This is a genomic window from Humibacillus sp. DSM 29435 (assembly GCF_001758225.1).
GTDB lineage: Bacteria > Actinomycetota > Actinomycetes > Actinomycetales > Dermatophilaceae > DSM-29435.
The window spans coordinates 1-57,001 of record NZ_MAST01000051.1; the positions used below are offsets into that span (position 1 = coordinate 1).

General features: G+C 69.8%; 51 protein-coding genes and 1 tRNA gene (1 of these 52 cut by a window edge). 29 read left to right on the forward strand and 23 right to left on the reverse strand.

Features of this window, described 5'->3' with window-relative positions:
- Positions 1 to 840 precede the first annotated feature (840 nt).
- Entirely contained in the window at positions 841 to 1,794 is a 954-nt protein-coding gene (locus BA895_RS19380) for an alkaline phosphatase family protein (RefSeq protein ID WP_070193540.1), read from the forward strand.
- 724 nt (positions 1,795 to 2,518) lie between these two features.
- On the opposite strand, the gene BA895_RS19385 is transcribed toward BA895_RS19380, so the two are convergent.
- Both BA895_RS19385 and cysC read right to left on the reverse strand, forming a co-directional pair.
- Positions 2,519 to 3,511, reverse strand: a complete 993-nt coding sequence (locus BA895_RS19385; RefSeq protein ID WP_083283571.1) for a sulfite exporter TauE/SafE family protein — start codon at positions 3,509 to 3,511, stop codon at positions 2,519 to 2,521.
- 3 nt (positions 3,512 to 3,514) lie between these two features.
- Positions 3,515 to 4,933, reverse strand: a complete 1,419-nt coding sequence (cysC, locus tag BA895_RS24625) for an adenylyl-sulfate kinase (RefSeq protein ID WP_070193541.1) — start codon at positions 4,931 to 4,933, stop codon at positions 3,515 to 3,517.
- Positions 4,934 to 5,251: 318 nt separating this feature from the next.
- Between cysC and mfd the strand changes: the two genes are divergently transcribed.
- The 3 genes from mfd (at position 5,252) to BA895_RS19405 (ending at position 10,532) form a co-directional block, all read left to right on the forward strand.
- Positions 5,252 to 8,926, forward strand: a complete 3,675-nt coding sequence (gene mfd, locus BA895_RS19395) for a transcription-repair coupling factor (RefSeq protein ID WP_070193542.1) — start codon at positions 5,252 to 5,254, stop codon at positions 8,924 to 8,926.
- 75 nt (positions 8,927 to 9,001) lie between these two features.
- Positions 9,002 to 9,538, forward strand: a complete 537-nt coding sequence (locus BA895_RS19400) for a hypothetical protein (RefSeq protein ID WP_254666570.1) — start codon at positions 9,002 to 9,004, stop codon at positions 9,536 to 9,538.
- 28 nt (positions 9,539 to 9,566) lie between these two features.
- The gene (locus BA895_RS19405) at positions 9,567 to 10,532 is read left to right on the forward strand and encodes a MazG family protein (RefSeq protein ID WP_070193543.1); all 966 of its coding nucleotides are present in this window, start codon (positions 9,567 to 9,569) and stop codon (positions 10,530 to 10,532) included.
- Between the two features lie 84 nt (positions 10,533 to 10,616).
- Here the strand turns inward: BA895_RS19405 and BA895_RS19410 are convergent, their stop codons facing one another.
- Complete coding sequence (locus BA895_RS19410) at positions 10,617 to 12,089, reverse strand: sugar transferase (RefSeq protein ID WP_254666571.1); 1,473 nt, start codon at positions 12,087 to 12,089, stop codon at positions 10,617 to 10,619.
- Positions 12,090 to 12,348: 259 nt separating this feature from the next.
- Between BA895_RS19410 and eno the strand changes: the two genes are divergently transcribed.
- The gene (eno, locus tag BA895_RS19415) at positions 12,349 to 13,653 is read left to right on the forward strand and encodes a phosphopyruvate hydratase (RefSeq protein WP_070193544.1); all 1,305 of its coding nucleotides are present in this window, start codon (positions 12,349 to 12,351) and stop codon (positions 13,651 to 13,653) included.
- Here eno and BA895_RS24630 read toward each other — a convergent pair.
- Positions 13,637 to 14,035, reverse strand: a complete 399-nt coding sequence (locus BA895_RS24630) for a hypothetical protein (protein ID WP_254666572.1) — start codon at positions 14,033 to 14,035, stop codon at positions 13,637 to 13,639. The genes eno and BA895_RS24630 overlap by 17 nt on opposite strands.
- Here BA895_RS24630 and BA895_RS24635 point away from each other — a divergent pair.
- The 4 genes from BA895_RS24635 to BA895_RS19435 are packed head-to-tail and all read left to right on the forward strand — an operon-like array spanning position 14,034 to position 17,410.
- The gene (locus tag BA895_RS24635; protein WP_254666573.1) at positions 14,034 to 14,399 is read left to right on the forward strand and encodes a septum formation initiator family protein; all 366 of its coding nucleotides are present in this window, start codon (positions 14,034 to 14,036) and stop codon (positions 14,397 to 14,399) included. The two genes, BA895_RS24630 and BA895_RS24635, sit on opposite strands and share 2 nt — an antisense overlap.
- The gene (locus tag BA895_RS19425) at positions 14,399 to 14,992 is read left to right on the forward strand and encodes a DUF501 domain-containing protein (RefSeq protein WP_070193546.1); all 594 of its coding nucleotides are present in this window, start codon (positions 14,399 to 14,401) and stop codon (positions 14,990 to 14,992) included. Before BA895_RS24635 ends, BA895_RS19425 begins: the two co-directional genes overlap by 1 nt.
- 36 nt (positions 14,993 to 15,028) lie before the next feature.
- The gene (locus tag BA895_RS19430) at positions 15,029 to 16,036 is read left to right on the forward strand and encodes a Ppx/GppA phosphatase family protein (protein WP_070193547.1); all 1,008 of its coding nucleotides are present in this window, start codon (positions 15,029 to 15,031) and stop codon (positions 16,034 to 16,036) included.
- 9 nt (positions 16,037 to 16,045) lie between these two features.
- The gene (locus BA895_RS19435) at positions 16,046 to 17,410 is read left to right on the forward strand and encodes a hypothetical protein (RefSeq protein WP_139142790.1); all 1,365 of its coding nucleotides are present in this window, start codon (positions 16,046 to 16,048) and stop codon (positions 17,408 to 17,410) included.
- Here the strand turns inward: BA895_RS19435 and BA895_RS19440 are convergent.
- The 5 genes from BA895_RS19440 to BA895_RS19460 all read right to left on the reverse strand — a co-directional run bounded on the left by BA895_RS19440 (position 17,397) and on the right by BA895_RS19460 (position 21,461).
- Positions 17,397 to 18,140 (reverse strand): hypothetical protein, encoded by a 744-nt coding sequence (locus tag BA895_RS19440; protein ID WP_070193549.1) that lies wholly within the window; start codon positions 18,138 to 18,140, stop codon positions 17,397 to 17,399. The genes BA895_RS19435 and BA895_RS19440 overlap by 14 nt on opposite strands.
- Positions 18,137 to 18,832: a hypothetical protein gene (locus tag BA895_RS19445; protein ID WP_070193550.1), complete on the reverse strand. Its 696-nt coding sequence runs from the start codon at positions 18,830 to 18,832 to the stop codon at positions 18,137 to 18,139. The genes BA895_RS19440 and BA895_RS19445 overlap by 4 nt, the downstream gene beginning before the upstream one ends.
- Positions 18,829 to 19,512 (reverse strand): hypothetical protein, encoded by a 684-nt coding sequence (locus BA895_RS19450; protein ID WP_139142793.1) that lies wholly within the window; start codon positions 19,510 to 19,512, stop codon positions 18,829 to 18,831. Before BA895_RS19450 ends, BA895_RS19445 begins: the two co-directional genes overlap by 4 nt.
- A 94-nt stretch (positions 19,513 to 19,606) precedes the next feature.
- Entirely contained in the window at positions 19,607 to 21,193 is a 1,587-nt protein-coding gene (gene mptB, locus BA895_RS19455; protein ID WP_070193552.1) for a polyprenol phosphomannose-dependent alpha 1,6 mannosyltransferase MptB, read from the reverse strand.
- A gap of 193 nt (positions 21,194 to 21,386) precedes the next feature.
- Positions 21,387 to 21,461, reverse strand: a tRNA-Leu gene (locus BA895_RS19460).
- A gap of 165 nt (positions 21,462 to 21,626) precedes the next feature.
- Between BA895_RS19460 and BA895_RS19465 the strand changes: the two genes are divergently transcribed.
- Together BA895_RS19465 and BA895_RS19470 are read left to right on the forward strand one after the other, a co-directional pair.
- Positions 21,627 to 22,511, forward strand: coding sequence for a Bax inhibitor-1/YccA family protein (locus tag BA895_RS19465; RefSeq protein WP_070193553.1), 885 nt, complete (start codon positions 21,627 to 21,629; stop codon positions 22,509 to 22,511).
- A 17-nt stretch (positions 22,512 to 22,528) separates the two neighbouring features.
- Positions 22,529 to 22,843, forward strand: a complete 315-nt coding sequence (locus BA895_RS19470) for a hypothetical protein (protein WP_070193554.1) — start codon at positions 22,529 to 22,531, stop codon at positions 22,841 to 22,843.
- A gap of 22 nt (positions 22,844 to 22,865) precedes the next feature.
- Here the strand turns inward: BA895_RS19470 and BA895_RS19475 are convergent, their stop codons facing one another.
- Entirely contained in the window at positions 22,866 to 24,089 is a 1,224-nt protein-coding gene (locus tag BA895_RS19475; protein ID WP_070193555.1) for an acetyl-CoA C-acetyltransferase, read from the reverse strand.
- A 270-nt stretch (positions 24,090 to 24,359) separates the two neighbouring features.
- Here BA895_RS19475 and BA895_RS19480 point away from each other — a divergent pair, with 270 nt between their 5' ends.
- Both BA895_RS19480 and BA895_RS19485 read left to right on the forward strand, forming a co-directional pair.
- A complete protein-coding gene (locus BA895_RS19480; protein WP_070193556.1) occupies positions 24,360 to 25,157 on the forward strand; it encodes a hypothetical protein in 798 nt (265 codons plus the stop codon).
- A 49-nt stretch (positions 25,158 to 25,206) separates the two neighbouring features.
- Positions 25,207 to 25,974 (forward strand): hypothetical protein, encoded by a 768-nt coding sequence (locus BA895_RS19485; RefSeq protein ID WP_070193557.1) that lies wholly within the window; start codon positions 25,207 to 25,209, stop codon positions 25,972 to 25,974.
- A 69-nt stretch (positions 25,975 to 26,043) separates the two neighbouring features.
- On the opposite strand, the gene BA895_RS19490 is transcribed toward BA895_RS19485, so the two are convergent.
- Positions 26,044 to 27,252 carry an SGNH/GDSL hydrolase family protein gene (locus BA895_RS19490; RefSeq protein ID WP_083283573.1) on the reverse strand — a complete coding sequence of 403 codons (1,209 nt, stop codon included), beginning with the start codon at positions 27,250 to 27,252 and terminating at the stop codon, positions 26,044 to 26,046.
- Positions 27,253 to 27,415: 163 nt separating this feature from the next.
- Between BA895_RS19490 and BA895_RS19495 the strand changes: the two genes are divergently transcribed.
- Positions 27,416 to 28,786, forward strand: coding sequence for a cystathionine beta-synthase (locus BA895_RS19495; protein ID WP_070193558.1), 1,371 nt, complete (start codon positions 27,416 to 27,418; stop codon positions 28,784 to 28,786).
- A 75-nt stretch (positions 28,787 to 28,861) separates the two neighbouring features.
- Here the strand turns inward: BA895_RS19495 and BA895_RS19500 are convergent, their stop codons facing one another.
- From BA895_RS19500 to BA895_RS19510, 3 genes are read right to left on the reverse strand one after another with little or no spacing between them, the layout of a single operon-like run.
- Positions 28,862 to 29,440: an HhH-GPD-type base excision DNA repair protein gene (locus BA895_RS19500; protein WP_070193559.1), complete on the reverse strand. Its 579-nt coding sequence runs from the start codon at positions 29,438 to 29,440 to the stop codon at positions 28,862 to 28,864.
- A 42-nt stretch (positions 29,441 to 29,482) separates the two neighbouring features.
- A complete protein-coding gene (locus tag BA895_RS19505) occupies positions 29,483 to 30,142 on the reverse strand; it encodes a YigZ family protein (RefSeq protein WP_070193560.1) in 660 nt (219 codons plus the stop codon).
- A 29-nt stretch (positions 30,143 to 30,171) separates the two neighbouring features.
- Positions 30,172 to 30,870: a sirohydrochlorin chelatase gene (locus tag BA895_RS19510; protein WP_083283574.1), complete on the reverse strand. Its 699-nt coding sequence runs from the start codon at positions 30,868 to 30,870 to the stop codon at positions 30,172 to 30,174.
- Positions 30,871 to 30,923: 53 nt separating this feature from the next.
- Here BA895_RS19510 and BA895_RS19515 point away from each other — a divergent pair, with 53 nt between their 5' ends.
- Positions 30,924 to 31,748, forward strand: coding sequence for an alpha/beta fold hydrolase (locus tag BA895_RS19515; protein ID WP_070193562.1), 825 nt, complete (start codon positions 30,924 to 30,926; stop codon positions 31,746 to 31,748).
- Between the two features lie 47 nt (positions 31,749 to 31,795).
- On the opposite strand, the gene BA895_RS19520 is transcribed toward BA895_RS19515, so the two are convergent.
- Positions 31,796 to 32,491, reverse strand: a complete 696-nt coding sequence (locus tag BA895_RS19520) for a response regulator transcription factor (RefSeq protein ID WP_070193563.1) — start codon at positions 32,489 to 32,491, stop codon at positions 31,796 to 31,798.
- A complete protein-coding gene (locus BA895_RS19525; RefSeq protein ID WP_083283575.1) occupies positions 32,488 to 33,861 on the reverse strand; it encodes an ATP-binding protein in 1,374 nt (457 codons plus the stop codon). The genes BA895_RS19520 and BA895_RS19525 overlap by 4 nt, the downstream gene beginning before the upstream one ends.
- 266 nt (positions 33,862 to 34,127) lie before the next feature.
- Here BA895_RS19525 and BA895_RS19530 point away from each other — a divergent pair, with 266 nt between their 5' ends.
- From BA895_RS19530 to BA895_RS19540, 3 genes are all read left to right on the forward strand, one after another.
- Positions 34,128 to 35,441, forward strand: coding sequence for a PspC domain-containing protein (locus tag BA895_RS19530; protein WP_070193564.1), 1,314 nt, complete (start codon positions 34,128 to 34,130; stop codon positions 35,439 to 35,441).
- A complete protein-coding gene (locus tag BA895_RS19535; protein WP_070193565.1) occupies positions 35,438 to 35,977 on the forward strand; it encodes a hypothetical protein in 540 nt (179 codons plus the stop codon). Before BA895_RS19530 ends, BA895_RS19535 begins: the two co-directional genes overlap by 4 nt.
- Before the next feature lie 156 nt (positions 35,978 to 36,133).
- Positions 36,134 to 38,098, forward strand: coding sequence for a M13 family metallopeptidase (locus BA895_RS19540; protein ID WP_070193566.1), 1,965 nt, complete (start codon positions 36,134 to 36,136; stop codon positions 38,096 to 38,098).
- A gap of 88 nt (positions 38,099 to 38,186) precedes the next feature.
- On the opposite strand, the gene BA895_RS19545 is transcribed toward BA895_RS19540, so the two are convergent.
- Positions 38,187 to 38,657, reverse strand: a complete 471-nt coding sequence (locus tag BA895_RS19545) for an SRPBCC family protein (RefSeq protein WP_070193567.1) — start codon at positions 38,655 to 38,657, stop codon at positions 38,187 to 38,189.
- Between the two features lie 58 nt (positions 38,658 to 38,715).
- Positions 38,716 to 39,420 carry a peptide-methionine (S)-S-oxide reductase MsrA gene (gene msrA, locus BA895_RS19550; RefSeq protein WP_070193568.1) on the reverse strand — a complete coding sequence of 235 codons (705 nt, stop codon included), beginning with the start codon at positions 39,418 to 39,420 and terminating at the stop codon, positions 38,716 to 38,718.
- A 155-nt stretch (positions 39,421 to 39,575) separates the two neighbouring features.
- Here msrA and BA895_RS19555 point away from each other — a divergent pair, with 155 nt between their 5' ends.
- On the forward strand, positions 39,576 to 40,604 hold the full coding sequence (locus BA895_RS19555) for a GNAT family N-acetyltransferase (RefSeq protein WP_070193569.1): 1,029 nt from the start codon (positions 39,576 to 39,578) through the stop codon (positions 40,602 to 40,604).
- Between the two features lie 93 nt (positions 40,605 to 40,697).
- On the opposite strand, the gene BA895_RS19560 is transcribed toward BA895_RS19555, so the two are convergent.
- The gene (locus BA895_RS19560) at positions 40,698 to 41,444 is read right to left on the reverse strand and encodes an SGNH/GDSL hydrolase family protein (RefSeq protein ID WP_175442391.1); all 747 of its coding nucleotides are present in this window, start codon (positions 41,442 to 41,444) and stop codon (positions 40,698 to 40,700) included.
- Positions 41,445 to 41,484: 40 nt separating this feature from the next.
- Here BA895_RS19560 and BA895_RS19565 point away from each other — a divergent pair, with 40 nt between their 5' ends.
- Positions 41,485 to 42,663, forward strand: a complete 1,179-nt coding sequence (locus BA895_RS19565; RefSeq protein WP_070193571.1) for a cystathionine gamma-synthase — start codon at positions 41,485 to 41,487, stop codon at positions 42,661 to 42,663.
- Between the two features lie 27 nt (positions 42,664 to 42,690).
- Positions 42,691 to 44,058 carry a glutamate mutase L gene (locus tag BA895_RS19570; RefSeq protein WP_070193572.1) on the forward strand — a complete coding sequence of 456 codons (1,368 nt, stop codon included), beginning with the start codon at positions 42,691 to 42,693 and terminating at the stop codon, positions 44,056 to 44,058.
- A gap of 169 nt (positions 44,059 to 44,227) precedes the next feature.
- Here the strand turns inward: BA895_RS19570 and greA are convergent, their stop codons facing one another.
- Positions 44,228 to 44,713 (reverse strand): transcription elongation factor GreA, encoded by a 486-nt coding sequence (gene greA, locus BA895_RS19575; protein WP_070193573.1) that lies wholly within the window; start codon positions 44,711 to 44,713, stop codon positions 44,228 to 44,230.
- A 236-nt stretch (positions 44,714 to 44,949) separates the two neighbouring features.
- Entirely contained in the window at positions 44,950 to 45,309 is a 360-nt protein-coding gene (locus BA895_RS19580) for a DUF4307 domain-containing protein (protein WP_070193574.1), read from the reverse strand.
- 274 nt (positions 45,310 to 45,583) lie between these two features.
- Between BA895_RS19580 and mca the strand changes: the two genes are divergently transcribed.
- Positions 45,584 to 46,669, forward strand: coding sequence for a mycothiol conjugate amidase Mca (gene mca, locus BA895_RS19590; RefSeq protein ID WP_070193576.1), 1,086 nt, complete (start codon positions 45,584 to 45,586; stop codon positions 46,667 to 46,669).
- The gene (locus BA895_RS19595) at positions 46,669 to 46,971 is read left to right on the forward strand and encodes a hypothetical protein (protein WP_070193577.1); all 303 of its coding nucleotides are present in this window, start codon (positions 46,669 to 46,671) and stop codon (positions 46,969 to 46,971) included. Before mca ends, BA895_RS19595 begins: the two co-directional genes overlap by 1 nt.
- 28 nt (positions 46,972 to 46,999) lie before the next feature.
- On the opposite strand, the gene BA895_RS19600 is transcribed toward BA895_RS19595, so the two are convergent.
- On the reverse strand, positions 47,000 to 47,767 hold the full coding sequence (locus BA895_RS19600; RefSeq protein ID WP_083283578.1) for a hemolysin III family protein: 768 nt from the start codon (positions 47,765 to 47,767) through the stop codon (positions 47,000 to 47,002).
- A gap of 151 nt (positions 47,768 to 47,918) precedes the next feature.
- Between BA895_RS19600 and BA895_RS19605 the strand changes: the two genes are divergently transcribed.
- The 5 genes from BA895_RS19605 to BA895_RS19630 all read left to right on the forward strand — a co-directional run bounded on the left by BA895_RS19605 (position 47,919) and on the right by BA895_RS19630 (position 55,836).
- Positions 47,919 to 48,695: an isoprenyl transferase gene (locus BA895_RS19605; protein WP_070193578.1), complete on the forward strand. Its 777-nt coding sequence runs from the start codon at positions 47,919 to 47,921 to the stop codon at positions 48,693 to 48,695.
- A gap of 623 nt (positions 48,696 to 49,318) precedes the next feature.
- A complete protein-coding gene (locus BA895_RS19610; protein ID WP_139142795.1) occupies positions 49,319 to 51,595 on the forward strand; it encodes a hypothetical protein in 2,277 nt (758 codons plus the stop codon).
- A 1-nt stretch (position 51,596) separates the two neighbouring features.
- Positions 51,597 to 52,799, forward strand: a complete 1,203-nt coding sequence (locus tag BA895_RS19615) for a S8 family serine peptidase (RefSeq protein WP_070193580.1) — start codon at positions 51,597 to 51,599, stop codon at positions 52,797 to 52,799.
- A gap of 715 nt (positions 52,800 to 53,514) precedes the next feature.
- Complete coding sequence (locus BA895_RS19625; protein ID WP_254666584.1) at positions 53,515 to 54,750, forward strand: PhoH family protein; 1,236 nt, start codon at positions 53,515 to 53,517, stop codon at positions 54,748 to 54,750.
- Positions 54,751 to 55,065: 315 nt separating this feature from the next.
- Complete coding sequence (locus BA895_RS19630; RefSeq protein WP_139142797.1) at positions 55,066 to 55,836, forward strand: hypothetical protein; 771 nt, start codon at positions 55,066 to 55,068, stop codon at positions 55,834 to 55,836.
- Between the two features lie 32 nt (positions 55,837 to 55,868).
- Here BA895_RS19630 and coaA read toward each other — a convergent pair whose 3' ends face one another.
- Entirely contained in the window at positions 55,869 to 56,912 is a 1,044-nt protein-coding gene (coaA, locus tag BA895_RS19635; RefSeq protein WP_083283581.1) for a type I pantothenate kinase, read from the reverse strand.
- Here coaA and glmS point away from each other — a divergent pair.
- On the forward strand, positions 56,911 to 57,001 hold the 5' portion of the coding sequence (gene glmS / locus BA895_RS19640) for a glutamine--fructose-6-phosphate transaminase (isomerizing) (RefSeq protein WP_070193583.1). The gene runs 1,769 nt beyond the window's last position; 91 of the gene's 1,860 nt are visible here — the first part of the coding sequence; its start codon is at positions 56,911 to 56,913; its stop codon lies off the right edge, out of view. The genes coaA and glmS overlap by 2 nt on opposite strands.

The following is a 57,001-nucleotide window of genomic DNA, read 5'->3' on the forward strand; positions in this document are numbered from 1 at the left end:
TGGGTGGCCTCGTTTTCGACCGTCGCTATGGCCTCGTTTTCAAGCGTCGTCGACACACACTGTCTGCAGGCATTCACCACCGAGTACTCAACATCCCGAGAATGCGATCCAGGACTTTGATCCACCACCGAGCCGGCCCCTCTGGCTGCACGTTCGAAAAAGGTAGGAGCCCTCCAGACCTGTACACGACCAGCTCGGTGACCATGACCGAAGCACCACGAGACCCCCGCGGCCCGGTGGCGCGGCCACTGGGCCGTCGCGAACCAGCCACCGGGGTCCGACGTCGTCGAGGAGGACCGCCATCAGCAGCGAACCGGGCGCGGGGCGCCAACCCAAAGCCACCCTTCGCAAGGCCGCGACCAGCTGGAACCGCCTCGCTTACCACCTCGCAGACCACCCACCGTCGCCGCCATGTCACGGTCTCAGCCGGAGGCAACCGCCGCCCGATCAAGCTCCTCGCCACCAGATGTCGACTTTGCCGAGCCCCTGGAGGCGTGGCGGAGGGTGGACCAGGACCAGTTCCTTCGTGAAATGTGCGAACGCCGACCCCGAGACGGCATTGTCACAACAGTTACCGGTCCGTCCCGGTGAGCGGCAAATATGGGTATCACGGCGCTACGCGCCGAAGGCCTTGGCGCAGGCTCCATCAACTCGATCCAAATTCAGCCGCTTCGTTCGAGTTCGGACCGTGTGACCCAGCTATCGGTGAACCCGTCTGACCAAAGACCAGCAGCAAAGGCAGATTGACAACGTCCTGTCTGCACAGCGGGTTTTACCAAAGCCTTCTCAGGCAGAGCCTCAGCGCATTATCATTTCGATGATGTCAAGGAGCTGACAACGGTGAAGAAGCTGAGCGCGACCGTCGCGACCGTCCTGGCGCTCGTGACTGCGGCGGGGGCTGGCAATGCTTCTCCTGGCTATGCCGACGCGGCTGGCGCCTGTGGCTCGCGGGCGGCTGTCTACAACCGCTCAAGTCCGCCGACCTACAGGCACGTTGTCGTCATCATGGACGAGAACGTCAAACCGGCCACACTCGCCAACGCCAACGCACCCTACATTCACAGCCTGATCGCTGCCTGCGGCTCCGAGAAGAACATGCACGGCTCGACCCACCCGTCGGCGCCCAACTACATGGCAGCCACCTCCGGAGTGCCTACTGCCGTCGGGGCCAAGAGCTCCTACAACAACATCTTCAACCAGCTCAATGGCAATTGGAAGTCCTACGAGGAGTCCATGGCCAGGAGCTGCGGGGCCTCGAGGAAGCCGTACCAGGCGGGCCATAACCCGGCTTACTGGTACACCGACCTGCGCGCTCCGCTCAACCACTGCACCAGCAACGACGTGCCACTCACCCAGTTCGACCCCGACAATCTGCCCGCCTTTTCCTGGGTCACACCAAACCAGTGCAACGACATGCATTACGTGAGCGGCTGTCCTGGCACCTCGGCGACCCGGATCACCGCAGGCGACAGCTGGCTCAGCAGCTTCCTGCCGCAGGTCCTCTCCTCGACGGACTACCTGAACGGGAACACCCTGGTGCTGCTCACCTGGGACGAGGGGGAGGGCAAAGGCACTGCCGGTGAGGACTGCTCCGACCCGGCGAGGTACACCCCGCACCCCTCCTGCGACATCCCCACGGTCGTGATGTCGGCATACATCACCCCTGGAGCTACTGACGCCTCAGACCAAAGCCTTTACACCCTCCTGGGCACAGTCCAGGACATCCTGAAGTTGCCGCGCATCAAGGGATCCGCCACGCATCCCGCGTCCTTGCGGCCCGGACTCGGTTTTTGACTTGAAGGAGAACCGACGGCAGTAGGGCTCGGCCTCTGATGATCCCGTCGCTGGCTCGTGAGCTGGGCTGGCTGCTCCCGAACCAGTTACCGACAGACCTACAGCGACGAGAACGGCCGTGATCATGCCTGGCGGGGTTGCGGACAACACCATCACTCTGCCCGTAGCCACCGCTCAGATCGGCGCACCCTGACAGGTGATCTGTCCGTGGTGGCTCACTGTGGCGGCAGGAGAACTGCTTCCGTTGCACCCGGAGGCACTTCGACCACGACTCCTTCGGCTTCTACGGCTCCTACGGCTCCTACGGCTCCTACGGCTCCTACGGCTCCTACGGCTCCTACAGCGCCACCCAGGGCGACCCGGACTCGGTGACGTGCCCAACCCTGCCCGAAACCCACCTACCCGACCGTGCGCGCCGACCGGTCTGCTTGGCTGGCGCACCTCCCGTGAGGCGTACGAACGACTCCTCGCTGGCCAACCCGTCGCCTCGACGGGTCGACACCGACCTGGCCTGCGACACGAGATCAGAACGAGCCCCTGGCCCCGAAGAGACTACGGCGCCCCGAACGGAATCCTGTGCCCGCGCCGCGTGCGCACCGGTGCGGTCAAAGTCAACACCGCGTAGGCGGCTCTCCGCCACGGCGGGCAGCCGCAAGAGCTGACACCCACCTGCGCGGTCCGTCGTCGTGCCGCGAGCCGATCGGGCGCTGGGCGAACGCCCGTCTCAACGCCCGCTGTTGGGTGAGGAGAGCTCACTGGCGGACGTCTCGCCTTCGTTCCCGCCCGACGTGGGTCGCTTGGCGTGTCCGATCCGCACGAACCCCGAGAAGCCGTGGTGGCGGCGAAGGGCGAACCAGACGAGGGGGGCGGCCAGCAACACGATGAGCAGGATGAGGCCGGTCGCTCCCGTCGAGACCCCGAGCAGCTTCAGGGCCGAGGCGAGCAGCACGAAAGCGAGGGCGCGGCGTACAAAACCACCGGGGGCTCGTGAGGAGATGCGGGCGCCGACCCAGGCGCCAGGCACGCAGCCGATGAGCAACGACAACGTCAGGCTGAGCTGGAAGTCGCCGAACAGCACGTGTCCGAGCGCAGCGGCCGCGACCAGAGGCACGGCCTGCACCAGGTCGGTGCCGACCAGCTGGCTGGCCTTGAGCGCCGGGTAGAGGGCCATTAGCGCGATGATGATGAGCGAGCCGGAGCCGACCGAGGTCATGCCCACGATGACGCCGCCGAGGATGCCGACGACGACGGTCGGCAGAACGCGCACGACGACCTCCGGGCGATCCTGGGGGAGCCGCTCGGCACTTCCGTCACGCCGGCGGGCCCGTTCGGCCAGGCGCACGTAGGCCCGCACCGACAGCCCGGCAGCAGCCACCAGCAGGGCGACTCCCAAGGCGATCTGGATGCCGTGCTGCACCGCTTCACCGTCACCCATCGCCCGGGTGATGAGCACGCCACAGAAGGCGGCCGGTACCGATCCGATCGCGAGCCACTTCACGAGCGACAGGTTCACCGTGCCCCGTCGCAGGTGCACGATCGACCCGACCGGTTTCATCACGGCGGCAGCGACCAGGTCGCTTGAGACGGCGGTGAGAGGTGGGATGCCGAAGAAGATCACCAGTACGGGGGTCATGAGGGCGCCACCGCCCATGCCCGTGAGTCCGACGACGACGCCGATTCCGAAAGTGGCGGCGACCAGGAGCCAGTCGATGTCCATGGCTTAGTTCTCTCGTAGTTGTGGTGATGACGGGTGGGACGGTTCGGGCAGCCAGCCGCCCGACTCGAGCAGGTGCACCACGCTCGCGAGCGCGGTCGTCCGGTCGTCCACTTCGGTGTCGACGGCCAGGTCGGCGTCGGTGGGTTCTTCGTAGGGGTCGGAGATTCCGGTGAACTCGGGGATGAGCCCGGCCCGCGCCTTGGCGTACAGACCCTTGAGGTCGCGCCGTTCGCACTCCTCGAGCGAGGTGTTGACGTGCACGAGCACGAAGTCGCCGACGGCCTGAGCCATGGCGCGCACGGCCGCTCGGGTCGCAGCGTACGGTGCGATCGGCGCACAGATGGCGATCCCACCGTGCCGGGCCACCTCCGCTGCGACGAACCCGATGCGGCGAACGTTCAGCTCGCGGTCGGCCTTGCTGAAGCCGAGGCCCGACGACAGCATCGTGCGCACGACGTCGCCGTCGAGCAGGCTCACCGTGCGGTCGCTGTGCGTGGTGACCCAGTCACTGACGTCGCGGGCCAGGGTTGACTTGCCCGAGCCCGACAGCCCGCTGAACATCAGCACCAGTCCCCGTTCGGTGCGGGGGCGTCGCCAGCGCAGTAGTCGAGCACGGATGGGCTCTGAGACAGCCTCGAGGGCGGGGGAGTCGATGTTGCCCACCTCGAGCTCAGCCAGAACCGACAGCCAGGACTCTGTCGCCGGCGAGGCGTCGTCGGGGTCGAGGAACAGGGTCGGCGACCCGCCCAGTGCCTGGCCCAACCGGGCGGCGAGCACCGTGTTCGTGGCCGGGTCACGCCAGGCGAGAGGGGCCGAGATGACCCGCACGTCGGTCAGCCCCAGGTCGGCGATCCAGAGGCGTGCGATGTCGCCCATGACCTGCGGAGGCACGGTCGCCGACGGGTCGTCGGTGATGACGACCAGAACGGGCTGCAGCGATGCAGACCGACCGGCTGCGCCACTACCATCGGCGTGCCGGCCGCCACCGAGGGCTTCGTGGAGGAGCGCTGCGTCTGCGGCCACCGGAGGGCGGCCGAGGACGACGACGGTGCGCGGCTGGTCGGGCCAGAGATCTTCGGCCGCGACGGCATCGCGTCGTGCGGGGCCCGACTCTCGCTCGCGCAGGCGGGACAGGGCTCCCCGCAGGGTCTGCCCGTCGCCCGGCTCTGCGTCCATCAGATCGAGCCGGGCCAACGGCGTGAGCTCCTCGTCACGCAGCACGATGCCCCCCTGAGCACGCACGGCAGCGGCCAGATCGGCAGCGAGGTCAAGCGACACGACCGTCTCTGCGTCGGTCGGTGCGGTCGGCGTGGTCGTGACTGGTTCGTCAGAGACCAGTGGCCCGCCCAGCAGCTGCCCGATCGGCAACAGTCTGAGCAGGGCGAGGTCGATGTCTCGTGCGACGAGGTGGTCGACCTGCACGTCTGGAAGGTCGACCTGTGGTCGGTCGGTCTGGGTGGAAATGGTGCAAACTCCTCGGGCGCGATGCAGGCGGGTACGGACGACCCGGGCGAACGCGTTCACGCTACCGCCAACTCACACCAAACACGTGTGAAATGAGAATGTTCGCGTCAGACGCTCGGGCAGACCCGAACGAACGGGCGCGCTGTGTCCGCTCGTGGTGGGGCCGACCTGCCGGTGCTCGCTGTCGGTGACCACTGTCCCTGGCCTGAACTACGCTTGCGAGGCTCCGGGGTTCTCTCCCGGACGCCGCCTCAGCGACAAGGAACCACTCAGCGCATGTCCGTGACCGCCGTCTGCGAGTCCCTCCGCCTCGACGACCGGGTTCGTGCCGTGCTCGGCGCCCTCGAGCACCCCCTGGTCGACATCACCGTCGCAGGTGGGGCCCGCGCGCCGCTCATCGCCACCCTCGCGCGACAGGGTGGCTCCCGCCTCGAGACCGACGTCGCGCCGCGCACGCCGAGGGCGACCGCACCGATCGTGGTGGTCACGGCGACCACCCGTGAGGCCGACGACCTCGCCGAGGCCCTCGGTTCGTTCCTGCCGCCGCAGACGATCGCCACCTTCCCGAGCTGGGAGACCCTGCCCCACGAGCGCCTCAGCCCCCGTAGCGACACGGTCGGTCGGCGGTTGGCCGTGCTGCGGCGAGTCGCCCACCCCGAGCCCGACGACAGCGCGTACGGTCCGCTCGAGGTGGTCGTGGTGCCGGTGCGAGCCCTGCTGCAGCCGATCGCCACCGGGCTCGCCGACCTCCTGCCGGTGTCCTTGCGCGTCGGCCAGGAGCGCCCCCTCGAGGAGGTCGTCGACGCACTGGCCGCGGCCGCGTACACCCGCACCGACCTGGTCGAGCGACGTGGTGAGTTCGCCGTGCGCGGCGGCTTGCTCGACGTGTTCCCGCCCACCGAGCAGCATCCGGTACGCATCGAGTTCTGGGGCGACACCGTCGAGGAGATCCGCTGGTTCAAGGTGGCCGACCAGCGCAGCCTCGAAGTGTCCGAGCACGGGCTGTGGGCGCCGCCCTGCCGCGAGCTGCTGCTCACCGAGAGTGTGCGTGCTCGCGCCCGGGCGCTCGCGCCGCAGCTTCCCGGCGTCGCCGACCTGCTCGAGAAGGTGGCCGAGGGCATCGCCGTCGAGGGGATGGAGTCGCTCGCGCCTGCCCTCGTCGACGGCATGGAGTCGATGCTCGACACGTTCCCGCAGGGCTCGATGGTGCTGCTCTCCGACCCTGAGCGCATCCGCACTCGCGCTCACGACCTGGTCGCCACGAGCGCCGAGTTCCTCGACGCGAGCTGGTCGAACGCGGCCGCCGGCAACGTCGTGCCCATCGACCTTCAGTCGGTGCTCGGCACCGCCTCCTACTGGGGCCTCGCCGACGTGCGCGCCCACGCGCTCGACATCGGTGCCCGGTGGTGGTCACTGACCAGCTTCACCGCCGACGCTGAGCTGGCGCAGCTGACGGGGCTATCTGCGGATGCCGTGCCCCCCGTCGGCTCCGCCCTGACCTTCGACCTCGGCACGGCCGACGTCGAGGCGTTCCGCGGCAACACAGAGGCAGCGGTATCGGCATTGGCCGGCTGGGCGAGAGACGGTTGGTCGGTGCTCGTCGTCGTCGACGGTCCCGGCCTCGCGAGGCGGGTCACCGAGATCCTCGGTGAGAACGAGGTGCCGGTCACCATGTCCGAGGCCGACCCCGGCGCACCGCTGGCGGCCGGCATCGTGCACGTCACCACCGGGTCGCTGGGCCGCGGCTTCCTGCTGCCTGCGCAGCGCCTCGCGGTGGTCGCCGAGAGCGACCTGACGGGTCAGCCCGGGGGTGGCACGACGACCAAGGACATGCGCCGGATGCCGTCACGACGCCGAAACCAGGTCGACCCCCTCTCGCTGCGGCCGGGTGACCACGTCGTGCACGAGCAGCACGGCGTGGGTCGCTTCGTCGAGATGATGCAGCGCACGGTTCAGGGTGCAACCCGCGAGTACCTCGTGATCGAGTACGCCCCGAGCCGTCGGGGCCAGCCGGGCGACCGGCTCTTCGTGCCGACCGACCAGCTCGACCAGGTGACCAAGTATGTCGGTGGCGAAGACCCCGGCCTCAACAAGATGGGGGGCAGCGACTGGAGCAAGACGAAGTCGCGGGCCAAGCGCTACGTCAAGCAGATCGCCGCAGACCTCATCCGGCTCTACAGTGCCCGCCAGGCCACCGTGGGCCATGCCTTCAGCCCCGACACCCCCTGGCAGCGTGAGCTCGAGGAGGCGTTCGCCTACGTTGAGACGCCCGACCAGCTGGTCAGCATCAACGAGGTCAAGGCCGACATGGAGAAGCAGGTGCCGATGGACCGGCTCATCTGCGGCGACGTCGGCTACGGCAAGACCGAGATCGCCGTGCGGGCTGCCTTCAAGGCGATCCAGGACGGCAAGCAGGTAGCCGTGCTCGTGCCGACGACGCTGCTCGTCAGCCAGCACCAGCAGACCTTCAGCGAGCGCTACGCGCAGTTCCCCGTCAAGGTCGTCTCGCTCTCACGCTTCCAGAGCGACAAGGAGGCCAAGGAGGTGCTGGCCGGCCTGGCCGACGGGTCGGTCGACCTCGTCATCGGCACCCACCGGCTGCTGGCCAAGGAGGTGACGTTCAAAGACCTCGGTCTGGTCGTCATCGACGAGGAGCAGCGCTTCGGCGTCGAGCACAAGGAGCTGCTCAAGACGATGCGCACGGCGGTCGACGTGCTCTCGATGTCGGCGACCCCCATCCCGCGCACCCTCGAGATGGCCGTGACCGGCATCCGTGAGATGTCCACTCTCGCAACGCCGCCGGAGGAGCGTCACCCCGTGCTCACCTTCGTCGGGGCCTACGACGAGAAGCAGATCACGGCAGCCATCCGCCGCGAGCTGCTGCGCGAGGGCCAGGTCTTCTTCGTGCACAACAAGGTGCGCAGCATCGACAAGGCGGCGGCGCGGCTGCGTGAGCTCGTGCCCGAGGCCCGTATCGCCACGGCACACGGCCAGATGGGCGAGCACCAGCTCGAGGCCGTCGTCGGCGACTTCTGGGAGAAGCGCTACGACGTGCTCGTGTGCACCACCATCATCGAGACCGGTCTCGACATCAGCAATGCCAACACCCTCATCGTCGAGCGCTCCGACATGTTCGGCCTGAGCCAGCTGCACCAGCTGCGCGGTCGAGTCGGCCGGGGCCGCGAACGGGCCTACTCCTACTTCCTCTACCCGCCCGAGAAGCCGATGACCGAGACCGCGCACGACCGGTTGCGCACCATCGCCAGCAACACCGATCTCGGCTCGGGCATGGCCGTGGCCATGAAAGACCTCGAGATCCGCGGCGCGGGCAACCTGCTCGGCGGCGAGCAGTCAGGTCACATCGCCGGCGTCGGCTTCGACCTGTACATCCGCCTCATCGGGGAGGCGGTCGCCGACTTCCGCGGCGAGACAACCGACGTGCCGGCCGAAATCAAGATCGAGCTGCCGGTCGATGCCCACCTGCCGCACGACTACGTGCCGGGGGAGCGGCTGCGCCTCGAGGCCTACCGCAAGCTCGCGACGGTCGAGACCTTCGAGGCCGTCGACGAGATCGAGGCCGAGCTGCGCGACCGCTACGGCGCGCTGCCCGAGCCGGTGCGTAACCTGCTCGAGGTAGCGAGGCTGCGGGTCGTGGCCCGCCAGGCCAAGATCGGCGACGTGGGCGCCCAGGGCAAGGTCGTGCGGTTCGGGCCGGTCAGAGAGCTGCGCGAGAGCCAGCTGCTGCGGCTCATGCGCCTCTACCCCGGCACCATCGTCAAGGAGGCGCTCGGCACCATCCTCGTACCCATGCCGATGACGGCCAGGGTGGGCGGCAAGCCGTTGCGCGACGTGGAGGTGCTGGCCTGGGCCCGGCGGCTGATCACCGCCGTGCTGCTCGATGACATCGCCGCCGGGCACGCTGTGTCAACGACAGCAGCGAGCGCCCCGTAGGATGTCACCGCACCCGCCCGAGGAGGAACAGCAGTGAAGGCTCGGTCAGTTCTGTCAGCTCTGTCAGCTCGACCGGTGAGGCGACTGGCCGTCACCGCGGCACTCGGACTCACGGCGTCCACTTTGCTCGGTGGGTGTGGCTTCGAGACCCGCCAGCAGGCCGCCGCTATCGTCAACGGGCACGTCATCCACGAGGCTGACGTGCAGGAGACCGCGAAGCAGCTCAAGGCCGCCAAGTTCGACACCGCGGAGAGCATCGTGGTCACGGGGCTCATCGCGGCTCCGTTGCTCGACGAGGCGCTGGCCAGCACGGGGGGCTTCCAGCCTGACGCCAGCTACGCGTCCGCCCTCGCCGCCATCTCGAACCCGACCGAGACGACCAAGGCCTTCGTCTTCGCGGCCACGGTGTTGCAGCAGGAGCAGGTTCCGCCGGCCGTCGAGGCGAAGTACCAGGCTGCGGTCAAGAGCGCAGATGTGTCGGTCAACCCGAAGTTCGGGTCGTTCGTCACCACGGCCGGCCCGGTCTTCTTCGCCCTCGGCCCGGCCACGCCGTCGTGGATCAAGCCGTCGCAAGCTACGAGCCCCGCACCGACCGCACCGGCCGCCCCGTAGCGACACTGATCTCGCCGCGAGGCCAGCCGTGACCACCCGTGTCGTCATCCTCGTCAGCTCGCCGCGCACCGCGCCCGGGCTCCTCACCCGTGACGCCTGGTTGGCCGTCGGTGCGGCCGACGCCGTGTGGGGCGTCGTCGACGAGCCGCAGGCCCAGGCCCTGCTCGAGGCGGGCGTCGTCGTCGAGCCCCGCGATCGCACCGACGCAGCAGCTCTGGCCCGCGACCTGGTCTCGGCCGCAGGGTCGGGTGAGGTCGTCTGGGTCGGCTCGTCCGACGGCGACCCGGGCCTGAGCGATGCCATCGCGGTGGAGGTCACCCGGTTGCCGGAACCACCCGAGGTCGAGCTGCTCGTCGGGTCCTTCGACGTCCCCGGATCTCGGTTGCTCGACGTGGTCGCGGTGATGGACCGGCTTCGCTCGCCGGGAGGCTGCCCCTGGGACGCCGAACAGACCGCGCAGAGTCTGGTGCCCTACCTGCTGGAGGAGACCCACGAGGCCATTGAGGCCATCGAGTCGGGCAACCCCGACCACGTTCGTGAAGAGCTCGGTGACCTGTTGCTGCAGGTGGCGTTCCAGTCGCGCGTCGCGCAGGAGCACGAGAGCGCACCGTTCGGCATTGATGAGGTCGCCGGCGGTCTGGTCGAGAAGCTGGTGCGCCGCCACCCCCACGTCTTCGCCGACGTCGAGGCAGCCGACTCCGCTGCAGTAGAACGCAACTGGGACAGTATCAAGGCGCACGAGAAGTCGCACCGCACCCATCCACTTGACGGGGTGCCGCCCTCCTTGCCGTCGCTGGCTCGCGCCCAGAAGGTCGTCGGCCGGCTCGAGAAGGCCGGGCGCGCCGACCTCGTCGATGCCGAGATCGAGCAGCACGGCCTCGGCGCCGAGCTGCTGCAGCTCGTGCGTCGCGGGCGGTCGCAGGGTATCGACGCCGAAGGCGCCCTCCGTGCGGTGCTGCGCCGGCTCGAGGATGCCGCCGGCCTCCGAACCTGAACGTCGAGAGGGCAGCTCGTGCCCTCTCGACGGTACGGGTATGAAGTTAGAGAGCCAGTAGGGCTCGGTAGGGCCCGGTAGGGCTCAGTAGGCACCTGAGGAGCCGAGGACCGCCTTCACGGTGCGCATCATGATGCTCAGGTCTTGCACCATCGACCAGTTGTCGACGTAGTAGAGGTCGAGGCGCACCGTGTCGTCCCACGACAGGTCGCTTCGTCCGGAGACCTGCCACAGACCGGTCAGTCCCGGACGAACGTGCAGGCGGCGTTGGACGTCGGGGTTGTACCGGCGCACCTCGGCGGGCAGGGCCGGACGGGGCCCGACCAGGCTCATGTCGCCCCGCAGCACGTTGACGAACTGCGGAACCTCGTCGATCGAGAACCGGCGGATGAGCTGGCCGACCTTGGTGATGCGCGGGTCGTTCATGGCCTTGAAGAGCACGCCCTCGGCGTTCTCGTTGAGGTGCGAGACGCTCGCAAGCTTGCTCTCGGCGTCGATGACCATGCTGCGGAACTTCAGGCACTCGAAGAACTGCCCGTCGCGCCCGACCCGGGTCTGACGGAACAGCACCGGCCCACCGTCGCCGAGCTTGATGGCCAGCGCGACGGCGATCAGCACCGGCGAGGCGAGCACCAGGGCCACCGCTGCGCCGACGATGTCGAACAGTCGTTTGGAGGTGCGCGAGGCGCCGAGGCTCTGCGGCTCCTCCACGTGCACGAGGGGCAGGCCGCCGACCGGCCGCATAGCCATGCGTCCTGAGGAGATGTCGCTGAGGGCGGGCACGACGGCCATCTGTACGTGGCGGCCCTCGAGGTCCCAGGCGATCCGGCGGAAGTCGGTGGCCGTCGGGAAGGCTCCCTCGGTGAACACGACGAGGTCGGCCTTCATCTCGAGCACCGCGGCGGAGGTGGCTGTGGTGCTGCCCACGACGGTCACCCCTCCGTCGGTGACCGGCCGATGAGCGTGGTCGGGAATCACGGCACCGACGATGTCGTAGCCGAGCCAGGTCTCTCGCCCGAGCACGGCCGCCACGTCATCGACGTGTGACGCGCCGCCCGAGAGCAGTACCCGCGTGGTCAGACGGCCCTGGCGATGGGCATGGTGCACCAGTCGACGGGCACCGAACCGCCAGATCAGCAGGCTCGGAACGCCGACGGCGAAGAGCAGCACGAAGAACCCGCGGGAGAGGTTGAACTGGGCGAGGTAGCTCGAGATGCCGATGAGGCCGGCGGTCATGCCGGAGGCGAAGATCACCTTGGCGTACTCGCTGGTGCCCACGCCCAGATGGGTGCGGGCGTAGGCCCCGTTGGCCACCAGGACCAGCATCCACAGCGCAATCATGTAGCCGCTCACCGACTGCGCGACGACGGTGAGGTCGCTGTTCTCCGCGAGACCTAACTGTTTTCGGCCGGCGCCGGCGATGAGTGTCGCGGCAACGACGATCAGCAGGTCCCCACCTGCGATCCCGAACTGCACGGCCCGCAATGATCTCGAACGTCGGGTGAGCGGCTGGTTGACCGGCCGCGCACCGATGTCGAGCAAAACTGATTCACGCATGGCTTGACCCATGGTTAAACCCCCACCCCCCGGCGAGCTGAATGATGTTCCTCTGTCACCCCCTGTGACGATCATGAGTATGCCGGTTGTCGGGGACGCTGTGGCCAGAATGCGGTTTTTTCGTCAACAAGCGGGGCGGTGAAGCATCTCGATGGGCTCGGACGGATTTCGAGGCCGGATGCCGGGTCGCTGCCTCGGCCGGGGGGCTGAGCGGGCTAGGCTCGCCCTGACCGACATAGGCACGTAACCAGGAGAGCCCGTGGCCAGCATTGAAGAGATCGGCGCCCGCGAGATCCTCGACTCTAGGGGCAACCCCACCGTCGAGGTCGAGCTGCGTCTCGACGACGGAACCTTCGCGAGAGCCGCTGTGCCATCAGGTGCCTCGACCGGCGCCTTCGAGGCCTCCGAGCGACGCGACGGTGACAAGGGTCGCTATCTCGGCAAGGGTGTCCAGCAGGCGGTCGATGCCGTTATCGAGGAGATCAACCCCCGGTTGGTCGGCTTCGACGCGAGCGAGCAGCGGCTCATCGACGCCGAGATGATCGCCCTTGACGGTTCGCCGAACAAACAGACGCTGGGCGCCAACGCGATTCTCGGCGTCTCACTGGCCGTTGCCCACGCCGCCGCCGAGTCGGCCGGCCTGCCCCTCTTCCGCTACCTCGGGGGGCCGAACGCCCACGTCCTGCCCGTACCGATGATGAACATCCTCAACGGGGGGTCGCACGCCGACTCCAACGTCGATATCCAGGAGTTCATGATCGCCCCGATCGGTGCTCCCACCTTCCGCGAGGGCCTGCGTTGGGGCGCCGAGGTCTACCACTGCCTCAAGAAGGTGCTGCACGACCGTGGCCTCGCCACCGGGCTGGGAGACGAGGGTGGGTTCGCCCCCGACCTCGAGTCGAACCGGGCCGCGCTCGACCTGATCCTCGAGGCGATCACCCAGGCCGGCTACCGGCCCGGTCGCGACATCGGTCTCGCCCTCGACGTGGCCGCCTCCGAGTTCTACGGCGAAGACGGCACCTACGCCTTCGAGGGCGGCAGCAAGAGCGCCGACGAGATGGTGGCCTACTATGCCGAGCTCGTCGAGGCCTACCCGCTCGTCTCCATCGAGGACCCCCTCAACGAGGACGACTGGGACGGCTGGAAGTCGATGACCGACCTGCTGGGCGAGAAGGTTCAGATCGTGGGTGACGACCTGTTCGTGACCAACCCTGAGCGGCTCGCCCGCGGCATCGCCAACCAGACCGCCAACGCCCTCCTCGTCAAGGTCAACCAGATCGGCACCCTGACCGAGACTCTTGACGCGGTGACGCTGGCGCAGACCAACGGCTACCGCTGCATGATGAGCCACCGCTCCGGTGAGACCGAGGACGTCACCATTGCCGACCTCGCCGTGGCCACGAACTGCGGACAGATCAAGACCGGTGCTCCGGCGAGGTCTGAGCGAGTTGCGAAGTACAACCAGCTGTTGCGCATCGAGGAGGAGCTCGACGATGCGGCGGTCTACGCCGGGGTCGGGGCTTTCCCGCGGTTCGACGCCGCACGGTTCACCTCGAAGCACTGATCGTCGTGGCCGACCACACACCCCCTCGCGAGGGCCGCTCGGCAGCGAGTCGGCCCTCGCCGGGGCCGCGCCCCACCGGCCGGAAGGCTGCGGGGGCCGGCTCGGCGGGAACGGTTCGTGCCGAGACACAGCGGCCGGCCTCGCGCAGCACGAGCGGTGCAGTGTCGGGCCGCTCCACCAGCACGACGGCGGGAAAGGCTGCGGGCTCGCGGTCCGGGTCGCGTACGGGTCCTGCGAGACCCGGTAAGGCCGGACCGGGCCGAACCGGTCCAGGCAAGCCCAGGCCCGCTCTGGCGGCGCGTCCGCGCACGGCGGCGCCGCTCCCTCCGTCTCCGTCGACCGCCTGGGTGCGCGGCGCCATCCTGTTCGGGATCGTGGTCATGCTCGCTGTGACCCTCGTGCCGACACTGCGCTCGGTGCTCGCTCAGCGCAGCGACACCGCAGCGCTCCAGCAGAGCATTGCCGCCCAGCGCGAGAGCGTGTCGAGTCTCGAACGCCAGGCCGCGCTCTGGAAGGACCCCGACTACATCGAGGTCCAGGCCCGCCAGCGTCTGAAGTTCGTGCGTATCGGAGACCGCGCCTACACGGTCGTCGACCCCACTCGTGATGCGTTGAAGCAGGCCACGGCGCCGGCTCCGGTTGTCTCCGCCCCGCTGGCCAACGACGCCTCGCCCTGGTATGGCAAGCTGTGGCAGTCGGTGCAGATTGCCGACCGCCCCGCCGCCGGGCTTCCGCAGAAGCAGTGATGAGCGGCACCGGAAGGGTGGAGTGCAGCGCTGACCAGCAGTCGGGCGCCGCGGTGTCCCGCCCCGACCTCGATGCCGTCGAGCTCCAGCTCGGGCGTCCGCCCCGCGGCGTTGCCGGAGTGGCCCACCGCTGTTCGTGCGGCCAACCCGACGTGGTGCGCACCGAGCCGCGGCTGCCCGACGGGTCGCCGTTCCCGACGACCTACTACGCCACCTGTCCCCGCCTCACCGGGGCGATCAGTACCCTCGAGACGGCCGGCGTGATGAGGTCGATGACGGCCAGGTTGGCCGAGGATGCCGCACTGGCCGACGCCTACCAGCGCGCCCACGAGCATTACCTCGCAAGGCGTTCCGAGCTGGGCGAGGTGCCCGAGATCAACGAGGTCAGTGCCGGCGGAATGCCGACGCGCGTCAAGTGCCTCCACGTGCTCGTCGCGCACTCCCTCGCGTCCGGCCCGGGCGTCAACCCGCTCGGCGACGAGGCGCTCGCGATGTTGCGGGAGTGGTGGAAGCCCACCTCGTGTGCGCAGCTGCACTCCGAGAGCCAGATCCTGCCCGACACTCACCACGAGGGAGGCTCCGATGGCGACTGAACCCACCTACCCGGTGATGGCGGCAGGCCCAGCGACGTGAGCAGCTCAGGCCGCCCAGGCAGCTGCGGTAGCAGGAACGGCGAGGATGCCGTCCGCGTCGGAGCGGTCGACTGCGGCACCAACTCGATCCGTCTGCTCATCGCCGATGTCGACCCGGGCACGGGCGTGCTCACCGACCTCCGTCGCCGAATGGAGATCGTGCGGCTCGGCTACGGCGTCGACCGCACCGGGGTCATCGACCCCGACGCGATGGCACGCACCCTTCGCGTCGCGGCCGAGTACGCCCGCGAGTGCCGTGAGCTCGGCGCCACGTCGGTGCGGTTCGTCGCCACGTCCGCATCTCGCGATGCGCGCAACGCGGCCGAGTTCATCTCCGGAGTGCAGTCCGCCTTTGACGAGCACTGGGGTGGGAGGGTAGCGCCGGAGGTCGTCTCGGGCGAGGAAGAGGCCGCTCTGTCGTTCGCGGGAGCCACCGGTGGCCTCGTTGCGAAAGGAATACTTGGCCCCTACCTCGTGGTCGACCTCGGCGGTGGCTCGACCGAGTTCGTTCGCGGCACCGACTCGGTCGAGTCCGCGCGCTCCGTCGACATCGGCTGCGTGCGCCTCACGGAGCGGCACCTGATGAGCGACCCGCCTACCGATGATGAGATGGCCGCCGCCCGGGCCGACGTCGACGCCGCGATCGACCTCGCCGCCGAGCAGGTCGACTTCAGCGGCATCCAGGCCCTGGTAGGTCTCGCCGGCAGCGTCACCACGATCACGGCGTACGTGCTGGGACTGATGGCCTACGACCCGGAGGCCATCCATCTCGCCCGCACGAGCGTGCCAGACGTACTGGCCGCGGCCGACGAGCTGCTGCACATGACCCGCGCCGATCGCGCCACCCTGCCGTTCATGCACCCTGGTCGGGTCGACGTCATCGGGGCGGGTGCGTTGGTCTGGGGCCGCATCGTCGAGCGGGTGGCGGCCGAGGCCGGGATCACGGAGGTCGTCACGTCGGAGCACGACATCCTCGACGGAATCGCCCTCTCACAGGTGCCCTAGACTCCCTTCGTGGACAGGGTGTGGTCAGGGCTTCGCGACGCCTTCGCGGTCGTCAGCGACGGCCTTCGCCTCGTGGCACGGCACCTGCCCACCCTGCTGACCCTCTTCCTCCTCGGGGCGGCGGTGCGCGGCGCCGTGATCTGGCTGGCCGTCAACGTCAGCGACGAGCACCCCGTGCTGGCCCAGCTGCTGCTGCCGCTGGCCCCGATCGGCACCCTCGCCGCGATCATCTTCATGCTGCGGGCGCTGTCGCCGTCGTTGCGGCACGCGAGCTTCGACCCGGTCGACACTGAGGCGGCGCCGGCTGGGACCGGCACCGGAACAGCGGCCGTTGACGTCGCGGCGAGCCCGGCCTCCGAGCTGGAGGCGCCCAAACGGCTCACCCGTGCCGCCGGGCGCCGACTGGGGCTGCTGGCCAGCCTGCTGGTGCCCTTCCTGACCGTCTACTCGGCGCAGGGTTTTCTCGAGGCCGACCGGCGCCAGTTCATCAACATGGCGGCGTTCAACGAGTTTCGCGAGAGCGCCGACTTCTTCTACGGCTCCACCTCGGGCCCCAACCGCTTTCTCATCGGCACCGGGCTGGCCCTCGTCGGGGTCATCGTGGTGGCGTTCGCGCTACGGCGCCTCATCAACCACTTCGAGCTGGCCGAGAAGTACACCGGCGTCGGGCTGGTGGCCGCCTACATCGAGATCTTCTGGATCTTCGCGCTCGCGAACGGCGCCGACCAGCTGCTGCGACTCTTCGCCGACTGGCGCGACTCCCGCGCCTTCAGCGTGTGGGTGCTCGAGCGGTGGAACGGGCTGGTCGAGGTGCTCGGCCCCATCGGGGTGCCGCTACGAGCCGTGGTCGAGTGGGTGACAGGGCTGCTGGCCAACGGCACCGACCTCGTGGTCGTGCCGATCGCCTGGCTCACCGTCGGCGCGGTCGCCTACGGGCGCAGCGCCAACCTGGGCCCGACCGCCGGCGTTGACGCGGGCGGTTGGCGTCGTCGCGTGCCGGCCCTCGGGGCCGTCGCCACTCGCCTCCCCGGGCCGCTACGCCGAGTGGGGCGCAGCGCCACCGCCGACGTGCGGGAGCGCTTCGCCACCTTCGCCGGGGGAGTACGCCTGCTCGTGGTCGCCGGGCTCGTGCCGATGCTGCTCTTCTGCATCGTCTTCACGGTTGCTCGGGGGGTGCAGTGGGCCGTGGCCGAGCTGCTGCGACAGCTGCGCGGGCCGGTGGAGGTCTTGCCCGGCAGCGCGTTCCTGCCGTGGTTCGACCTCATCGAGACCGGCTTCTACACGGTGCTGCTGGTCGGGCTCATCGCCGCGGCCGTCGACCGCATCATCGTGCGCCGCACCCAGACCGAGGCAGTGAGCGTCAGCGTGGGCTGACCGGTAGCGCCGCGAACGTGGGCCGGTCCCACCACACCCACACCTCGTCGGGGCGGGCACCGGCAACGGTGACCACGTAGGAGTCGACGTCGTAGGTAGCCGGTCGCTCCTCACCCTCATCGGTGACCGGCGACTCCTGACCGGGCAGCCAGCTCGGGCCCGGGCGGTCTGCCGGTGTGCACGGTGAGGGCGGCTCGCTGCCCTCGGAGGTGAAGGCCCGCGACCCGCTCTGCCACCGGGTGCCCTCAGCGTCGACCAGGGCGAGGGTGCAGCCGGTGAGGATGAGGCTCGGGTCGGCCTCCACGTGCAGGGTGACCTTCCACAGCATCCCGTCGGTGGGCAGCGTGAGCGGCTCACGTCTGCCCTGGTAACCGGGCAGGGTGTCTGCCGGCTCGACCGAGACCACCGAGAGGGCGGGCGTGATGGGCCAGCGGTGGTGGCCGTCGTCGTACTCGTCGACGAACCGCACCACCCCGGAGGCGTCGGGTCGCTGGGGGGAGCGCAGACCCTCCTCCCACCACAGGGTCTGCAGTCGCTGGGCGTTGCCGGCCAGGGCCGCCACGATCGCCACGGGCAGCAGCACCAACCCGAGCCGGTTGCGCCGCCACCAGCCCGTGCGCGTGGGCGTCACGGTGGGCTCGGTGGGCTCGGCGGGCTCGGCGGGCTCGGCGGGCTCAGTGGGAACGGTGGGCTCAGTGGGAACGCGGTGTCCGCCTGGTTCCTCGATCACTCGAGCCCCCGGTAGGTCGCCTCGACCGGCGCTGTGCGCCCGCGCCCGTAGTCGGAGAGCGATCCCGGGCCCACGGCATCCGTGAGGTCGGCCTCGGCCACGTCGTCCAGGGCGTCGTCGATGGCATTGGTCGACAGCTGGATGCGTGAACCGGCCAAGGCGTCTCGTGGCACCTCCACGACGGCCACGCAGTCGGCCGTGATGCCGGGCGGTGGGCGGAGGCAGGTGACCCCGTCGCGACCCGCGCTGAGAGAGGTCACGGTGAAGCGGCGGCCACGGCCGTCGAAGAGGGTGGCCTTCACGATCGTGCTGGTCTCGGCCCGGGGTGTCCAGGCGAAGCGGACCACGAGGAAGACGGCGTCGGTGCTCGCCGGGTAGGTGTAGGGCCGGGTGACCGTGGTGGCGCCTTCCACTCCGGTGATGGCGAGGTCACCGGTGCGCAGCGGGACCGCACCACCGCCGGGTGACACGGCGCGAACGAAGTTTCGCTGAGACCCCTCGCCGAACTCGGTGGTCGCCGTCGACGGCAGCAAGGAGCCGAGCGCCTGCGTCAGTGACAGACCGGCGACCACCAAGGCGCCCACCCCGAACGCGGAGCGCCGTGGTTGGGGGAGAGCCTGCAGCCGGGCGCCGACCCGGGTGCCGAGACGAGCGCCGAGACGAGCGCCGAGGCGCTGCCGGGTGGCGTTCATGGAGCGTTTCTCGCGGGCAGCGGGAGCGACCCGGAGGCTTGCGGCTCCGGGTCCTTCCAGTCGAAGTGGAAGTCGAGGCTGTCTTCGCGCCACGTGTGGCGGTTGACCACGGTGGTGACACGCGCGCCGGGCGCGGTGGTGCTCGACTGCTCGAAGAGGTACGCGACCCGATAGGTCAGGCCTGGTTGGGCAACGCCGAACACGGCCTTCTCGGGCATGGTGTAGACGGCGTAGGGGCGTGCCTCGTCGGCCGGAACCAGGGCGTCACCTCCGGCGCGGGGGAAGAAGCCGCTGGCGTCGGCGAGGCTGACGGCGCGGCTCAGCACGTCATAACCGACGGTGGCGTCGCTCGTGTTCTCGACCTCTGCCTCCACGATGATGAAACGTCCGCGCTTGGAGGTGTCGGGGTAGACCTGCGGGGTGTCGCCCTTCTTCTCGATGCCGCCGAAGCTGGTCGTCGTGTAGGCGTCGGTCACCCTCACCTGGAGCGGTTGCGCCGATACCGCCTGACCGGCCTGCAGCGCCACCACCGGGTCGGTGTCGACTTCGCGCAGGCCACCGAACAGGCCTGACACGAGCAGCACGACGAGCACTGTGGCCGTCGTCAGCTCGAACCACGAGCGACTCAGCACCCATCTGCGCACGCGCGCAACGCGGCTCACCCCCGCCTGCCTGACCACGGCGCGATGATACCTACCCCGTGCCGTGAGGTCGGGGACAGCGGCGCGGGACGGGCCACGTTCCAGGCCGGTGCGGCATCGGCAGGTGCTGCGGTCAGCCGACGGTCGAGCCGGAGACGGTCTGACGCCGGCTGGCCCGAAGGTCGCGGTTGAGATCGAGCAGGTCGGTCGGGTCGTTGGGATCAGATCCCCGACGCTGCAGCAGCATCCGCACGAGCATCCAGACCGCCACCGTGACACCGAGGGCTGCTGTGCCGTTGGCGAACGTGGCGTCGACGACGCCGTACGTGACCAGGAAGAGGGTGACCCAGATCATGGCCTCCGTGGACCGTCGCCCGAGTTGGGTCGCGGCCAGCACGACGCCACCCCAGAGCAGGTACCAGGGGTGCACCACCGGACCCGCTGCGCACAGCACCAGCAGGGCGAGGCCGGCCGCGAGCACAGGCTTTCGCGGCGCGAGCCGCCAGGTGATCCACCCGATCGCCGCGACCCCGACCACCAGCCCGATGCTCTGGGCGATAGGGAGCGGCTTGGCCACCAGAGAGGCAGGCAGACCCGAGAGGCGCATCAGCCCTTCGACCATGCTCCCCACGAGCGTCGACGGGGACAGCAGGGAGCGCAACGACACCGGCACCGAGAGGTTGGCGATCCAACCCCAGCCGAGGCCAGTGACTGCTGTGATCAGCGAGAAGGTCGCCGCGCTGACCAGGCCGTAGAGGGCGGTGGCTCGCAGCAGGGACGACAGTTTCGAGCGAGGTGAATTTTGGTCAGCCTGCATCGCCATGCCGATCACCCCGATCAGGGCGAGCACGGCGGTCTGCTTGAAGCTGGCGGCGGTGGCGACGCTGATGCTGGCGAGCACGAGCTGACCCCGGGAGGCCAGGAGCAGGGCCACCACGACGAAGGCGATCATGAGGGCGTCGCCGTGCGAACCGCCGACGAGATGCATCATCACGAGGGGGTTGAGCACTCCGAGCCACATCGCGCGGTCGCGGCTGACGCCGAGCCGCTCGGCCAGGCGTGGCACCGCCCAGGCCATCAGCCCGACGGCGATCAGGGCCGGTATGCGCATCGCCACAGCGGCCACGTAGGCGTTGTCGCCGGTGATGGCGACGACGAAGTGCTGCAGCTGGAGGGCGAGCGGGCCGTACGGAGCAGGGGTGAAGAGCCAGAGCGGGTCGACCTGGTCGCGGAACGGGCCGGGAACGTAGACCGGACCGACCTCGTAGGGGTTCATCCCCTGGACGATGATCTGACCCTGGGCGGCGTAGCTGTAGGCGTCGCGGCTGAACAGCGGGGGAGCCAGCAGCACCGGCAGGCTCCACAACAGCCAGGTCAGCCGGTGCAGTGGAGCCGAGGCCACGCCCGGTCGCAGTCGCAGCCAGGCGTCGACCAGCAACGCCATTCCGGCCACGAGCAGCAAGGTGGCGGTGAACCGACCGGTGCCGGCGCTCAGCCACTGCAGCTTGAGGCTCACGATCAGCGGTGCGTCTTTGGGCAGGAACGCCGGTGTGAGCGAGCCGGCAGCCACCAGCGCCATACCGAGAGTGCCGCGTCGGGCCAACGGGTTGGCCCAGGCCCCCTTCACCTCAGCGGTCAGCAGGGCCAGCCGGGCGGCCGGAGAGATCGGCGTTGCCACCGCTCCTCGACCGAGCACGTCGGCGAACTGCTGCTTCGGCACCCCGTGGGCTCCTTCGGTGTCAACTGGACGCGCCACACCGGCGCAGCCCTCTCAAGAGAACGCCGCTCAGGGGCCCTCGGCAAGTCGATTGCCCTTCCGAGTCTAGTTGGAATCGCCCCAAATCACGATTCGCCTCGCCACGCGCGCCTACCTGTCGGTAGGGTGACCCCGCTTCGCCGGCTCACGTGTCACGTACCCCCGGAGGGACTCGAACCCTCACCTGTGGCGATTTTAAGTCGCCTGCCTCTGCCGGTTGGGCTACGGGGGCCCTTCGTCACCAGCGCTCCAGTATGCCCAGTCGCGGGTCTGCCGCGTCACGATCGCGTTGCGGACGCGCCACCATCCGGGTGGGGAACCTTTGTGGCCGCCCCGTTCGCTTACTCTGTGCACAGCGCCACGCCCGTGGCCATCAGTGTCGGGGAGGCACGCACACATGGCAGGTGGAAACCCGGTCTTCGACCGGCTCAGCAAGCAGATCGAGAAGGACCGCTACGCCGGTTTCGGCTCGTCCAGACAGAACGCGCAGGGCGGTGTGCAGCAGGGAATGCCGCAGGCGACGGCCGGCTATGCCGCTCAAGATGCCGCGACGTCCCAGAGCCTCAACGAGCTCTACGCCCGCGACTCCGCCGGCCCGACCGACACCGGCCGGGTGACACTCGACGACGTCATCATCAAGAGCCTGGGGCTGTTCGCCCTGCTCGTCGCCACCGGAACCGTCACCTGGCTGCTCGTCTCGGGTTCGCCCGGTCTGGCCCGGCCGATCTGGCTCGTCGGCATGTTCGCCGGGCTCGGTATCGGGCTCGCGATCGCCTTCATGAAGAAGGTGTCGGTGCCGCTCATCGTGACCTACGCCGTCCTCGAAGGCGCCTTTCTCGGGGCGTTCAGCTACACCATCAACTCGATTCCGCGCTACGAAGGCGTCGTGCTCATGGCGGTGCTGGCCACCGTCTGCACCTTTGCGGCCATGTACATCGGGTACGCCGTCGGTTTCATCAAGGTCACGAACAAGACGCGCCGGATGTTCTTCCTGGCCATCGTCGGCTACGCCATCTTCAGCATGTTGCAGCTCGTGCTGCAGATGACCGGAGTGGTCGACGGCTGGGGCTTCGGGGGCAGCGGCATGCTCGGCATCGGCCTCAGTGTGCTCGGTGTGGGGCTGGCGGCCTACTCGTTGGCCATCGACTTCGACTCGATCGACAACGCCGTGAAGGTGGGCGCCCCGGCCAAGTACTCCTGGCTGCTGGCGCACGGCCTGATCGTCTCGGTCGTCTGGCTCTACATCGAGTTCGTCCGGCTGTTCGCGCGACTGCGCGACTGACCTTTCACCAGTTCGCAGTGGCCTCCTCTCGCGCGGGTTCGCCGATCCCGCGAGAGGTGGCCGACGAGCTCGAGCGCGTGGTTGCGAGGTGGCATCAACTGCCCCTCGACCACGCGCTCTCTCGTGCCCCGGCCGTTCGTGACGTGGTTCAGTCGTTGGCCGACGAGGTGGCCGGATGCCGCAGACGCCCGCCCTCGCGGGTTCCTGATCTTGGTCCGGCCACCCTCATGCACCAGCTTCAGGTGATGGTCTTCGACCTTTTCGCCGGTCGGCCCGACACGAGCTCGGCGTGGGTCACAGAGCGGCTCAGCGGCATCCGCCGCTCGCTCTAGCCGTTCACCGTCGACGTCGAGGTCAGCTGAGGCGCTCGAAGACGACCGCCATGCCCTGTCCTCCACCGACGCACATCGTCTCGAGGCCGAACTGCTCGTCGCGCTCACGCAGCGCGTTGATGAGCGTGCCGGTGATACGCGCCCCGGTCGCCCCGAACGGGTGCCCGATGGCGATGGCGCCACCGTTGACGTTGAGCTTGTCGTAGTCCATGCCGAGCTGGTCGGCCGAGCCGATCACCTGGGCCGCGAACGCCTCGTTGATCTCGTAGAGGTCGATGTCGCCGATCGACATACCGGCCCGCTCGAGCGCGAGGGCGCAGGCCTGCACCGGCCCCAGCCCCATGATCTCGGGGGAGAGCCCGGTCGCTGCGGTCGAGACGACCCGCGCCAGCGGCTCGAGCCCGAGCTGCTTGGCCCGGGTGTCACTCATGACCACGAGGGCCGACGCCCCGTCGTTGAGGGGGCAGCAGTTGCCCGCAGTGACGGTGCCCTGCTCGCGGAAGACCGGCTTGAGCCCCCGCACCGCCTCGAGAGTCACGCCCGCGCGGGGGCCGTCGTCTTTCGTGACGACCGTGCCGTCGGGCGTGGTGACCGGCGTGATCTCCCAGTCGAAGAAGCCCCGGGCGATGGCTGCCTCGGCGCGGTTCTGGCTCATGACGCCCCATTCGTCCTGACGGTCCCGGCCGATGCCATAAGCCGTGGCGACGTTCTCGGCGGTCTGGCCCATCGCGATATAGATGTCGGGCAGCAGACCGTTCTGACGAGGGTCGGTCCAGGTCTCGTTCGTCTCGGCGATCCGCTTCGTGCGGGCCTGCGCGTCGGCGAACCGCCCGTTCTGCTGGTCTTCCTTGGCGCCGCCCGCGCCGGCCCAGTCGGTGTACTGCGACACGCACTCCACCCCGGCCGAGACGAAGACGTCGCCCTCCCCGGCACGGATCGCGTGGAAGGCCATCCGGGTGGTCTGCGCCGAGCTGGCACAGAAGCGGTTGATGGTGGCCGCCGGAGTGGCATCGAGACCGAGCAGGGTGGCGACGACCTTGGCCATGTTCGACCCGTGCCGGCCGGAGGGCTCGGCGCAGCCGAGGTAGAGGTCCTCGATGGTCGTGGGGTCAAGGGCGGGCACCTTGTCGAGGGCCGCCTGGATCACCGTGGCGGCGAGGTCGTCAGGCCGCACGTGCGTGAGCGAGCCCTTGAAGGCCCGTCCGAACGGTGAGCGGGCGGTCGAGACGATGACGGCTTCGGGCACGGGGTCCTCCTGTGGACAGCTCTGTCGATGGCTCGGAATCGCTCGCATCGCGGCCGGCGAGAGGTCGCGGCTCGATGGGGTAAGCGAGCGCTTAGTAAAGCCGATCGTACGCCGCCCCCTCAGGGCCAGGACACACGGCTGGGCGGCCGCCCGAAATCCGACCATTGGGGTAGGGAGGTCTCGGGGAGCGGTTAGGGTGTGCGGGGCGGTGCGCCGCACGGCTGCGCGCTCGCCCGCCAGCAGACACCACACACTCTCAGGGGACTCACCATGAAGACCACCTCCACCCGCATCGTCGCGCTCGCCGGCGCGCTCGCGATCTCGTTCGGCGCCGCCGCGTGCGGAAACTCAGACCCTGCGCCGAGCCCGGCTGCGTCCCAGACCACCACGTCGAGCCCGACGCCGGCCGCGTCGACGAGCACGAGCGAGACACCGACCCCGAGCGACTCGGCTTCGAGCGACGCAGGTGACACCTCCAAGGCCGCCGACATCGTCGACCAGGCGAAGTCGAACGCCCTCGCCGCGAAGTCGGCCCAGTTCGCCGGCACCGTCGAGCAGAGCGGCGAGGAGATGAAGATCTCCTACAAGGGCACGAGCGACGGTAAGACGGCCGATATCGCGATCGAGTCGTCCAAGCAGGGCAAGGCCCGCATCATCGCGCTGCCCGAAGGCACCTTCATTCAGGCCGACGCGAAGTTCTGGAAGAACGCAGGGGCGCCGGCGAGCGTGCAGAAGGCGGGCGACAAGTTCATCAAGGCGCCGAGCAGCGCATCGTCGATGACTCAGAGCCTCAGCCTGAAGTCGTTCGCGCAGAAGGCGTTCGGGTCGGTCTCGTCGTCGAGCTTCGCGTCCGAGGTCGGCGAGGAGAGCGTCAACGGCGTCGACTGCTGGGTGGTCACCGACAAGCGCGGCAAGGACGGCGGCGCGCTCTACGTCTCCAAGGACAAGAACGAGGTCGTGCGCTTCACCGGCACCAAGACGAGCCCGGGTCAGCTCGACTTCTCCAAGTGGAACGAAGACCTCGCCATCAAGGCGCCCGCGGCCAGCCAGATCATGAAGCTCGGCTGATCGACGGTTGCACAGGCTCGAAGATGAGTGGCGACAGCGGACGAGCACGATGAAGCTGCGGCGGGCGGCCGGGGCTGTCATGGCGGCATCCCTGCTCTCGATCGTCGCAGCCTGCTCGACGGGCGACGGCGAGACCAGCCCGGCGAACGGCGCCGGCTCCTCGGTCGGCACGCTCGGCTCGGGTTCCGCGTCGACCGGCGGAGCCGGAACGGCCGACCCCGCGAGCCCAGCCGCGATCTTCGCCGCGGCTACGTCCCACGCCAGGGCCGCCACGTCAGGGGCCTTCACGGGCACGATCGACGACGAGGGCGAGCAGGCAAAGGTCTCGTTCAAGGGCACCCGCGACGGGTCGACGGTCGACGTCACGAAGGCCGCCCCGAAGGCCGGCCGGGTGCACCTGATCTCGCTGGGTGGCGCGGTCTACGTGAAGGCCGACAAGAGGTTCTGGAACCAGCAGAGCGTGCCCTTCCTCGTGTCGTTGTTCGGTGACCAGTTCGTCAAGGTTCCGGCCGGTGTGGTGCCCGTGCTCGACCAGCTGACCCTCAAGGCCTTCGTCGACAAGAGCATCGGCACCTTCTCGGCGAGCGACCTGTCGGGCGCGCTCTCAGAGACCATCGTGGACGGCATCGACTGCTGGGTGCTCACGACCGCGAGCGGCAGGCCCGCTGACGGCGCTCTCTACGTCTCCAAGGGTGGCGCTGAGGTCGTCCGCTACGTCGGCACGCCCGCGCACGCGGGTCAGCTCGAGTTCTCGCGCTGGAACCAGCAACCCGGCGTCACCGCCCCACCGGCCGACCAGGTGTTCTCGATCGGCTGAGACGCCGGCTGACGGATGCCGCTCGCCGCACCGCGGTGGTCACACCACGGTGGGTCACACCACGGTGGGTCACACCACGGTGGAGTCGCCGGTGCGCGGTCGCGAGGGCAGGGGCGTTGCCTCTGCGCCCGCCGCCGCCGACAGGTGGTGCGGCTCAGAGGTCGGCGGCCCGTCGGGCGAGTGCGGGCCGGTCGAGGCCACCGCCGGCGGGCGCACCCGGTGCAGCAGCATGGCCCAGCGCCCCTGGGCGCCACGTGACTGGCCGCCGACCTGCGCTGGTGAGACCTCGGTGCCGGGCTGCGCCACCGCCCGCGTCGCCGCGACCGATACCGGCCCGACGCTCTCGCCGCGCCTGAGGTTGGGCGCCGCCGGGTGGCTGCGCTCACCGAAGAGGTCGAGCGCTGCACTGACCGAGGGCAGCAGGGCGGCGGCCACCCGCGCGTAGCCTGCAGCGCTCGGGTGAAAGCGGTCCTCGCTGAAGAGGATCTTCGGTTGGGCCGAGAACTCAGGGCCGAGGAGGTCGCCGATCGACACGGCCCGACCGCCGGCTTCGACGACCGCGACGGTCTGGGCCGCTGCCAGGTCTCGAGACCAACGCCGGGCCAGCAGGCGCAGCGGCTGCGGCACCGGTTCGATCGCCCCGAGGTCGGGGCAGGTGCCGACCACGACCTCGGCACCCACCTCCCGCAACCGTCGCACGGCCATCTCGAGGTGTCGCACCGCGATGGACCGGTCGATGCGGTGGGTCACGTCGTTGGCGCCGATCAGGATGACCGCGACGTCGGGGTGGCTCGCGCCAGCATCGGGGTTGAGGTCGTCTTCGGCGTCGCGCTCCCCGCGTTTGTCGACCTCGCCGGAGGCGGCATGGCCCCGCCCCCTGACCCCGTTCACCACCTGGTCGACCTGTGGGTCGAGGTCGGCCGACTCCGCGCCGCTGACGGCCACGTTGGTCAGCTGGACGGGCCGGCCACTGAAGGCGGCCACCCCGGAGGCGATCGTGGCGCCGACGGTCTGGTGGGCGTGTTGGGCGCCCAGCCCGGTGCCGGTGGAGTCGCCGAGAACCACGAAGCGGATCGGCGTGCCGGTTCCGGAGCCGTACGTTCCCTGGTCGTCGGGGGCCCCGTCGAGCACGTCCCCGATGGTGCGCCGGGTGATGACGGCCTCAGCCTTGATCAGGCCGTAGCCGAGCAGGCTGAGGGCCCCGAGACCTGCCGCCCCGATCCCGCCCCCGTAGGCGGCGGTCTGCGCGATCTTGCGTGCGCGTCGTGCCCGCCCCATGAACCGATCCTCCTGCCGATGACCCTCCGAACCAGACATCACGGTAACGCCCCGGGCTGACGCCCCGTGCCCGCGCCTGCTGGTCCGGCCGTCGCGCGGGTCCCGGCGTGGAGGGCAGTCCGGCCTGGTGGGACCCGGCTCGAACGTCTGGGAGGATGGCCGGATGAAGTACGCAGAGAACGTCGCCGACCTCGTGGGTAACACGCCGCTCGTCAAGCTCGGGCCGGTCGCGGCCGCTGCCGGCGTCAGGTGCACGGTGCTGGCCAAGGTCGAGTACTTCAACCCTGGCGGGTCGGTGAAAGACCGTATCGCGCTGCGGATGATCGACGCCGCCGAGCGTGACGGGCTGCTGAAGCCCGGTGGCACGATCGTCGAGCCGACGAGCGGCAACACCGGCGTCGGCCTGGCGCTCATCGCCCAGCGCCGCGGCTACAGCTGCGTGTTCGTGTGCCCCGACAAGGTGAGCCAGGACAAGCGCGACGTGCTGAAGGCCTACGGCGCCGAAGTCGTCGTGTGCCCGACCGCGGTCGATCCCGACCACCCCGACTCGTACTACTCGGTCAGCGACCGGCTCGTCACCGAGATCGAGGGCGCCTGGAAGCCGAACCAGTACTACAACCCCGAAGGCCCCAACAGCCACTACCTCTCGACCGGACCGGAGGTATGGGCCGACACCGACGGTCGCGTCACGCACTTCGTGGCCGGTGCAGGCACGGGCGGCACGATCAGCGGTGTCGGGCGCTACCTCAAGGAGGTGTCGGAGGGTGCCGTGCGCATCATCGCTGCCGACCCCGAGGGCTCGGTCTACTCCGGCGGCTCCGGCCGCCCCTACCTCGTCGAGGGGGTCGGCGAGGACTTCTGGCCCGGCGCCTACGACCCCTCGGTGGTCGACGAGGTGATCGCCGTGAGCGACGCCGACTCCTTCGAGATGACCCGGCGCCTCGCCCGCGAGGAGGGCCTGCTCGTGGGTGGGTCCTGTGGCATGGCGGTCGTGGCCGCGCTGCGGGTGGCGGCCGAGCTGCCCGACGACGCCGTCGTCGTGGTGCTGCTGCCCGACTCCGGGCGCGGCTACCTCAGCAAGATCTTCAACGACGACTGGATGCACTCGTACGGCTTCCTCAACGCGGGCGATGAGACGACAGTGGGCGACATCCTGCGCAGCAAGTCGGGAGCGCTGCCGGCGCTCGTGCACACCCACCCCAACGAGACGATCCGCGACGCCGTGCAGATCCTGCGCGAGTACGCCGTGTCGCAGATGCCCGTCGTCAAGGCCGAGCCTCCGGTGGTGTCGGGTGAGGTCGCCGGGTCGGTGAGCGAGCGAGCCCTGCTCGAGGCGCTGTTCACCGGCAAGGCGCACCTCGCCGACCCGGTCGAGCAGCACATGGAGAGTGGCCTGCCTCTGGTCGGGGCCGGCTCGCCGGTGTCGGCCGCGCGCGCCGAGCTCGAGCGCTCGGACGCGATCCTCGTGGTCGACGACGGTTTGCCGGTCGGCGTGCTGACCCGGGCCGATCTGCTCGGCTTCATCACCGGCTGACCCGCAACGCCGGCGACGCAGACTGATCCGCCGTTTGATCAGCCAAGGGCGACGTCGAGCGGATGCCGCGTCGGCTCAGCCCTGCTGTTCGGCCTTCGCCTCGGCCTTCTTCGCCCGCTTGAACTCGCGCACCTTCACTCGCGACTCGGCGTCGACCACATCGGCGATGGAACGGTGGCCGACCAATCCATAGTCACCGGCGGCGTTTTTCCAGCCGGTGGGGGTCACGCCGAACTGCTTGGCCAGCAGCGCCGCGAAGATCCTGGCCTTCTGGTCGCCGAACCCCGGCAGGGCGCCGATGCGCTCCACGAGCTCGGCGCCCGTCTTCACCCCGGCCCACAGGTTGGCGGCGTCGCCACCCCAGTCGTTGACGAGCGCCTGGCACAGCTGCTGGGTTCGGGTGGCCATCGAGCTCGGGAACCGGTGCAGGGCCGGTGGTGTGCGGAAGTGCTCGAGCAGCTGCTCCGGGGGCATCGCGGCGATGGCCCCGGCATCCAGCCGGTCGGTGCCCAGCCGTTCGGCGAGCACGCGCGGCGAGGTGAACGCCTTCTCCATGGGGATCTGCTGGTCGAGCTGCATGCCCAGCAGCAGTGCCAGCGGGTCGTGCTCGAGCAGGTCGTTCGCCTCGTCGGTCGAAGCCAGGTGCAGCGTCATGGTCCCATCCTCGCGCACCGGCCGGTGGGGCCGGAAGGGCGGTCAGTCCCCGGTCGGCACGTCGACCCACACCACCGGGCCGGGCGTCACCACTGCTCTGCCGGAGGTGATCTCAGCGATCGACGCGGTCACCGCCCTCATACTCGGAGGAGCCACGACCAGGTGCAGCCGCATCCCGGTCGGGGAGTAGTCGACGTCGCCCAGCCGCACCCCACGGATGCCGTGCAGGGCGTTCTCCAGCCGGGGGCCGCTCACGTGGTCGAGGGCCACGACCAGCGACTCGTGCTGCTCACGGCGGAGCAGGGTCGCGTCGTCGAGCGCCGCCGTCACCGCATCGGCGTAGGCGCGAATGAGGCCACCCGTGCCGAGCAGGGTGCCTCCGAACCACCGCGCCACCACAGCGACGACATCGGTGAGCCCGTGACCGCGCAGCACGTCGAGCATGGGGGCTCCAGCGGTACCCGACGGTTCGCCATCATCGTTGGTGCGAACAGTGGCGGCTTCAGAGCCGAGCACGAAGGCGGTGCAGTGGTGGCCGGCGTCGCGGCTGGCACCGCGCACGCCCTCGATGGCGGCGCGGGCGGCATCCTCGCTGCTCACCGGAGCCACGGTGCAGACGAAGCGCGACCGCCTGACCTCGATCTCGGCCCAGGTCGAGGCAGCGAGGGTCAGATAGCCGGGGGTCTCGTCTGAGGCGTTCACGACGGTCGGGGGAGGGTGGTCGGCATCCGTCAGGCCAGGTAGCGCTCGACCACGATGTCGACCAACGCGGGCGGCGGCGGCTGGTGCGCGAGCAGCAGTGGGCCAGACACGACGTCGGCACCCGCGCGGGTCGCGAGGTCGGCGAAGAAGCCGGGTGCCAGCAGGTAGGTGGCGACCACCACCCGGTGCGCTCCACCGGCGCGGGCGGCCGCCACCGCCTCGTCGAGACGGGGGGAGGCCGCGGAAAGGTAGGCGGGGGTCACCGGCCGGCCCAGCAGGGCGGCGAGGTCGTCGGCCACCTGCTCACAGTCCCGCACCGCCGACGGCTCCGACGAGCCCGCCGCCGCCATCACGACGACGTCGTCGTCGCGCAGGCCGATCTCGACGAGGCGGTCACGGAGCAGCCCGGCCAGGCGCACGTCGGGCCCGAGGGCGGGAGCCAGCGTGGTGGTGGCGGAGGTCTCGGCGGCCGCCGTGAGGTCGACGAACACGTGGTAGCCGGCCGACAACAGCAACGGCACGATGCGGGTGGGGCGACTGTCACTGTCCCTCATCACCCGCAGGGGCGACGGAGGTTGCACGTCAACGAAGGCCGACCGCACCTGCAGGTCGGGTCGGCGACGGGCCACGGCAGCGACCAGGCCTCCGACCGCGCCGCGTCCGGAGGGCGAACCGGTGCCGTGCGACGAGGCGACGAGCACGGGCAACCTGCCGGAGTTGGGGGGCACGGCCCAACTCTGACACGTCGGGTGCCGGTGCGCGCCGCGTAGGCTCGCTGCTCATGACGTCCGTCCCTGACCCTCCCGCGCTCAACACCTTGGCGGTAGGGACCTCCGGGCCGCGAGTCGCGTTTCTGCACGGGCTGTTCGGTCAGGGCCGCAACTGGAACCAGATCGCCAAGGCGATGGCCGGGCCCGACGCCTCCGACGCCCGATGTCTGCTCGTCGACCTGCCCGACCACGGCCGGTCAGCCTGGTCGGCCGAGTTCTCGCTGGAGGGGTACGCCGATGCCGTCGCCCAGACGTTGCGCTCGGTCGGAGGTGGCGAGTCGTGGGTGGTGGTCGGCCACTCGCTCGGCGGCAAGACGGCCATGGTGCTGGCCCTGCGGCATCCCGACCTCGTCGATCGCCTCGTCGTGGTCGACATCGCCCCGAAGGGGTACGGGTCGCTCGAGCGGTTCGAGGGCTACATCCGCGAGATGCAGGCGCTGCCGCTGAGCGAGCTGACGAGCCGGGCCGACGCCGAGGCCCGCTTCGTCGAGCCCGACCAGGGCGTCAAGGCGTTTCTGCTGCAGAACCTGCGCCGCGACGGGGCGGGGTGGCGATGGCAGGTCAACCTCGACCTCGTGGCCCGTGACGCGGCGCGGGGAAGCGAGTCCCGGATCGCGGGGTGGCCAGGTTCCGTCGACACGCTCTCGCCCTATGCCGGCCCCGTGCTGTGGGTCTCGGGTGGCGACTCGCGGTACGTCGGTCGTGACGACGGCGAGCGGATGCGGCGCTACTTCCCCCGCGCACGCCTGTTGACCATCAAGGGGGTCGGGCACTGGGTGCACTCCGACGCTCCCGACATCATCGTCACGGCTCTGCGAAGGTTCGTCGCCACCTGACCCGCCCGACCCAACCCAGCCGGCTGGGGGGAGGGGGGGTGGCCGCATCAGAGGAGGCGGCGGCCCATCGCCCACGCGGTCAGCTCGTGACGTGAGCTCAGCTGCAGCTTGCGCAACACCGAGCTGACGTGCGTCTCGACCGTCTTCACCGAGATGAACAGCTCTTTGGCCACCTCCTTGTACTGGTAGCCGCGGGCGATGAGTCGCATCACCTCGCGCTCGCGGGCCGAGAGCCGGTCGAGCTCCTCGTCGATCTCGGCGACCTCACCGGCCGTGGCGCCGAACGCATCCAGCACGAAGCCGGCCAGCCGTGGGCTGAACACCGCGTCGCCGTCGGCCACCCGCCCGATGGCGGTCAGCAGCTCGTTGGCGTTGATGGTCTTGGTCACGTAGCCGCGCGCGCCGGCGCGGATGACCGCGATGACGTCTTCAGCGGCATCCGACACCGACAGGGCCAGGAAGCGCACCGGCACCTCGGCCTGGCTCTGAACGCCCACACACGCCCGGATGACATCGGCGCCGCCGCGGCCGTCTCCGCCGGGAAGATGCACGTCGAGCAGCACGACGTCGGGTCGCTCGGCCTTGATCGCCGCGACGGCCGTCTCGACCGAACCGCCCTCGCCCACGATGTCGAGGTCGTACGGCGCGCCCGAGGCCAGGCCGGTGAGCTCGGCACGCACGCCGGTGCGGAACATGTGGTGGTCGTCGACGAGCACGATGCGGATCTTGCGCCGGTCGGTCATGAAGAAGGCTCCTCGTGGTGGTTCGGCGGGGATGCGGGACTGGCGGCGTGCGGCGCGTGGCGGCTGCCGTGCTGCTCGGATGCCGGTGGGTGGGCGGTGGGGCTCGGGGCCGGACCAGACGGGGCGGAGCCAGCAGGAAACGCACCGTTCGCTGCCTCGACCGGCAGTCGCAGCTCGATCTCGGTGCCGTCGGGGCGGCGGCGGATGCTGGCGCTGCCCCCGTGACGCTCCATCCGGCCGATGATCGACTCGCGCACTCCCGCCCGGTCGTCGGGCACCTCGGCCAGCTCGAAGCCGCCGCCGTGGTCGCGCACGAACGCCTCCACCGCCTTGGGGCCGACCTCGACGTAGACGGTGATCGGGGGGCTCGCGTGCCGCACCGCGTTCCAGGTCGCCTCGCGCACCGCCTTGACCAGAGCATCGAGGTGGGGGTCCATGGCCCGGTCACCCGTGACGACGACCTGAACGGCGACGCCTTGGAGGTCTTCGATCTCGTTCATCGCGGCGGTGATGGCCGTGCCGAGCGAGTCGGCGTGAGCGTCCTGGTCGTAGAGGTAGGAGCGCAGCTGGCGCTCCTGGGCACGGGCGAGACGGGCCACCGTCACGGCGTCGCCCGACTGGCGCTGGATGAGGGCGAGGGTCTGGAGCACGGAGTCGTGCAGGTGCGCGGCGATGTCGGCCCGTTCGGTGGCCCTGATGCGGGCGGCCTGTTCCTCGCGGAGGCGGCTCCAGAGGCGCAGGATCCACGGTGCGGCCAGCACCGCGACGCCGATCAGCGCGGCCACGACGGCACCCGCCACCTGCCAGAGGTCGCCGATGCTGGTGCCCCGCACGAGCAACCCGACCAGGCCGAGGGTGGTGAGCACGAGTCCGACGACGAGCCACACCCACCGCACCGGCCGGCGTGAGCCCAGGGCGTCGGTGTCATCGAGCTGGCTCCAGAAGAAGATGGCACCGATGAAGATGGCCACGACCGGCAGCACCACCTCAGGGTGCAGGTCGAAACCGGCCGTGCTCAGCCACAGCGCCGCAGAGACGACGAGGGCGGTCACCCCGAGCACCGTCAGGATGACGGCCTCGTTGCCGCTGCGCAGCCAGGCCTTGACACCCGACAGGTCGGGCCGGGTCGCGAGGGTTGGCGCGCCGGCACCACTCTGGATGCCGCCCGGGGCGCCGGTCTCGGCGATCACCGACCGGTCGCGCGGCGCCTGGCGCATGGTGGCCCACAGGAAGATGTAGACCGCGAACCCGGCCCCGAACGGCACGGCGGTGAGGATGAAGACGAGCCTTACCAGGCGCACCGGCACGCGAAGGTGTTCGGCCAGCCCGATAGAGACACCTCCGACGACGCGGCCCTCACGTTGGCGCATCAGGGGTGGACGCTGGGGACGGCCGGGGAGGGGGGCCCGCGACGACCTCGCACCAGCCGCACCAGCCGCACCAGCCGCACCAGCGGCCGTCCGCGGTGCTGGTGGTCGGGGTGCCTCGAGAGGTGCCGGTGCGGGTGTCACCTGCCCATCCTCGCCCACCCCGACCCGTGAGGGCGAGCCCCGACGCCTCCTTTGGGGGTCTGGTCAGGGTCGGCTCAGGGTCGACCCTCATGGCGGGGCGCTCCCCGGCTCGACACTCTGGTGACATGACGAAGAAGACAAACTCATCGGGCCAGGGTCTTGATGGTCTGTACGACGGCCTCCGTCGCCCCGGCATCATGCGCAGCTCCGACGACAAGTGGTTCGCGGGAGTCTGCACCGGGGTGGCCCGCTGGCTCGGTGTCGACCCTCTGGTCGTGCGCGGAGCCTTCATCCTGTTCGCCGTCTTCTTCGGGATGGGCGTGGCGCTCTACCTCGTGCTCTGGCTGCTCATGCCGACCGAGGATGGTGAGATCTCCATCGAGAAGGCCCTCAAGTACGGCGACGGCGGCTCGATCTTCCTGCTCGTCATCACCGTCATCTCGGTGCTCGGGGGCGGGCCGTGGTTCGGCGACGGGGGCTTTCGCGGAGTGCGCATCGGCGGGGGCGTGGTCGTAGCGGTGCTGGCCTGGTGGTTCCTGACCCGAACCGACGCCGGGCGCGAGCTGGTCAGGTCGTCTCCGTGGAGTCGTAACGGATGCGACCGGGCGGCCACCGACAACGACTCGACCGGCGGCGTGGCGACCGCTTCGACCGCACCGTCGACCGCAGCCTCGTCAGCCCTGTCGACCGGCAACGCCGCCGCTGCTGCCGGGGCCGCGGTGACCGGCCCCGGCCTGCCCGAGCCCGCACCGACACCCAGCCGCCCCCGTGTGCAGGTGCGCACGATCGGCTTCGCCGCGACTCTCGTCGTGCTCGGCGCCGCTCTGGCGGTGGGTGCGTTGCTCGGCTCGCTCGCGCAGAACGGCGGCTGGGCCGGTAACCACCTGGCCATCGGTGTCGCGGGCGGGCTGGCGGTCGTCGGTCTGGCCCTGGTGGTCGCCGGGATCGCCGGCCGCCGCTCGGGGGTGCTCAACCCGATCGCGGGTTTTGCGATCGCCTTCCTGGCGTTCTCCTCGGTGGTGCCGGCGGGCATCAACCAGCCCTGGGACATCGGGGACCGTTCCGTGTCGGTGACGACGCTGACCGGAGACAACGCCCACCAGCTCGGGGTCGGGCAGCTGACGGTCGACCTGACCCAGGCCGACTACGCCGCGACACCGGGGCCCGACGTCGTCACCGCCACCCTCGGCGTCGGCCAGCTCGACATCATCGTTCCCACCGGCACGAGGGTCGTGGTCAACGCTGCGGGCCGCGTCGGGGAAGTGGCCGTCTTCACGCCCGCAGAGGCAAAAGCCAACAAGGACAACGCCGGTAAGCAGTCCGTGGACGGCACGAACTGGTCACAAAGCTACACGTTCGGCAGCGGCTCCACCCAGCTGACGGTCGACGCCGAGGTCGGCCTCGGCCAAATCCGCATCATCACCGGAGCGACGCCGTGAGCGCCGTGCCCCCACCCCAGTCCACCGAGCCCACCGAGCCCACCGAGGCCACCGAGGCCGACCAGATCAGCCGACGTCTCAGCCAGAAGGACACCACGATGACGAACGAGTCCGACTTCCCTTCCGACCCCCTCGCTCAGAACGACCCCACCCGGGCCTTCGACCCGAGCGTCACGTCGCACCTGCCCCACCTGCCCCAGCAGTCGGCGCCCTACCGGGTGGAGCCCTCTACCCCGGTGCCTGACGACCGTGTCGCGCCCGAGCCCCTGTCGCCGACCTCGCGGCCGAGCCGGCCGCAGCTCAGGCAGGAGGCCGAGAACCGTCGCCCGCTCGTCACCGTGGCGAAAGGGCCTCGCCCGGGAACGGTGCTGTTCGGGCTGATCAGCGTCGTGGTGGCCGCCTACGTTCTCATCGACAACCTCGGCGGCAGCGACCTCGACGTGCGGCAGAACCTGCCCGCCGCCCTCGGCTCGGTCGGAGCGCTTCTGCTGCTCGTCGGGCTGGTCGGGGTGGTCGCGAGCCGGCGCCGACGCTGAGCGACCCGCCGACGCCGAGTAGACGGATGCCGCTGGGCCGGCCCAGCGGCATCCGCGTGTACCTGCCTGTACCGGTGCGCATCGGTGCGTCAGGTGGGGGTGGCGGTGGTTAGGCTCGGTCGAGCACGCCCGCCCCGAGAGCACGCAGGAGACGCAGTGGCCCCGAAGTCCGGCATCAACCTCGCGAACATCGACCGCGCCACCCGGGCGCAGGACGACCTGTTCCGGTTCGTCAACGGCACCTGGCTCGACACCACCGAGATCCCCGGTGACCGCTCTCGCTACGGCACCTTCGACGTGCTGCGCGAGCAGTCGACGGCGCGAGTGCGTGACCTCATCGAGGAGGCGGCGGCAGGGGAGCCGGGCTCCGCCGGCTCGCCGCAGCAGCAGGTCGGTGACCTCTACGCGAGCTTCATGAACACCGAGCGCGTCGAAGAGCTCGGCCTTGCGCCGCTCGCGCCCCTGCTGTCGGAGGTGGCCACGGTCGACTCGGTCGAGGTGCTCTTCGCGGCGATGGGCCGGCTACAACGCCTGGGCGTCACCGGGGCACTCGCTCACTTCGTCGCGCCCGACGAACGCTCACCCGAGCGCTACGTCGTCTACCTCGAACAGGCCGGGCTGGGCCTGCCCGACGAGTCGTACTACCGCGACGAGAAGTACGCCGACATCCGCACGGCCTACCTGGCGCACATCGAGCGGATGCTGTCGCTGGCCGGCATCCCCGAAGCGGCAGACAAGGCGGCGCGGGTCATGGCCCTCGAGACCCGTCTCGCCGCTTCGCACTGGGACAAGGTGAGCAACCGCGATGCCATCAAGACCTACAACGCGTTCACCTTCGCCGAGGCACGCACGCTCGCCCCGCAGCTCCCGTGGGAGAGCTGGGTCTCGGCCCTGGGCGCACCGTCGGGGGCGTTCGACAAGATCGTCGTGCGTCAGCCCAGCTTCGTCACGGCGCTCGCGGCCGCGCTCGCGGAGGTCGACCTGGGTGACTGGCAGGCCTGGCTGACGTGGGGGGTCGTCAACGAGTTCGCCTCGCTGCTGCCCGAGTCGCTCGTCGAGGCTGACTTCGACTTCTACGGTCGCACCCTCTCTGGTCAGCCCGAGAACAAGGAACGGTGGAAGCGCGGGGTGTCCGCGGTCGAGGGGGGCGTGGGTGAGGCGGTCGGTCAGCTCTACGCTGAGCGGTGGTTCCCCGCGTCGGCCAAGGAGCGGATGAACGAGCTCGTGGCCAACCTCGTCGAGGCGTTCCGTCGCTCGTTCGCCTCGCTCGAGTGGATGAGCGAGGCGACCCGCGAGGAGGCCGTCGCGAAGCTCGACGCGTTCACGCCGAAGATCGGCTACCCCGACCGGTGGCGCGACTACTCATCGATCGACATCACCGCCGACGACCTGGTCGGCAACACGACGCGGGCCACGGCCTTCGAGGTCGACCGCAACCTCGCCAAGATCGGGCAGCCGATCGACCGCACCGAGTGGTTCATGCTGCCGCAGACGGTCAACGCCTACTACATGCCGTCGATGAACGAGATCGTCTTTCCCGCCGCCATCCTGCAGCCGCCGTTCTTCGACCCCGACGCTGACGACGCGGTCAACTACGGCGGCATCGGGGCGGTGATCGGTCACGAGCTGGGCCACGGGTTCGACGACCAGGGCTCGCGCTACGACGGCACGGGCGCCCTGCGCGACTGGTGGACCGACGATGACCGCACCCGCTTCGAGGCGCTGGCCAAGGCTCTCGTAGCCCAGTTCGACGGCTTCACCCCGGCCGGCCTCGACGCGTCGCACAAGGTCAACGGCAGCCTCACGGTCGGTGAGAACATCGGCGATCTCGGTGGGCTGCAGATCGGGTACTCCGCCTACCGCATCGCCACCGAGGCATCGGGCATGGTCGAGCTCGACGGGTTCACCGGGCCGCAGCGCTTCTTCCTCGGCTGGGCGCAGGTGTGGCAGGGCAAGGCCCGTGAGGCCGAGGCCGTGCGGCTGCTCGCCATCGACCCACACTCGCCCCAGGACATCCGCGGCAACGCGGTGCGCAACCTCTCGGAGTTCCACGAGGCGTTCGGGGTGCAGCCCGCCGACGCGATGTGGCTCGGCGACGACGAGCGGGTGCGCATCTTCTGAGTCGGCCTCTCGCCAGCCACCCCGCCGCTCGCCAGCCACCCGAGGGGGCCGCTCGCCGCCCGCCTGCGGGGATGCCGTGCAGCCGCCGTCAGCGCTGCCCTTCGGCCTCCGCGGCCTGCCTGAGCTGTCGCAGACCGCGTTCGAAGTCGGGGCCGAGCATCTTGTCCATCGACCAGAACCTGCTCATCAGGCCCATCACGAAGTTCTGTGGGCCGGTCATGACCCACTCCACCTCGGTGCCGGTGCCGGTCGGTTTGAGGGTGAAGTCGATGCGGTTGCGGGCCCGCATCGGCGCCGAGAAGTCGAGGTCGACCGCGAGGTGTTCGGCGCTGGACTCGAGCATCTCCATGCGTCCCTCACCGGCGTGACGGTCACCCTTCCAGGCGTACACGGCTCCCACCCCGGAGCCGGCGCCGCTGTAGTCGCGTGACATCTTCGGGTCGAGACCCTCCCAGGGCGACCACTTCGGCCACTCGTGGAAGTCGTTGATGAGGGCGTGTATGCGTGCAGCCGGGGCGGCGATCGAGGCGGAGCGGCTGAAGCGGAAGTCCTTGGCCATGGGCGCATCCTCCCATCCGATGAGAGCACCGGACGGGAGGGCGCGTTGCCTGACGGGCTCAGGCGGGCGGGGCGATGTCCTGCTGGGCGGGCAGCTGGTCCTGCCGCACGATGCCGACCGGGCAGGTCATGCCGTTCGGCCCGTGGTTGCAGTAGCCACCGGGGTTCTTGTGCAGGTAGCCCTGGTGGTAGTCCTCGGCGAGATAGAACGGCCCGGCCTCGTCGGCGGAGCGGATCTCGGTGGCGATCTCGCCGTGGCCGTTGTCGTGCAGCACCTGCTGGAAGGCCTCCCGCGTCGCGTTGGCGGCGGCTTCCTGCTCTGGGGTCGTCCAGTAGATGAACGATCGGTAGGCGGTGCCGACGTCGTTGCCCTGCCGGTTGGCCGTCGTCGGGTCGTGGTTCTCCCAGAAGGCCTTGAGCAGCAGCTCGGCGCTGGTCCGGGTGGGGTCGTACACGACCCGTACCGCCTCGGCGTGCCCGGTCAGCCCGGTGCACGTCTCCTGGTAGGTCGGGTTGGGGGTGTAGCCGCCCATGTAGCCCGCCGCGGTCACGATCACCCCGGGGAGCTTCCAGAAGATCCGCTCGACGCCCCAGAAACAACCCATGCCGAGGTAGAGCACCTGGGACCCTTCGGGCCACGGGCCCTCGAGGGGAGTGCCGAGCACGACGTGCGTGGGGTTGACGGAGTAGGTCCGTTCGGGCCGCCCGCTGAGAGCGTCGTCACGGGTGGGCATCTGGGTCTTCTTGCCGAATCCGAACACCATGCCAGTGTCACATCCTTCATGCTTGCGTTGGCTTACACCCTCCTAACGCCGTTCGACGCCGAGGTATGCCGCCCGGCCCGATCACGGCTCAGGCGCGAGCCGGCTGAGAGAAAACGGGTGGCCGGGGCGGTTACGGCGTGGTGAGGATGGTCGGTATGGATGGTCGACAGATCGAGATCCGGCCCGTCGACCTGCTCGACCCGGCGCAGCAGAACGACGCGGCGCGGTGGATCGAGCTGCACGCGAACGTGCAGCGCGAGCTGTTCGGCGACGGGGGCAGCGCATGGACCCTCGAGGAGATCCAGACCTTCCACCGCTCGCCCGACGCGGAACGGATCGCCCGGGCGGCGTGGGCCGACGGACGCATGGTGGGCGCCGCAGAGATCGGGATGCCGCTGACCGACAACCTCGCCCTCGCGACCCTGTGGCTGTCGGTCGACCCCGCCCACCGCCGGCGGGGATGCGGCTCGGTGCTGCTCGCAGATGCCGAGCAGATCGGCGCCGACCACCGGCGCACCACCTTCGTGGCCGAGGCCGACGGGGCCATGGGAGCGCCTGACCTGGCCGACGGCTTTGCGACCCGACACGGCTACGTCATCGCACAGACGATGCTCCGCAGCGCGCTGAACCTGACGGCCGGTCGAGACCGGCGCAGCGGCATCCTCGACCGAGCTGATGACGCTGACGGCTGCGACGACTACCGCATCGAGTCGGTCCTCGACCGGTTGCCTGACGAGTGGCTGGCTGACCGCGCGGTGCTGCAGCAGCGGATGAGCACCGACGCGCCGGCCGACGACCTGGCTCTCGAGGAGGAGGCGTGGGACGCCGAACGGTTGCGTGCCACTGACGACCGAACTCGGCGGTCGGGGCGGCGCATCGTCGAGTCGGTGGCCCGGCACGCCCCGACCGGTCGACTCGTGGCGTTCACCCGGGTCTCGGTCTCGGGGGCGGAGCCCACCCTCGCCTACCAGCAGGACACCCTCGTGCTGCGCGAGCACCGGGGCCACGCCCTCGGCCTCCGCGTCAAGGCGGCGAACGCGCGGCTCCTGCAGGAGGCGCTGCCGCAGGTCACTGCCGTGCGCACCTGGAACTCTGACTCGAACGGGCCCATGCTCGCGGTCAACCGCCGGCTCGGCTACGTCGCCGACGGCTACCGCCACGACTGGCAGAAGGTGGTCTCGTGACGGCCGTGACGATGGCGCGGATCGAGCTCACGGCGCGTCGCCCCGAACACCTCTGCCGTGGCGGGACCTGTGAGTGGGGGAGTCTTTCCGGCGTCAGGTGCCGGAGAACCTCCCCGACCCGGCATCCGTGACGGGTAGGCCGGCCCCTGCGATGGCATTCTCGAGCACGGTCGCCATCTCGGCGTACCCCAGGTCGTTGGGGTGGAAGAGATCTCCGGCGAGGCGCCCTCGCCACGACTTTGGCCCCTCCGCCCGCATGTCCGCCAGCACGACCTCGCCGCTCGCTGCGCGCTGCCGGATCAGCGCGTCGATCTCACGCGCCTCGCGTCGCGGGTTGGGCAGGTTGGCGACGACTGCTCCCGGCGGCAGCTTGTCCAGCAGCAACCGGAAGCGCTGCACGACCCCCTCCCGGTGCCGGGAGAGCACGATGTCGTTCGACCCGATGACGACGGTGACCAGGCCGACCGTTCGCCCTTCGTCGGCGAGGCGTTCGAGCACGGGCAGCTGGCGGTCGAGAACATCCTGCACCCGGGCGCCGTTCACGCCGAGGTTGACCACTGCGTGGTGCCAGCCGGATGCCGCCAGCTGCTCGCTCAGCTGCCCCACCATCCCGTGGTCGGGCGCTGAGGCTCCGATCCCCAAGGTCATCGAGTCGCCGATCGCGACCCAGAGCGGGGCGTCGCCGTCGGACGCCTCGCGGTTGGTGCTCTCCCACCAGTCGGCGTACGGCCCTACCTGCTGCTGCACCGCACGCACCCCGGGCAGCATCCGCCCGAGGGCGGTGAGGAAGGCGCCGGTCGGGCGGTCGCTGTGGTTGGAGTAGTCGATGGGCAGGGGCACCACGCGAGCATCGCAGACGACGCTGACTAGGCTGAGCAGCATGTCTGACGAGCACGGCTTCTCCACTCGCGCGATCCATGCCGGCCAGGCGGCCGACGAGCTGACCGGGTCGGTGGTGACCCCCATCTACCAGGTCTCGACCTACAAGCAGGACGGCATCGGGGGGTTCCGAGGCGGCTACGAGTACAGCCGTTCGGCCAACCCGACCCGTACCGCGCTCGAGACGTGCCTGGCCGCCCTCGAGGGCGGCAGCCACGGCTTCGCCTTCGCCTCGGGGCTCGCCGGTCAGGATGCCATCGCAAGGTCGTTGCTCGTGCCGGGAGACCACGTGGTCGTGCCGAGCGACGCCTACGGGGGTACCTACCGCTACTTCAACCAGATCGCCAAACCGCAGGGCGTCGAGCACTCGATCGCCCGCATCAGCGATGTCGACGCCGTGCGGGCCGCCATCCGACCCGGCCAGACCAAGGCGGTCTGGGTCGAGACGCCCACGAACCCACTGCTCGGTATCGCCGACATCGAAGCCATCGCGGAGGTGGCGCACGCGGCTGGTGCCGTGCTCGTCGTCGACAACACCTTCGCCACCCCGTACCTGCAGCGCCCGCTCGATCTCGGGGCCGACATCGTCACCCAGTCGACGACGAAGTACGTCGGCGGGCACAGCGATGTGGTGGGGGGCGCAGTCGTGACAGCAACGTCTGTGTCGGTGCCGGGCTTCGAGAACATCGCTGACCGGATCGCCTTTCACCAGAATGGTATCGGGGGAGTGGCTGGCCCGTTCGACTCGTGGCTGACGCTCCGGGGCGTGAAGACTCTCGCGATTCGCATGGAGCGGCACTGCGACAACGCCGAGAAGGTCGTCGACTTTCTGCAGGGCCACGACGGGGTCGGCCAGGTGCTCTACCCGGGTCTGAGCACCCATCACAACCATGAGGTCGCCGCCCGGCAGATGAAGCGCTTCGGCGGCATGGTGAGCTTCCGGCTGGCGAAGGGCGAGGACGCCGCGGTCAAGACGTGCGCGGCCGTGCAGCTCTGGACCCTGGGTGAGTCCCTGGGCGGGGTGGAGTCGCTCATCGAGCACCCGGCCCGCATGACGCACAGCTCGGTCGCCGGCACCGAGCTCGAGGTGCCGAACGACCTGATCCGGCTCTCGGTCGGCATCGAGGACGTCGACGACCTCATCGCAGACCTGCGCGAGGCGCTCGACATCCACGGCTGACCCTGGTCTGGTTGTCTGTCGCCTGTTATGACGATCCTCACGGTCGACTTCGGCTCGACCTTCACCAAGGGCGCCCTGATCGCCGACGACGGGGCAGTGCTCGTCGTGGGCTCCACCGCGACCACGGGAACCCTGGGGCGCGGTGACATCCTCGACGGGTACCGCCGGCTGCGCGCGCAGCTCGACGTGCCCTCAACCGCCCGGGTGCACGCGTGCTCCAGCGCCGGGGGAGGTCTGCGTCTGGCGGTGGTCGGCTACGAGCGCGCCGTCACGGCCGAGGCCGGTCACCGGGTCGGGCTGTCGGCGGGGGCGAAGGTCGTGCACGTCGCGGCTGGCGAGCTGTCGACGGCCGGTGTGAACGGCATCCGTGCAGCGCGGCCCGACATCGTGTTGCTGGTCGGCGGCACCGACGGGGGCAACTCGAATGTGCTGCTACACAACGCCGCCCGTCTGGCGAAGGCCGCCATCGGTGGGTACGGGCCCCGCGCGGTGCCGGTCGTGGTGGCGGGCAACGTCGACGTGCGGGAGGAAGTGGTCGCGAGGCTCGCCACGACGCGGCGGCCGACCGTCGTGGCGGCCAACGTGCTGCCGCGCATCGGGGTCATCGCGCCCGAGTCGGCCCGGTCCGCGATCCGCGACGCGTTCTTGAGACACGTGATCGGTGGAAAGGGTCTGTCACCAGATGCCGCCTTCGCCGCGATGGTCGAGGCCCCTACTCCCGACGCCGTGCTGAGCGGGGTCGCGCTGCTGGCCGACGTGGTGGCTGGTGACGTGCTGGTCGTCGACGTGGGCGGGGCGACCACCGACGTCTACTCCTGCCTCACCCCGGAAGGCGAGGACGCGAGCCTGCGCAAGGACGTCGTGGCTCCGCTCTGGCACGCCCGGACGGTCGAGGGTGACCTCGGCGTGCGGTGGAACGCCCTCGGCGTCATGGAGGCAGCCCGGGCCGAGCGGCTCTGGCCGCCTCGCCGAGACCGGGGCGAGGAGGCCGACACCGGTGACATCCACGGGCTCGAGGCGTATGCCGCAGCCGTCCACGAGCAGCCGGGCTCGGTGCCCCAGGATGCCCACGAGCGTGGTCTCGATCTTGAACTGGCTCGCCTCGCCGCCCTGGTCGCGGTGCGCCGGCACGCCCGCGCCCCGCAGCCGACCGAGCTGCCGCGACCGTTGGCCAACGTGACCACCCTGGTGGGCTCGGGGGGCGTGCTGCGGTTCGCCGATCTGGCCGGTCGGGAACGGGTGCTGGGTGCGGTGCTCGCCGACCACGAGGGCGGCTGGAAGGTCCCGCGAGCCGCTCGCGGGAGCGTCGACGCCTCGTACCTGCTCTTCGCGGTGGGGTTGCTGGCCGACTCGGACCCGAGGCTGGCCCGCGCCTTCGCTGCCCGAATTCTCTGACCCACTCCCACCCCACCCGTCGAAGAGACAGCCGAGCCGTAGCCTTCACGCCCTTGCCCAGCCATAGCCACCCGGCGGCCCCGATCAGCGCACCAACGGCCCGGGCGAAGGGGCCAGGACATCGAAAAGGCAGCTCGCGTCACGCGAACTGCCCTTTCAACGGTCTCTCTCAGGCTTTGTACGGCTTCGCAGCCAGCACCTTGACCTCGATCTTCTTGCCGTTGGGGGCCGTGTAGGTGGTGGAGTCGCCGACGCTCTTGCCGTGGATGGCCGCGCCCATGGCCGACTTCTCGGAGAAGACCTGCAGGTCGGAGCCGTCGGCGATCTCGCGGTTGCCGAGCAGGAACGTCTCCTGGTCACCGAACATCTCGACGGTCACGAGCATGCCGGGCTCGACGATGCCGTCGTCGGGAGGGGTCTCACCGATCGTCGCGGTCTGCAGCAGCTCGGTGAGCTGGCGGATGCGGGCCTCCATCTTGCCCTGCTCCTCGCGGGCGGCGTGGTAGCCGCCGTTCTCCTTGAGGTCGCCCTCTTCGCGGGCCTCCTCGATCTGGCGCGCGATGTCGAGGCGACCCTCTCCCGAGAGCTGGTCGAGCTCGCCCTTGAGGCGGTCATAGGCTTCCTGAGTCAGGAATCCGGCGGCTGTCTCGGTCACGATGGCACTCCTACTTGCGAACGAGCGCCCACGCGCGGCGCATGGGCGCCGTGTCACGACGTCTTGGATACAAGGATGGGCCCGGACGGACGGCTGTGCGGAACGGTGCTCGACACGTGCACGAACGGTCGCGGGCCCTGCTGAAGCACCAAGAGTAGCAAATCGCCGTGTGGGCACCCAGAACGCGCGCCGCGACCCCTTCCGCGCGGGCCGTCGGCAGCGGCCGCGCACCAGCCTCAGGTGCAGGTTCTGACCTCGCCCGTGACTGCCCTCGTCGTCGTGCGCAACGTCACGGTGAGCTGGCTGTCGGCGTCGGCGGATGCCGGAACGGGCACGTCGAGCGTTCCGACCGTGGAGAAGTCGCGCGCCAGCGCCTGCACCGTGCAGGTGACGGCCGCCCCGTCGGGGCTGTGCACCGAGAAGGTGACCCGCACGCTCTGGTCGTCGACCACCTTGTACCCGACCGTCTGGAAGCTGGGCAGACCGAGGGTGGCCGAGAGGCCGAACCAGATGGCGCCTGCGACTCCGATGCTCACCCCGATCGTGCCGATCACCCACCATCGCAACGTGCCGGGAGCGGGGCGTGGCAGTGGCATGGGTCGGCCTTGGGGTGATGGCCGACGAGCACGCCGGCGGTGGTGAGAGGATGGGAGTCTGACCAGTGTCTCTCATCGGGCACCAGCGCCAGGCGTCGGCCACTGACGACCGACCGCGAGCCGGGTGCGGGCCAGCCCCCGACCCAGCTCGCAACGAGCTCGCAACGAGCTCGCAACGAGCTCGGATCCGGGTTGCCGGCACGCGGCAGCCCGGAACCAACCACATCATCACCACAGACCGAACAGGAGTCACGTGCAAGATCGACTGCGATTGATGGCGGTGCACGCCCACCCCGACGACGAGTCGAGCAAGGGTGCGGCGACGACGGCGAAGTACGTCGCCGACGGCTTCTCCGTCAGGGTCGTCTCGTGCACCGGCGGGGAGCGTGGAGACATCCTCAACGAGGCGCTGAAAAGCGACCCGCACATCCTGCGTGACCTCTCCCAGGTTCGGCGCGACGAGATGCGGGCGGCCCAGGAGGTGCTCGGCTGCGAGCACACCTGGCTGGGCTTCGTCGACTCGGGCCTTCCCGAAGGCGACCCGCTGCCGCCGCTGCCCGAGGGGTGCTTCGCGCTCGAGGACCTCGACGTGACGACCGAGGCGCTCGTGCGGGTGATCCGTGAGTACCGGCCGCACGTGATGACGACCTACGACGAGAAGGGCGGCTACCCCCACCCCGACCACATCATGTGCCACATCGTGTCGATGGCGGCGTTCGAGGCGGCCGGTGACCCGGAGGCCTACCCGGCAGCGGGAGCGCCGTGGCAGCCACTGAAGATCTACTACAACGGGGGCTTCTCGAAGGACCGCCTCACGGCCATGCACGAGGCCATGCTCGACGAAGGGCTCGAGAGCCCGTACGCAGACTGGTTGGCGAACTGGAAGCCCCGGCGGGTGCCGGGAAGAACCACCCGTATCGACTGTGGCGCCTACTTCGAGACCCGTGACCGGGCCCTGCTGGCGCACGCGACCCAGGTCGACCCGGAGGGGTTCTGGTTCCGGGTGCCGCTGGAGATTCAGCAGCGGGTCTGGGGGTTCGAGGAGTTCGAGCCGGCCGTGTCCTACGTCGCGGTCGCCGACGACGAGACGGATCTGTTCGCCGGGCTGGGATCGGTCGCCGACGCCGACACCCTGGCCACGAGTGGGGGCCTGACCATGGTCTACGACGGACGGGTCGACGCGGCATCCGATGACCCCAGCGAGGATGCCGTCGAAGACGCGGTCGACGATGCCATCGACGACGCGGCGGAGCTGTCCGAACACGCAGTCAACGACACCACCGCTGACGCCGACCCGGCCACCGACGCTGACGCAGACGGCGAGCCGAACCCGAGCTCAGCGCAGAAGGAACGGGTCTGATGGGTGGCGACGGCAACTACACCATCGGGCCGGGCTTCTGGGGTTTCGTCGCGTTCTTCGTGATGGCGATCGCGCTGTGGCTGCTCGTGCGCAACATGAGCGGCCGGCTGCGCCGGATGGCCTACCAGGAGCGTGAGCGCGACGCGGCCGCCACTGACCAGAAGCAGACGGTCACGGGTGACCGTTCAGAGCGCACCGCCCTGTCGGGGGAGACCAGCCCTCAGGCAGGCGAACCCGACCCGCCGTCGCGGCCCCGCCACTCGCGCAAGGAGTCTCGCGGCTCTCACGACGAGACGACCTGACGGGCCTGTGGGCGAGGGCCTGACCCGGTCAGGCGGCGGCCCGGTACCCGATCACGGCGAGGATCACGGCCACGAAGTGGGTGAGGAACCCACCGAGGGTGAAGGCGTGGAACACCTCGTGGAAGCCGAACCAGCGCGGCCACGGGTTGGGGCGCTTGGTGCCGTAGATGATGCCGCCGGCCGTGTACAGCAGGCCACCGACGGCGATGAGTGAACCGATGACGGGGCCGCCCTGCTGCCAGAACGGCACGACGTAGAAGACGGCGGCCCAGCCGAGGGCGATGTAGAGCGCCGTGTAGAGCCATCGCGGCGCACCGACCCAGAACACCCGGAAGAGCACTCCGGCGATGGCGCCTCCCCAGATCACCGTGAGGAGGGTGCGCGCCTGGTCGGCGGGAAGCAGGGTGACGGCGAACGGTGTGTAGGTGCCGGCGATGATGAGGTAGATGTTCGAGTGGTCGAGCCGCTTCAGCAGCGCGCTGGCACGAGGGCCCCACGTGCCGCGGTGGTAGATGGCCGAGACGCCGAAGAGCAGAGCCGCGCTCACCGTGAAGATCACCGAGGCGGTACGCACCGAGCCGGGGTCGGAGATGATGATGAGCACCAGTCCGCCGAGAACGGCCACCGGGAACATGCCCAGGTGCAGCCACCCCCGAAGCCGCGGTTTGACCGTTGCGACCAGCCCGCTGACAAGGTCGGAGCCGGCTTCGGCCACCGACGGCGAAGGGGCGGTCTGCAAGGTGGCGGGCGCGGTGTGCCCACTCGAACCGGTCGGGCCGTCGGTGTCGCTGCTCATGCGCCGATTCTAACCTACGCAACCGTAGGTTACGCAGCCGTAGCCAGAATGGAGGCAGAGATTCCTCGGAGCCGTCCGAGCGGCACCGAGGAGGTGTGGTGACGCGGGGGTACGGTTGGCCAACGGCCCTGACGGGCTCTCGAGAGGCTCGATGAGGAGGGTGTCGGTGGGGTGGCGCGATGTGGTCTACGGAGCCTACGAGCGTCAGGTGCTACGCGGTGTGCCCCCGGAGGCGCGACCACGACACGTGGCCGTGATGCTCGATGGCAACCGACGGTGGGCCAAGGCCCGGGGAGCCGGTACCGCATCCGGTCACCAGGCCGGTGCCGACAAGATCGAGTCGCTGCTGCAGTGGTGTGAAGAGGCCGGCGTCGAGTACGTGACCCTCTGGCTGCTGTCGACCGACAACCTCGGTCGCCCGTCGGCCGAGCTCGGACCGCTGCTGCGCATCATCGAGAACGCCGTGGCCGACCTCGCCGCAACGCGGCGGTGGTCGGTACGGATCGCCGGGGCCACGGGCCTGCTGCCCCCCGAGACCGCAGCGTCGCTGCAGGCTTCGGCCGCGAGCACCGAGGGGGTCAGCGGCATGGTGGTCAACTGCGCGGTCGCGTACGGCGGTCGGCGTGAGATCGCGGATGCCGTTCGCGACCTGTTGCGCTCGCGGGGGGCGGCCGGTCAGACCCTGGAGCAGATCGCCGACGGCCTGACGGTCGAGGACATCGCCCAGCACCTCTACACCAAGGGTCAGCCCGACCCCGACCTCGTGATCCGCACCTCGGGGGAGCAACGCCTCGGCGGGTTCCTGCTCTGGCAGAGCGCCACCTCGGAGTTCTACTTCTGTGAGGCCTACTGGCCCGACTTCCGGCACGTCGACTTCCTGCGCGCTGTTCGGGCCTACGCGGGCCGGCACCGCCGCCACGGCTCCTGAGGTCGGCCCGCCACGGCGAAATCGCTACCTGATCGGCGACCGCACCCGCCGTGAAGCGCCAGAGGCGCTGCATCAGAGCACGAGCTCGCTGGCCACCATGACGGCCGAGCGGGGAGTGCTCCCCATTGCCGCTCGGTACCCGGCAACCTACGGTTCTGGAACGAACACCGAGCGCGAGAGAGCCTGGCCATCGTCAAGAAAGACGTCGACCCGACGGCACTGCGCGCCTCGGCCGAGCGCATCACCGCTCACGCGCATGAATGCGCTGACGAGGGGGGCGACGCTGCCCGGCGGCCCCGGCGGCCCCGGCGGCCCCGGCGGCCCCGGCGGCCCCGGCGGCCCCGGCGAACCGAGCGGCCACACAGGCGAGCAGGACCGATCACTCCTGGGGGCGCTCAGACTCGGCGTCACGGCCGCCAACCCCCGAGAGCGCCGAGGCTCCCGCCGCTGACCCGTCGTGTCTCTGCTCGTTCGGGCTCATCGCCAGCGACATCGAGGAGGAGTCATCGCACCCTGGCGGCTTTCGGCTGCTCAGGGTTGCCGCTGCTGCGGGTTTGGCTCTAGGTTCTGTCCCACACACGCGCTCGGCAATGGCGCCGGGCGGTGGAGCCCAGGGGTGGCCCATGCTGACGTCGACAGAATCTTTCGTGCAGCGCCACCCGGTTCCTCACCACCGACACCGACGGCGTCGGGGGGCAGCCGCAACCCTCGCCGTGGCCGTCGCGGCGGCCCTGGTCGCCCTGGCCCCGTCGGGTTCTGCTGCGACCCCGACCGGGTCTGCCGTCGGCATCACCGGCACGGGTGCTCAGACCGCCACGCGAACCGTGACACTGCTGACGGGTGACAGCGTGGTGCTGAGCACGGCCTCCGGCCGAACCTCCGCGACGATCCGCCCGGCAGCGACGAGCGGGGTGCGCTCGGTCGTCACCACGCTACGGCTCGGTGACCGTGCGTACGCCGTTCCGGCCGTGGCGCGTCCGTACCTGGGGCGCTACCTCGACCCCTCCCTCTTCGACGTGTCGTCGACGACAGCCGCCGGGCCGACGGTCAGGGTCAACCTCGCCTACTCCGGCTCGACCAAGCCGGTCGTGCCCGGCGTGACCGTCACCTCGGCTCGAGACGGCCTCGCCGCCGGGTACCTCACGCCGCAGTCGGCGCAGACCTTCGGCGCCGCGCTGGCCTCCCAGGCGGTCGCCGACGCGCAGCACGGCTGGCCGGCCCACAGCAGATTGTTCGGGTCGGTGACCCGGATCTCGGCCGAGGGTTCCGGTGCCGTCGCCACTCCGAGCTACCCGATGAAGACCCTCGTCATCAGGGCCGTGGACCACACCGGCACGCCGCTGCGCTACGGGTTCGGCTTCTACGTGAACATGGACGACGGCCGTAAGGGCGCCGGCTTCTTCGCGATCGACCAGGGTCAGGCCCGCGTCAGCGTGCCCACCGGCAACTACGCTCTCGTCTCCACCGAGGACACCTTCAGCCCGGCCGGGATCTACACCAGTCGGGTCATGCTCGTCAGCGACTACCGGGTGGCCGCTCAGAACCAGACTGTGACCCTCGACGCCCGCAAGGCGACCACCCAGACCCCGTCGGTGAGCCTTCCCAAGTCGGCTCTCGTGCAGGACCTCTCGGTGATTCTCATGCTGACGGACGCCAACGGGTTCGCCAGCTTCAGTCTGGGCAGCAGCGCGGCTCCGCCGAGCGCCCGGCTCCGGCTCACTCCGACCAAGCCACCGAAGCACGGCCGCATAGAGGAACAGACCATCGTCAACGCGGTCGATACGTCGGTCCCCGGCGGCGCCTATCGCTTCGACGGGGGTTGGATGGACGTGGGTATCCCCGTGGCCCAACACCATTCGGCTCCGGTACTCGCGCGGCAGAACCGCACCGACACGACCTACTACACCGACCGCGACCTGCGGATCGGTGGCACGTCGAGGGCGCTGTTCTTCCCCGGTGCGTCGTTCGCCTTCGCCCAGGTCTTCGCCACGCCGATGCCGCTCCAGCGGGCTGAGTACGCGTTCGGGCCGGTGGGCACACAGCTGTCGGAGGTGGTGTACACCGACATCGCCAACGTCGACGATCCCGGCATGTTCACTCAGGAGCTGCACGCGATTCCGCCCGGGAAAGCGAGTGGAACGACCTGGTTGCGCAACCCGATCGTGCAGACCGTTCCCGACACTCCGGCGGGCTCCACGTTTGCGATGTCGCTCGCCTGCCGAACCAGAGATGCGCTCCTCGTGGCCCTCGAGCCGGTCGACAACGTCGCCACCCACGTCGGGCAGGTGTTCGGTTCGCCTGACGGCACGCCGGTCGCGCACTTCACCCTCAGTCGCAACGGCAAGACGTTGTTCGACGGTGACGACTCGCTCGGTACTGTCGTGGACACCGGGGCCGCCCCGGCGACCTATCGCGCCGTCGGCACCCTCGACCGCAGGCTGGCGGGCACGTTCCTGTCGACCGCGACGACGACCGACGTGAGCTTCGTGTCGGGCGGGACCACCGGTCCGAGGGCTCCGGCCACGTGGTACTGCCCCGCCGACAACGGTTCAGGCGGAGTCACCCTGCTTCCGGTGCTGCGGGCGCTGGTCGACCTGCACGGCACGACGCGAGGCACGGTGCCGGTCGGTTCGCGCGCCTTCGACGTCGAGGTCGGCTACCCGGCGGGAGCCGGTGCCGCGAAGGTCACCTCGGTGACCGTCGAGGTTGCCGTGGCCGGGTCTGGTGCGTGGGTCACTCTGCCCGTCAGCTCCGCGCCCACCGCCGGCCACTACCGGGTCGCCTTCAGCGCCAAGCCGTTCGAAGCCGGGCGGGTGATGGACCTGCGGGTCAGTGCGACCGACGCCGCTGGCGGCATCCTGCACCAGACCACCGACCGCGCCTTCCTGATCGGAAACTGACATGCTCCGGATTCGCACTGCCCTCCTGTCGTTCGGTGTGGTGACCGCGGTGCTCGCCGCCGCGGCCCAGCCCGCCCTGGCCGGACCCCCGTCGTCACCGAAACCGTCCGAGCGGGCCCATCCGAGCTGCTCGACGTCGGGCCCGGGCCAGTTCCGCTGCTTCTCACAGTGGCGTACCGGGGGCGGGACGTCGACCAACCGCGCGAACCCCTCCGCCCCGGCGCGGCCGGCGGCCGGCTACGGGCCGGCCGACATCGCGTCGGCCTACCAGCTGAGCGGCAAGGGTGGCGCGGGCGCCACGGTGGCGATCGTCGACGCCTACGACAACCCGAACGCGGAGGCCGACCTCGCCGTGTTCCGTCGCACCTTCGGCCTGCCACCGTGTACAACAGCCAACGGGTGCTTCCGCAAGGTCAACCAGCGTGGCGGCTCCATCCCACCCGAGGGCGACCCGGGCTGGGGGGTCGAGATCGCGCTTGACATCCAAGCGGTCTCCGCCTCCTGCCCGGCCTGCAAGATCTTGCTCGTCGAGGCCGACGACCCGACGTTCGTCAACCTCGGCACGTCGGTGAACCGGGCCGTGGCGCTCGGCGCCGATGTGGTGTCGCACTCTTACGGAGGCGACGAGGCCACCAGCTCGCGGGTACTGCGCACGCGGTACTACACCCACCCGGGGGTCGCGCAGGTAGCGTCGTCTGGCGACTTCGGTTTCGGTCCGGCCCAGGTCCCGGCCGCGTTCCCCGAGATGATCGCCGCCGGGGGAACCCGCCTGGTCAAGACGAGTGCCGGCTGGAGAGAGAGCGCGTGGAGCGGCGCCGGCAGCGGCTGCTCGGCCTGGTTTGCCAAGCCCGCCTGGCAGAAGGACGGTCACTGTGGGATGCGCACCGTGGCCGACGTGTCCGCCGTGGCCGACCCTGAGACCGGACTGGCCGTCTACGACACCTACGGCCTCGGGGCTGACAACGGATGGATCGTCGTGGGCGGGACCAGCCTGTCGGCACCGCTGCTGGCCGGCATGATCGGACGCGCCGGGAACGCCTCGCAGCTCGACAGCGCTGCCTACCTCTACCGGAACCGTTCCGGCCTGCGCGACGTCATCGGAGGCGCGAACGGCTTCTGCGGTGGCGACTATCTGTGCAGAGGGAAGAAGGGCTACGACGCGCCGACCGGTCTGGGCAGCCCGCGAGGTCTGTCTGCGCTGTGAGGTGCCGACACCGTGGCCGGCTGCAAGGCCGACCTCGAGCGGTCAGCCGGCGCGAGCCTGACCGGGGTGGTCGGCAACAGCCAGACGAGGCTCAGTCGTCGAAGGAGGTGCAGGTCATGGTGCCGCTCAGCACCCCGCCACTGATGTCGACCCGGTCAAAGGTCAACGCGGTCTGGGCGTAGCTCACGCCGGTGGGCGACGTCAGTGGCTCCGCAGGCGGCGAGTACGAGCGCCGAGATCAGGGCCGTGAGGTGGTCGAGGTGGCGGTCCGCATGCTCCTTGGTCATCACCACCGAGGCGGGGTTGCCAAAGCGCTCCGGCCGGTCAGAGCCCGAGATGCCGCCCGGGAACATCGGCGACACGGCAACCAGATGACCACGTGACGGGGTCTGGCGACGTACCGTCGAGGCAGTGACGGACACCCGTCCGGCACTGCCAGGAGGCCCCCCGATGGAGCGACTGCTCGAGGCGGAGGGCCGGGCTCGGCTCCACCGTCGTCGTGGGACCACCCGGCACCGCGGGAGCGAGTAGGCGCACGCCGAGCGTGTGCGCCGCCTAGGAGTCAGAATTGGCTACGAAGAGTCCGACCTCGTCCGACGTCGCCACCTCGTCCTCAGCGCCGGCTCACGAAGGCGCCACCAGCATCCGCGAGCGGGCCCCCGACCACAAGACCTATGTGATCGACACCTCCGTGCTGCTGTCCGACCCCCGCGCCATGCTGCGGTTCAAAGAGCACGAGGTCGTGCTGCCGGTCGTGGTCGTGACCGAGCTGGAGGCTAAACGTCACCACCCTGAGCTGGGCTACTTCGCCCGGCAGGCACTGCGGCTGCTCGATGACCTGCGCATCTCCGCTGGGCGGCTCGACCGCCCGGTCGGGGTCGGAGACGACGGCGGCACCCTGCGCGTCGAGCTGAACCACACCGACTCGTCGGCACTGCCGGCCGGCTTCCGGCTGGGCGACAACGACACGCGCATCCTCTCGGTGGCCAAGAACCTGTCGAACGAGGGCGCCGACGTCACCGTGGTCAGCAAAGACCTCCCGATGCGCGTCAAGGCCTCGGCCTGTGGCCTCGAGGCGCAGGAGTACCGGGCCGAGCTCGCGGTCGACTCGGGCTGGACCGGTCTGCAGGAGCTCGAGGTGTCGACCGACGAGCTCGACCTGCTCTACGAGCGGGGTCGCATCGAGCACGCGGATGCCGCCGAGCTGCCGTGCCACACCGGCCTCGTTCTGCTCTCGCCGCGGGGAAGCGGTCTGGGGCGGGTCGGCGCCGACAAGCAGATCCGGCTGGTGCGAGGCGACCGGGATGCGTTCGGCCTGCACGGTCGTAGCGCGGAGCAGCGCATCGCCCTCGATCTGCTGCTCGATCCCGACGTGGGCATCGTCAGCCTCGGCGGACGCGCCGGTACGGGAAAGTCGGCGCTGGCTCTGTGCGCCGGTCTCGAGTCGGTGATGGAACGTCGGGTGCAGCGCAAGGTGCTCGTGTTCCGGCCGCTGTTCGCCGTCGGTGGCCAGGAGCTCGGCTACCTCCCCGGCACGGAGGCCGAGAAGATGAACCCCTGGGGCCAGGCGGTCTTCGACACTCTGAGCGCCCTCGTGTCGACCGAGGTCGTGGAAGAGGTGATGGACCGGGGGATGCTCGAGGTGCTGCCCCTCACCCACATTCGCGGAAGGTCACTGCACGACGCCTTTGTCATCGTCGACGAGGCCCAGAGCCTCGAACGCAACGTGCTGCTCACGGTGCTCAGCCGCATCGGCCAGAACAGCAAGGTCGTGCTGACGCACGACGTCGCCCAGCGCGACAACCTGCGGGTTGGCCGGCACGACGGCGTCGCGGCCGTCATCGAGAAGCTCAAGGGTCACCCCCTCTTCGCCCACGTCACCTTGACCCGCAGCGAACGCAGCCCGATCGCCGCGCTGGTCACCGACCTTCTGGAGGGTCTCGAGTTCTGAGCCACCACCTCTCGAGACGAGAACCGCTCCCGCACCGGTCAGCCTCGACCGACCAGCCGCAGGAGCGGTTCTCATTGTGCGGGACGACATCCCCGGCGCTGCCGACCGGCTGTTTCGGCAGGTGACGGCACCCCCCGCGATTTGCCATTCAACGACAGGTCTGTGCACCGTAGTAACCGAAACGTTATGAAGCCTCCAGGCCGCAGGGCCTGTCGTTGGATCGTGACGAGTTCATCGCTGTGATGGCAGGGACGGCTCAGATGGCCGGCATCACCGGCCCAGTCCCGCCCCCGACCCAGGAAGGCGTAGCCCCTCATGGCTCGCTACGAAGGCCGTCATCGAAACGCGCCCATCGCCACCCCCGTTCTGTCGCAGCAACCCACCCCTCGGTCTGGGGAGCAGCCGCAGCACGGCGGTCGCCGGCGCACGCTGCGTCCGCTGGTCGCCGTGGGTACCGCTGCCGGTGTCGCCCTCGGGGTGTTCGGTCTGACCGGCTCGGTCAGTGCCCGCCAGGGCAGCGCGGTTGACCTGTCGGTCGCGATGGTGAGCCATACCGACGTACTGGCTCGGGAGGCGGTGACCCAGACCGCCACCCGCGGGCAGCAGCGGGTGTCGCGTGACGTGGCCCGGGTCGCGCTCTCGGCCACCGCAGTGCAGGCGGCCAGGACGGCAGTGGCCAAGGCCAAGGCGGCCCAGCAGGTGCGCGACGCCGCTGAGGCACAGGCCCGGGAGAAGGCCGCCGAGAAGCAGCGGCAGTTCGTCATCGCCGATGCGAAGTCGAACCCGAGGGCCGCGGCCAAGGCCCTCATGAGCGATCACGGCTGGTCGAGCGACGCGCAGTACGGCTGTCTGCTCAACCTGTGGAACGGTGAGAGCGACTGGAAGTGGTCGGCCCACAACAGCAGCTCGGGCGCCTACGGCATCCCGCAGTCGTTGCCGGCCAGCAAGATGGCGCAGTTCGGCAGCGACTACCGCACCAACCCCATCACCCAGATCAAGTGGGGCCTCTGGTACATCGAGGCCTCCTACGGCAGCCCGTGCAGCGCGTGGTCGACCTGGCAGTCTCGCAGCCCGCACTGGTACTGATCCCGACCCGGCTGATCTCGCCCGCGTCAGGCTCAGATCTTGCGGAGGCGTACGCGTCGCACCTCGTGGTTCGACCCCTTGGAGAGCACCAGGGTCGCCCGGGAGCGGGTCGGGAGGATGTTCTCGACGAGGTTCGGGCCGTTGATCTCGCGCCAGATACGGCCCGCCGTGGCCACCGCCTCGTCATCGGACAGCACGGCGTAGCGGTGGAAGTAGGAGTCGGGGTCGGAGAAGGCGGTCTGGCGCAGTCGCAGGAAGCGCTCGACGTACCAGGTGCGCACGTCATCGACCCAGGCGTCGACGTACACCGAGAAGTCGAAGAAGTCGCTGATCGCGAGCCCGGCCCCTCTCACCGGATGCAGCCGGGGGGCTTGGAGCACGTTGAGGCCCTCGACGATGAGCACGTCGGGCTGGCGCACCACCGTGCGCTCGTCCTTGACGATGTCGTAGGTGAGATGCGAGTAGACGGGCGCCGTGACCTCGGTGCGCCCGGACTTGACCTCGGTGACGAACCGCAGCAGCGCCCGGCGGTCGTACGACTCGGGAAAGCCTTTTCGTTGCAGGAGCCCTCTTCGTTCAAGTTCAGCGTTGGGAAAGAGGAAACCATCGGTCGTGACGAGCTCGACGTGCGGGGTGTCGGGCCAGCGGGCGAGCATCTCGCGCAGGATGCGGGCCGTCGTCGACTTGCCGACGGCCACCGACCCGGCCACCCCGATGACGAAGGGGGTGCGCGCCGGCCGCTCGCCGAGAAACTCGCTCGTCACCTGGTGCAGCTGTCGGGTGCCGGCGACGTAGAAGTTGAGCAGACGAGAGAGTGGCAGGTAGACGTCTTCGATCTCGCGCAGGTCGACACGGTCGCCGAGGCCGCGCAGGCGAGTCAGGTCATCGTCGTCGAGACTGAGTGGCAGGTTCTGACGCAGCCGCGACCACGCCGCGCGGTCGAGCTCGACGTACGGCGAGTGGATGGGGGTGAGTGCACCCGTTCCTGTGGCTGACTGCGACACCCGGCCATTGTGGCCCACCACGAGCCCGGGTTGGCCCGGGGGCCCACTCCGGTCCCTTAGGCTGGGCGCCATGTGTGGGATCGTGGGCTACGTCGGCAGAGCCGAAGACGACAGTGCGCTCGACGTCTTGATGGAGGGACTCGCTCGTCTGGAGTACCGGG

Coding starts and splice junctions, on each gene's coding strand:
- BA895_RS19385 (WP_083283571.1), bottom strand. CDS start 3,511: ATGGACATCGACTGGCTCCTGGTCGCCGCCACTTTCGGAATCGGCGTC.
- mfd (WP_070193542.1), top strand. CDS start 5,252: ATGTCCGTGACCGCCGTCTGCGAGTCCCTCCGCCTCGACGACCGGGTT.
- BA895_RS19410 (WP_254666571.1), bottom strand. CDS start 12,089: ATGCGTGAATCAGTTTTGCTCGACATCGGTGCGCGGCCGGTCAACCAG.
- BA895_RS24635 (WP_254666573.1), top strand. CDS start 14,034: ATGCTCGCTGTGACCCTCGTGCCGACACTGCGCTCGGTGCTCGCTCAG.
- BA895_RS24630 (WP_254666572.1), bottom strand. CDS start 14,035: ATGACCACGATCCCGAACAGGATGGCGCCGCGCACCCAGGCGGTCGAC.
- BA895_RS19425 (WP_070193546.1), top strand. CDS start 14,399: ATGAGCGGCACCGGAAGGGTGGAGTGCAGCGCTGACCAGCAGTCGGGC.
- BA895_RS19445 (WP_070193550.1), bottom strand. CDS start 18,832: ATGAACGCCACCCGGCAGCGCCTCGGCGCTCGTCTCGGCGCTCGTCTC.
- BA895_RS19465 (WP_070193553.1), top strand. CDS start 21,627: ATGGCAGGTGGAAACCCGGTCTTCGACCGGCTCAGCAAGCAGATCGAG.
- BA895_RS19480 (WP_070193556.1), top strand. CDS start 24,360: ATGAAGACCACCTCCACCCGCATCGTCGCGCTCGCCGGCGCGCTCGCG.
- BA895_RS19485 (WP_070193557.1), top strand. CDS start 25,207: ATGAAGCTGCGGCGGGCGGCCGGGGCTGTCATGGCGGCATCCCTGCTC.
- BA895_RS19490 (WP_083283573.1), bottom strand. CDS start 27,252: ATGGGGCGGGCACGACGCGCACGCAAGATCGCGCAGACCGCCGCCTAC.
- BA895_RS19495 (WP_070193558.1), top strand. CDS start 27,416: ATGAAGTACGCAGAGAACGTCGCCGACCTCGTGGGTAACACGCCGCTC.
- BA895_RS19500 (WP_070193559.1), bottom strand. CDS start 29,440: ATGACGCTGCACCTGGCTTCGACCGACGAGGCGAACGACCTGCTCGAG.
- BA895_RS19515 (WP_070193562.1), top strand. CDS start 30,924: ATGACGTCCGTCCCTGACCCTCCCGCGCTCAACACCTTGGCGGTAGGG.
- BA895_RS19520 (WP_070193563.1), bottom strand. CDS start 32,491: ATGACCGACCGGCGCAAGATCCGCATCGTGCTCGTCGACGACCACCAC.
- BA895_RS19525 (WP_083283575.1), bottom strand. CDS start 33,861: ATGCGCCAACGTGAGGGCCGCGTCGTCGGAGGTGTCTCTATCGGGCTG.
- BA895_RS19530 (WP_070193564.1), top strand. CDS start 34,128: ATGACGAAGAAGACAAACTCATCGGGCCAGGGTCTTGATGGTCTGTAC.
- BA895_RS19545 (WP_070193567.1), bottom strand. CDS start 38,657: ATGGCCAAGGACTTCCGCTTCAGCCGCTCCGCCTCGATCGCCGCCCCG.
- msrA (WP_070193568.1), bottom strand. CDS start 39,420: ATGGTGTTCGGATTCGGCAAGAAGACCCAGATGCCCACCCGTGACGAC.
- BA895_RS19555 (WP_070193569.1), top strand. CDS start 39,576: ATGGATGGTCGACAGATCGAGATCCGGCCCGTCGACCTGCTCGACCCG.
- BA895_RS19565 (WP_070193571.1), top strand. CDS start 41,485: ATGTCTGACGAGCACGGCTTCTCCACTCGCGCGATCCATGCCGGCCAG.
- BA895_RS19570 (WP_070193572.1), top strand. CDS start 42,691: ATGACGATCCTCACGGTCGACTTCGGCTCGACCTTCACCAAGGGCGCC.
- BA895_RS19580 (WP_070193574.1), bottom strand. CDS start 45,309: ATGCCACTGCCACGCCCCGCTCCCGGCACGTTGCGATGGTGGGTGATC.
- mca (WP_070193576.1), top strand. CDS start 45,584: ATGGCGGTGCACGCCCACCCCGACGACGAGTCGAGCAAGGGTGCGGCG.
- BA895_RS19595 (WP_070193577.1), top strand. CDS start 46,669: ATGGGTGGCGACGGCAACTACACCATCGGGCCGGGCTTCTGGGGTTTC.
- BA895_RS19600 (WP_083283578.1), bottom strand. CDS start 47,767: ATGAGCAGCGACACCGACGGCCCGACCGGTTCGAGTGGGCACACCGCG.
- BA895_RS19605 (WP_070193578.1), top strand. CDS start 47,919: ATGAGGAGGGTGTCGGTGGGGTGGCGCGATGTGGTCTACGGAGCCTAC.
- BA895_RS19610 (WP_139142795.1), top strand. CDS start 49,319: ATGCTGACGTCGACAGAATCTTTCGTGCAGCGCCACCCGGTTCCTCAC.
- BA895_RS19615 (WP_070193580.1), top strand. CDS start 51,597: ATGCTCCGGATTCGCACTGCCCTCCTGTCGTTCGGTGTGGTGACCGCG.
- BA895_RS19625 (WP_254666584.1), top strand. CDS start 53,515: ATGCTGCGGTTCAAAGAGCACGAGGTCGTGCTGCCGGTCGTGGTCGTG.
- BA895_RS19630 (WP_139142797.1), top strand. CDS start 55,066: ATGGCTCGCTACGAAGGCCGTCATCGAAACGCGCCCATCGCCACCCCC.
- coaA (WP_083283581.1), bottom strand. CDS start 56,912: ATGGCGCCCAGCCTAAGGGACCGGAGTGGGCCCCCGGGCCAACCCGGG.